We start from the raw sequence: 45,157 nt of genomic DNA, 5'->3' as shown, positions 1-45,157 counted from the left end.
AAACACTCTCTTCGTATTTTAAACGGGCAGCAATCTGTTCCGGAGACCACTGATGCTCTAAGAATAACGACTTTACCTTTTGGAAAAGGACGGTATCGTCTAACTTCTTTCGAGGACGACATACTTTTCTTCTAGTGGCATAAAGTGCCTGTGCGTCACAAGGTAAATAACTTCCTTGTAAAGAGTTTCTCTTTATCTCACGGCAAATTGAGGATTTGTTGCGTCCTAACTTTGTTGCGATTTCAGATTGATTTAGGCCAATATCCATATAATGCTTTAGCGACTCACGCTCTTTTAGTGTAAAATGAAAATAGTGATTCATCGTTCCTACTGGTTGATTGGTTTTCGTCGACATAATTTTACCAGAAAACGGTGAATCATTTTTTGTTGCACTTAGATTGTAAATTCAAGGTTGAAAAAGAAAATTGTCGAGGAATATTTATCCGGGAAGTCAAGTTACCGTGACTTGGCAATGAAATACCAAAATGAAAATCTGTTCTTAGACTATGGGTGAATAATTACAGACATTTTGGCGATGAAGGGTTAATGCGCACTAGAAATAAAACAGTGATCGAATCAAAGAAAAGTTAGGAGGCTTGAGTCCAAAGCAATACCGTGAACAGATGCAATCTGCATAGAACAAATGTTATGTAAAACAAAATCGAGCAAGCGAAATGCTTACTCGATTAAGTCCAACTTTATGGGGTCACTTTATAGTGCTCCGACCTTTTTTCTACAGGTAATTAAAGCTGCTGGTAACCTCGCTGAACTAGTTTTTCTAAGCGCTTAAGCAGTATCGCCACTTTTTTTGACCGCTTTTTTAGCTTCTTCCATCCACTGTGTTAGAGCTGTCATAGCAGAGATTTTTTGATGAGATAGAACGGTAAAGCCTTCTTCTAAAATATAAGCGGTACGAATAGCATCGCTCGTTTTAAACAAGATGGCGACAACGAACTTTTCATCTTCTGTTAAGTTCTTTGTCGGTTTCTTTAAAAGACTGTGGCTCTTTTTAAACTACTTTCTCTCCGTTACCGTCATTAGTTTTTGCTCCGGGTTCGTCACATTTTCAAACACCCAATGGATACTTTATAACCCATAATGCTCCGACATTTTATATCTTAGAGAATCATTTAACGGCTAGGCGTACCTTTATCTAGTCTTTCTTTTGATCGATCATTAAGTTCCAAATATCGTGAGTAGTTATCATGAATTTTATGAAGGTTTGCCACAGAAGCCTTTAAACGACGATTATCGTTATAGAGGTCCGTTAGCTCAGACTTTAATTTTAAATCCGTTAAATAGCCTCCTGTAAGCTCTTTGATCTCTTTAATTCGATCATTGTTTTCCTTCTGAATGTTGTTGTTGAAATTAATTACTGCTGTAATTTCTGAGAAACTATTAATGCCATGTTTTTTTAAGAGCAGATAGTTCTCGTTCATCATCGTCATATTTCTCATTAAGATCTCATTCTGATTAAGACCTTTTTCAAAACGAATCATGCGTACATCTTCTTGACCGATTGTTTTATGCTGAATGTTAAAACTGATCATTTCTTTGGTATAGTCCGTTCCAAAAGTGGTAGGGTGTATAAGCGTAAATTCTTCATCGCTTGAATGTTTCAGGTAGAGTTCGCCACGGTACTCCTTGAAATCATATTGTTTCTTCTTCATCTCGTTTAAAAATTCGTCGTAAGATGAAGCATATTTTATAGCTGACTCCATAGCATATTTTGTTCGATTGATGACTTTATAATCGACGAATTGTTGTTTATAAACATCGATGTCGGCTTCGCGATATACAGCTTGTATTTGTCCCATATGATATTTTTTACTGAGTCTAGCTTCCGGACAAGTAATAGTTCGAAGATTATCTTCGAGCATATAGACCTTTTCATCGGGATCATAACTGTAACCTAGAGAGTAAAAACGCTCCATAAAATCACGAAACGTCTTTTCTTCGCTGAGCATAGTATGAAGATCGTCCTGAATTTTTTGCTTTGTTTGCTTGATAAAATTAGGATCTTGCATATACATCTTCGGCTTGTTTTCAATTTGATTTTTTATTTCCACTTCTAGTTCGATGCGAGTTTGAATAGCCTCACGTGTGTAGTCTTTTCCGAGTGTTTGTTCCTTGCACCTTGTAAACTTTTGTTGTTCCGGGAATTTAACTTTTAAATACTTTCCGTTGTCATCATAAATAAGCCCAATGTCTTCGATTAATAAAAGAAAACTGTCATAGCTTGTTGCTTGTTCAATACATAGATCGATCCCGGATTGAATTTTTGCTTTCCATGACAGCCCTTTTTTTAAACACATATCCTCATAATATGACCTCGTGTTTCGAAGGTGGTCGTTTAGAAATTCTTTTTCTTTATCGGGATCAATAATGGATAGTCCGTGTTCTTTACAAATGTCATCATTAATTTGCCTAATAACAGGAATATCTTTTGTAATCTTATAGGCTTTAAAATCCGTCATTCGTATGTTATTAAAAAGAATGTGGTTATGAATACAGTTCGTATCGACGTGTGTTCCCACCACGTATTGATACTCACCTTTTAAAAAACGCTCGCAAAATTCCAAGGCTATTTCGTGTGCTTCTTCAGGAGATACTTCTCCCGGAGCAAAGGACTGTTTGAAGTGTCTTGCTAATACTTTCTTTTGTGGATTTGTATTCGTGTTCCAGATTTCTAAAAAATCTCTTTCTCCATAATCAATACTAGTGCCATACGCTGAAACTAAAATACTGTTTTCAGTTTTATAAGCGTCTGCAACATAATTAATTGCCTTCTGCAACGTGGACTTAATTGGCTTACCTTTTACAATAATAGCCATAACTTATGTCCTCTGAACATTAAACGTCTTACATAGGAAATGAAGATTGGTACGAATATCTTCCAATTGGTTTTTAATTTCTAAAATATCATTAATGTCATCTTGGTAAATTGAGTTGGTAGAATTTATTCTTCGAGCAATTTGATTTATATTATTTCCAATCTGGGAGAGAGAAACGTGCATAGCATTTAGCTGACCGTCATTTAGTCGGACATTAATTATTTTACGATGGCGGAGTAGGTGGATAATAAAATCATTGCGATTAGTAAATCGACTTTTTTCAAAAAGGGTTTCGAAGAATTCTTTTTCTTCAGAAGTAAATCTTAAAAGCATCTGCTGATCTCGGTATCTTTTTTCACTCATAGCTTAAATTCCTTTCATAAAAATAGTTTAATAAGGGTTCGGGATTATCCCATAAATTTTGAAAATCCAAAATTTATTTCGGGGGTTTGGGGAACTCCTCAACAAGCCTTGGAGATTTATTTTTTCAAAATGGATATCCAAGGTACTCGCTTGCTATGTTACAAGAATTGTAACTTACAAGGACTCGTCACCTATTGAAAATAGGCAAAGAGTCCTTGTAAATAATCTTGCTCCATAGGTACTCTTATAATTGTAAATTCAGATCACTAATGTCTGCGTATTCTTTTGTGTGAAAAAAGGTAAATTTAGATTACTTTGATTATATCAAATATTAGTGAGGAATAGAAAAAGCCAACGACTGAAAATATATTTTCCAATCATTGGCTTCAGACTCATGAGAAAAAATAGACTATCTTTCTAAATTATTTTGTTCACGTGTATCTTCGTCTTTTGAAGCTTGAAGTTTTCCTTGAGCTCGTTTTTTCATTTCGTCGTAAGAGGGGAGTTGCTTTTCTTTTAACTCTACTCCGCTAATCCCCTTATCGTAAATCATTTCTTTAAGTTTACCTTTTTGATCTGTGGAATAGAAATCGCTCAAGAGAGTATTAAACTCCAAAATATCTTTTTCAGAAATGGTTAAAATTCCATTGCCATGTGAAATAAGATCTTTGTTAGCAATAAGGGAAGCGGTTCGTTTATTACCGTCCCAGAAAAGTTGAGCCTTCATCATCCAAAGCATTCGTTCGATCGCTCTTTCCGTCGTATTATCTATTTCCTCAAAAGATGATAGTTTGATTTTAGCTTCGTTTTCTTTCGGGATAGGAGGTACGTAATCTGTCCCACCAATACCAACACGACCTGTCCGGAGTTCTCCCCATGCAAGAGCTTCATCTTTTGCTATTTCATAATGAAGGTCTTTAATAAAATCAAGAGTGATAGGTTCTTCGATGTTTTTTAAAAGAAATTGCCATGCGTGTTTTAAATTTAGAATGGTACTGACGGTAGAAATATCTACATTCTGCATTTTAGCTTTTTCAAGAATGGTATATGTTTCTGGAAAGGTAACATTTAAACCTTCGAGTCTGGCACTATTATAAATGCTGTCCACTAAATTGCGTTTGGCAAAAGCAATATTTTGTGGAACTGTCATATTAAATTTATTGTTCATTCAAAACCTCCGAAGCAAACAGAGAAAAGTCTATAAAGGAATTTCAGTAGAATCATCTTTCAAAGAAGCGAGATTTTTCTATCTGTAATTCAATCTCATAATCCTTAATAGTTTTTTCTTCCTCTTCACAAATCAAAAATAAAAACTTTTCAAGGTTCTGATCTATAGCGTACTGATCGAGGCTTTCGTAATATTCAGCTCGTTTCTCTGTAGAGATATTAATGGGTAAGAAATCATCTGCCATTAAGATATAATTCATAAGCAATCGTGCTGTTCTACCATTGCCATCAGAGAAAGGATGAATTTTTACAAACTCTGCATGTACCCATGCAGCTAGTTCTAACGTTGATAAGTCTTTCTTTCGAGTTGCATACTGTACTATAAAATATGACATCTCATTTCTGACTTCCGTCCAATCGATAGGAATGAAAGAAGCACCGGAGATTCGTACATTGGTTTGACGATAAATACCTCCGGGAAAAATATTTTCCGTAATGATCTGGTGGAGGTCTTTGATTAATTCTTCTGTGAATTCTCTATTTTCTAGAATAGATTTTTTTACATACTCAAAAGCTTTTTGATGATTAATTACTTCATAGAGTTCTCTTAATTTCTTTCCTCCTATTGTAATTTGATCTATTAGAAGGGTTTTGACTTCAAAAATTGAAAGTGTATTTCCTTCCATTTTTGTAGATTCATGAGCGAATCGAACAGCAAAATCTTCCTCGTAACTATTTAAAAAATGCTTTGAAATAGTTTGTATGTTTTGATTTAAATGTCTTTTTCTGATTTCTAATTCTTGAAGTTTATTCTTCATATATTCTCACTCCTTACAGTTTATATTGAATTGTCATTATATGCTCTTTTGTATTCTGCTCAGATATCATTCTAAATTCTATCACAAACATTGAATATCTGAATAAAATTGAGTAGCAATGACCTGCAAAAAATTTCAGAAAGCTTTTTATTTCTGAATTCATAGTTTGGCTTGAAAACAGAAAACTATCTTATTGTTTATCGTTGCACATTGGTTGCACACTATTTATCTCGAATGTCTATATCATGCGGTTTGTATGCCTATATCCCAGAATCCCGCCTCCGGCACCAAGATAAAACAGCCTGATTGCAGTTGCAGTCGGGCTGTTTTTTTGTGTAGTTCTATATAAACTTGTTCGATTACTTGTGAAGAAATAAAAAGATTGAGTATTATTTTTTCTATTATATAATGAAATTATCATATCAATCAGGAGGTAGAAGATGAAAAAGGTGTTAGCAGTTGCTCTGTTGGGCGCTCTTTTATGCGTACCCTCGTCTGCCATGGCGGCGAAACCGACGACGCAAACTTTTGTCGTCAATAATCGAGTGGTGGATTGTGTAGCCTACAATATTGGCGGCTACAATTATTTTAAACTACGAGATGTTGTGAAAGGCTTGAGTGACACGGGCGATAGGATTAATGTTCGTTACGATAAGGATGCGCGCGTTGTCGAAGTCGTTCCTGGCGAAGATTATGTGTCCTCTCCTGCAGAAGAGGGAATCACAAAGGCTATAGAAGTTCCCGATGCGCAAGTGATCATGGGTCATGCAAAGGTGAAGATCAATGGTGTTGTTCGAGAAGTGGAAAGCTGTAATATTTCCGGCTACAATTTTTTAAAAATAAGAAGTTTGGGAGAAGTGCTGTCCAAAGAAGTGGGCTACGATAATGTAAAACGTGCGGTACATATCGGCGTATATGATGCCGCTAAAGTCAATGTGGTGGCAAAGCCTGCGGCACCTCAACCGAAACCTGCGGCGACGGCAGGGGGAAATGTTTCGGTCACGAGTCAAACCGTGGCGGGCGTGCGATTGAATATCGTCACGGTTCCCAACGATCCCAATTTAGAATTCAGCGTGGAAAAGGGAAATAATCGATTAGTCGGCGCCGAACCTTTCGGCTCAATTTTAAAACGGACGCAACCATTGGTAGCAGTCAACGGTAATTTCTTCGATGCCTACCGCACCTTCGTGCCTTATGGGAATATTGTAAGTAAAGGACAAGTCATTCAGGGAATCGGCAACGACGGCGCTTTCGTTCGTACATCCTCCGGGAAAAATATTATCGGTCAGCCGACGGTAATCCATTCCTTCGATACGGGTCACGGCAAATTCAGCGCATGGTATACCAATGCCGGTTTAAATGACAAGACGGGCATCGCCGTATTTAATTCGTATTACGGAAATGCCGTGAAGCTTCCGCAAGGAACGCATTTCATCGTCATAAACGGTAAGGTAACTTCTTCCGGCAGTGGCGGCAATGTAGGAATTCCTCAAAACGGTTATGTGATTTTCTTTGCGGCCAATGCCATGAAACCGGCAGATATTTCGCGGGTTATAAAGGTCGGCGATTCCATTCAAGATACGATCCGATTGGGTCAAGAACCACGTCTTGCCGGCGAAACGGTCGACGCGCTCGTGGCGGCAGGACCCATGCTTGTAAAGGGCGGAAAAAATGTAGCGGCTACAGCGGCGTCGAATTATGAAGGCAAGATTCGCAATCAAAACGCCGGGCGCTCCGCCATCGGCGTAAAGGCCGACGGAACTATTGTCATCGTTACCGGGAAAGCTACGGTTGTGAATATGGCCAATGCTATGATTCAGCTGGGCTGCGTGGAAGCGACGAATTTAGACGGCGGCGCATCGTCCGCTCTATACGCCAACGGAAGAGTGATTACATCTCCCGGGCGTAATCTTAATACGGTGTTGACCATTAGAAAATAATATTTGGATTAGAAAAAGGCAGAGAGCATATATTCTCTGCCTTTTTCAATTTGAAATAAATTATTTTTAAGATCAGTTAGTTTGGCAAATGATCTATTGCATATTTTGCTTGAACCTCGGTATATTGATCTCCATAACTTGAAATCAATTGATCATAAATCCCCCTCGAGGACATATGCATTTCATTTCTGTATGTCATTGCAGCGCGTAAAGCGTTTTTGTTCCAATCCGTTGTAACATGGTCCACTGCATATTGCGCCGCATCGGCTGGGAATTTTTCTCCATAATCGGATGTTAACTGATCGAATAAGCCTTGCTTAGAAAAAGGCATAAATTGGAGATATTCTTGAGCCTTTTTAAGAGCTACACTGTACTCTCTCGTAACTTTTTTCTTAGGAATAGATGGTTTTTTAGGTGCTGTGTATCCGTTTCCTACAATGACAGTTCTATTTATGGCGTCCCAATCAACTTTCAGTTTATATGCCTCTGCAATGAAACGAATAGGGACCATAGTTCTTCCGTTTATAATGGAAGGTGCAGCTTCTAGATTATAATAGAGCGATCCGGTTTTAGCTGATTCGTTCGCTGGTTTTAGAACTTTCTTATCACCTACTGTTAATAATAAAGCATTGGAAAAATCAGGTGCTCCATTTATTTCTCCATAGGTATAGACTGATCGAGTATCCGCTCTCCACTCCACCTTAATACCTAAGTTTTCTGAGATCACACGTAAGGGGACTAAGGTACGTCCATTTTCAATGACAGGCGGAACATCAGTTGAAACATATCTTCCATTAACCCACAGTTTAATTGCTTGTTGAGCATATGATGGAGTAGACATTGTAAAAAACAAGAGAAGAGTTAGAAAAAGTGGTAACAAAAAGTTTTTTTTCACGGGAACCCCCTAGATGTAAACGCTAGATAAATTGAGCATCTATTTTAAAGCGTAACTGCGCTGTGTTTTAAGGTAATAAAGATAATCATATTTTTCTTGTTTGATACTCTTTGGATATAGAAATCCATATTAAATTCAAACGTACTTTATTGAGAATATTGTATCAGAAAAAAGTATTCGTTTTCAAAATGTTTTAGGTAGATATTGCTTATTTAAAGTAAATCAGCAGCGATTGTTTTAAGCTTTTCTCAAGTCTTGTGTATAATAATGTAGAGGAGGAGCTATGAATCAGAATACTATGTTAATTATCGACGGGAGCAGTTTATTTTTTCGCGCTTTTTACGCGCTCCCTCTTTTAAAAACGAAACGGGGCCTCTACACGAATGCGGTTTACGGTTTCGTTTCCATGATGGAAAATGCCATTGAACAAATCAATCCCGATCATTTGCTCGTTTGTTTCGATCAAAAGGGCAGAACATTTAGACATAAACTTTACGACGAATATAAGGGTACTCGGCAAAAAACGCCGACGGAGCTGGATCAGCAGTGGCCCTATCTTATGGAAATTCTAAAGAGTATGCGGATTAAAACTGTCGATTCGCCGGAATATGAAGCGGACGATTTGGCAGGTACGGTGGCATCTCTTGCGAAGCAAGCAGGGCAAAAGGTCTATCTCCTCACGGGGGATAGGGATTATTTACAACTTGTCGACGAGAATGTATTTGCCCTTATGACGAAAAAAGGGATCACCAATCTCGAAGTTTATGATGTGGAACGCATTCAAAAAGAATATGGGCTCACCCCCAATCAGTTAATCGACTTGAAGGGCCTTATGGGCGACAGCAGCGACAATATTCCAGGTGTTCCCGGTATCGGTGAAAAGACGGGGATCCAGCTTTTAAAGGATTTTCATTCACTCGAAGGTGTTTACGATCACATCGAGGACATTACGGGCAAAAAGCGCAAAGAAAATCTGATCGAGTTTGAGCAACAGGCTTTTTTAAGTAAAAAGCTGGGCGAAATTATTACGAATATGCCCCTGGATTTCGAATTAGAAGATTTGAAGCGGAAAGAATACGATTTGGAAAGTCTCCGCGAACTTTACACCCGCTATGAATTTTTTACGCTTATGAAGCGCTTACCCGATGAAGACGGAGAAATCGAAGAGACGACTGTTGAAAGCTTAAGTGTCGTCTCTATGAAAGAAGCTTTAGAGGGCGTAAAAGGTGCGGATAAGGTCATGCTCCACGTCATCACCGATGAAAAGCCTTATCGAGACGGAAAGATTCTCTATCTCCTTCTTTCCGACCTTCAAAAAGGGAGTATCGTTAGAGAGCCCTCGGCTGAGGACTTCAAGGCGATGAAAGATCTTCTCGAAGATAAGGGGATCAGCATTTGCGGCATTGATTTAAAGGATTTATTCCTCTTTGCATTTGCCGACAACATGGAAATTACAGGCGTGGATTTCGACAGTGCCATTGCTGAGTATTTGCTGGACCCTGCGAAATCTAATTATGCGCCGTCTCATTTAATCGGGCTTTATGAAAATTACACCGTCACGCCTCCGGAGGAATTTTTAGGCAAGGGCAAGAATAAAAAATCGCCTCTCGAAATGGAAGAGGAAATGGTAAAGTATCTTTCTGAAATTCATGCCCATCTTCCTAAGGTAATGGGGTTGCAAGAGAAAAAGCTCAAAGACCTTAACATGTGGGATCTCTTTTCCACTATCGAAATGCCCTTGGTGGAAACCTTGGCGTCCATGGAATTTGAAGGCATGAATTGCGATGTTGCCGTACTCGAAGATATCGGAAACCATTTAACCGTGGAAATCGATGATCTGGAGAAAAAGATTTACGAATTAGCGGGGAGAGAATTTAATATTAATTCGCCGAAACAGCTTTCGGAAGTTTTATTTGAAGATTTAAAACTTACTCCCATAAAAAAGACAAAAACCGGCTACAGCACCAATCAGGAAGTTTTGGAAAAACTGAGCAATGATCACGAAATCGTGGATTTAATTTTGGATTATCGTCAGCTCACGAAAATTCAGTCCACTTATGTAGAAGGGCTGAAGGCGGAAATTACAGACGACGGAAAAATCCACTCCACATTCCAACAAACGGTGACGGCGACTGGGCGAATTTCATCGACCGAGCCGAATTTACAAAATATTCCCATTAAAACGGAAGTGGGTCGCTCCATTCGCAAGGCGTTTGTGGCTCAAAAAGATCACATGTTTATCGACGCCGACTATTCTCAAATCGAGCTGCGTATTCTCGCTCATGTGTCGAAAGATGATGTGATGCAGGCCGCCTTTAATGAGGGTGCCGACATTCACACCACCACCGCCTCCCAAGTATTCCATGTGGATAAAGAGGATGTAACGAAACTTATGCGCTCTCGAGCCAAGGCGGTAAACTTCGGCATTGTCTACGGCATTAGCGACTATGGGCTTTCTCAGGATTTAAATATTTCGAGAAAAGAAGCTAAGGAATACATCGACAACTATCTGCATAAATTTAGCGGCGTCCACCATTTTATGGAAGAGATTGTGGAAATCGGCAAAGAACAGGGCTATGTGGAAACTCTATTCCACCGCAGACGCTACATTCCCGAACTTAGCGCGAAGAATTTCAGCGTGCGTTCTTTCGGCGAGCGTATCGCCCTTAATATGCCCATTCAAGGTACGGCAGCGGACATGATCAAAAAAGCCATGGTGTCGGTTTATTTCAAATTAAAAGAAAAAAATCTGAAGTCTAAGCTTTTGCTACAGGTTCACGACGAACTGATATTGGAATCGCCGGCCGAGGAATTGGAAAGCGTCAAACAGCTCTTAGTGGAAACTATGGAAGCGGCATTGCCCCTTTCCATTCCGGTGCGAGTAGATGTTGAAACAGGAGACAATTGGTATGAGTCTAAATAAAATTGGTATTACGGGCACGATCGGATCGGGGAAGAGCGTCCTGTCCGCCTACTTGCTGGGCTGGGATTATATGGTGATCGATGCCGACGAGGTAGGCCGCTATTTAGTGGAGCCGGGAAGCGAACTATTAAATAAAATCGACGAGGCTTTTGCAGAAACTGTCCTAGAAGAGGACGGAAGCTTAAATCGTGAAAAACTCGGGGAAATTATTTTCGCCGACGAAAAAAAACGCGAGAAACTCAACAGCATCATGCACCCCGCCATTGTGAAAAGCATTTTGCAGATGCTCGACGATCGTAAAGGAACGATTTTTATTGAAATGCCCTTGCTCTTCGAAAATCGCAAGGCATTGGAAGAAGAAGGCCTCCGTTTCGATGAAGTTTGGCTCGTCGATGCGGATCCCGATGTGCGCATTAAGCGTTTAATGGCGCGGGATAAAATCGATGAAGCGTATGCCAAACAAAAAATAGCCAGCCAAATGCCTGCTGAAGAAAAACGTGCCCTCGCCGATAAAATTTTCGAAAACTCCGGTGATTTAATGGCGCTTTACGCTCAGGTAGACAAGGCTCTCGAGGAGTTGCGCGGTGAAGAAGTCTAATATTTTCGTTCTCCTTTTGGCGGCCCTTCTCCTTACATCCTGCGGCATAGTACCGGGTTCGGGAAAAGTAATCGAAGAAAAAGGTGCGGCAACCGATACAGACGGAGGAACGCTCACCGTGCCCCTTACGAATTTCGATACGCTGAACCCCCTTCTTACAAACAATAACTCATACTATCAGTTAAGTAACTTGCTCTACGATCGCCTCTTCGCCTACGAGGGGAGTGGCCGATTGGTGCCCTCTTTAGTGGAGCACGTTGAGACTTCCGACGAAGGCAAGCGTATAAGCCTTACGATAAAAAAGGATATTTACTGGGAAGACGGCACGCCCCTCACGACGAAAGACATTGCCGAGACCTTTGAGGCGGTAAAAAAATGTCCCGACGGCACCACTTATAAAGATGCCATGCGGCGCATTATGGGCACTTCCAATATTGAAGGAGCCGCTCGCGCCATCGTATTCGACGATCGCAACATCGATTTTGAATTCGACAAAAGTTACGGCAATTATATGGAGCTTCTTTCCTTTCCTATTTTGCCCGCCCATATTTACGGGGAAGAGGGGATGCTGGAAAAAGATGATTTTAAAGTCGTCGCCTCCGGCCCTTTCACATTGAAAAAATGGGATAAGAATAAGCGCCTTTATTTAGAGAAAAATCAAAATTATTACGGCAGTTTGCCTTATATCGACGAAATCGTGGGTATTATTTTCTCCGACGACAAGGCCATTCAACAGGCTTACGACGCGGGGCAGGTTGATCTGTGTGCCATCGACGACTATACGTGGGATCGCTTCCGTAGCGATAAAAAGAGCAAGGTGGAATCCTTCGAAACACAAAATCTCGAAGTGTTGGCGTTTAATACGTCGGATCCTCTTTTACAAGACGTGGATCTGCGGCGCGCCATCGATTACAGCGTGAATAAAGAACGGATAATCGACAGTCTCTATCTTTCTCAAGGCACCATCGCCACCTTTTTCATTAATCCGAAACTTTCCAGTGGCTTGTTTACGCGGGAAGAATCCTATTTAAGTGTCGATACCGCCGTCAGCATTTTAGAAAAAGGCGGATACCGCGATATCGACGGCGACGGCTACCGGGAAAACAAAGATGGCGGGTCCTTGGTGCTTCATATTCTCGCCAATCCTTTAAACCACCGCATGCAAACCGAAGCTCAAATGATCGCCGATGACTTGAAAAAAGTCGGGCTGAAAGCGCGCCTGCAAACTGTGGGAACGGAAACTCCGGAAGAAGGTAAAGAGGAAGAAGGAAAGACGAAACAAACAAAGGACCTGGCCTCGTCATTAAAAAGCGGAAGTTACCAAATGGCGGTTCTCGGAATGGATTTTTCAGCCGTCGCCGATTTACATGCCGTGCTGGGATCTTCCGGCAGTATGAATATTAGCCGTTACGGCAATGAAAAAATGAACGAACTCTTAAAGGAGCTGAGGGAAGAACAAGATCCCGAAAACCAAAAAGAGCTTATCGACAAGGTTTATAAAATCTTCCGCAAGGACGTGCCCTATGTTCCCATCGTCTTTAAACAAAATGTTCTCGTCTGCGGACCCAACATAAAAGGACTTATGCGACCCAACGCCTATTCCATTTATAACGGCATCGACGACATCTCTGTCATAAGGAAAGAAACGCATAAGAATACAACTAAAAAGTAGGAGGGGAATCTTTTTAGATTCCTCTTTTACATTTTAAGAAATTCATGTATAATAAAAAGCACCTCAAAAAACGAAGAGGTTTGTAATATGGTGTTAAAAAACAATTTACAAATCATTCGGATTATGTTATCATGAATAACTGTTGAGCGGAGATGCTGGAATCGGCAGACAGGCATGTTTGAGGGGCATGTGTGAGTCATCACGTGAGGGTTCAAGTCCCTTTCTCCGCACCAAATCAATCGATCCGAGAGGGTCGATTTTTTGTTTTCGTTTATAAGACGATAGATCTTCAATAAAGAGCGGAAACGGTCATCTTAAAAAAGGTTACATTCTATTGAACCTCCATATTGTTTACATGAAAAATTCTCTGTGCTATAATGATCGGGTACTCATTTGCGGGAATGCTGGAATTGGCAGACAGGCAAGATTCAGGATCTTGTGTGATTCGTCGCGTGAGGGTTCAAGTCCCTTTTCCCGCACCAGATAAGCCGTGCCGAAAGGTGCGGTTTTTTTTGTATCTCTATTTTTAAAAAGGGGTATAGTTTCAATAGGTGATAGTATGAATCGTGTAATCAAACGAATGATGGATTTAGTCGATAGAGGCAGTTTGGAAATGATACCCTGCGCGCCTTCGGCAGTTAGTTTGGCGGCGGCGAGGATTAAGGGGATTCCCGTCATCCTTTACGGTTTTGACGAAACGCGTCACGGCGGTGCATTCGGTATTTTTGAAGGGCGAGCCATTATGAAGGGCTTTCGATTGGCTGAAAGGGCGGAGGTTCCCCTAATTGGTCTCGTCGCTTCTGCAGGGGCCGATCTTATAGACGGTCAAGGCTCTCTATTGGCGGCGGCTGAAGTGTTTAAAGCCGGCCACGATGTCAAGGTGCCGCACTTCTTTTTATCGTACGGAGTGTGCATCGGTGCAAGTGCTTACTTAGCTTCCTTGGCGGATGTAGTATTTGCCGTTAAAGAAAAGTCCTATTTTTGTTTAACTGGACCTAAAATTGTCGAGGCGTCTATTTTTGAAAAAGCGAGTTTAAAAGAATTAGGCGACAGCGAGGAGTTTGCGGCCATAGGTGGATGCGATTTTTTAAAAGATTCGGAAGAAGAAATGGTAGAGGCGATGGGGAAGTTGCTTCTTTATATTAAGCGGGAGCGACGCTGTTTTAAAGAGCCGATAAAAATTCTTTCCGAGATTGATTCCTTCTCGATGGAGGATGTCATTCTCAGTTTGGCGGATAGAGATTCCCTTATGGAACTTTGGCAAACCTGGGCGCCGAATGTTCTGACGCTATTTGCCTATGTAGAAGGCCACCGCGTGGCGATCATCGCCAATCATCCGGCATATGCCGGCGGCGTCATCGACTCCGAAGGCGCCAATAAGATGGCGTCGTTTTACAGCCTATGCGAAAGATTCCGCCTGCCCGTCGTGAGTCTCGCCGATACGCCCGGGTTTTTACCGGGAACACAATCGGAAAGGGAAGGTATGCTTCTTTCCGGTGGGAAATTATTGAAAGCCTACATGAATCATCGTGCTCCGAAGCTAACGGTAGCCGTGGGAAAAGTTCTCGGCGGCTCCTATATGGCCATGGGTTCTCCCGCCATGGGAGCGAAAGCCTACCTTGCTTTTCCAAAAGCGCAAATCGGCGTTATGGCGCCTGAATTGGAATCTGAAATTTTGAAAATAGGAAGAACGGAGATCGGTGAAACCCATTTATCTTCCCCTTCGGCAAGAGAAAATGGTCTTGTCGACGAGATTATTCTTCCTTCAGAGCTTCGTCGCTACGTAAGGAGGACGATTTTATGAAATCGCCATTGCCCGGTCGCATTGAAGAAATAAGATTTAAAAATGGTGAACGAGTGGAGGAGGGGAGCGTGGTTTTAATTTTAGAAAGCATGAAAATGAGCATTCCTCTTTCCGCTGAGAAATCCGGTCGCATTCGTTACTTCGTCGAGGATCAGGAGGCTGTATTAAGAGGTGAAAAATTATTTATAATTGAAGCATAATTTATTTTAAAATAGCGATAACACGGTTATTCCCATAAGGATCGGGAATAGCCGTGTTATTTTATAATGTATAAAGAGAATAAAATTTAAAACCCTAAGCATTTCTTTCTTACATTTTTTCTAAATACTAGATTTTTAATACCGCTTTTGATAAGATAAATAAAGATGAAAGCTGAAAAGCCATGGAGAGGGGAACCAGCAGGTTCCTTTCTTCTTGTTGCAGGCAAAACGCTTGCACGGCGATTCGTTTTTTAAAATGCAAGGGGTGAAAGAATGGCAAAGACGAATCTCACTTTTTCTGTCGGCGGTGTTCATTTTGATGAACACAAAGAGCTGTCAGAAGGAGTCGCTATTGAAGTAATGCCTTCACCGAAAGTGGTTCGTATTCCAATGAGCCAACACATCGGTGCTCCGTGTAAACCTACGGTTTCTGTAGGCGATCACGTTTTGAGAGGGCAAATCGTCGGTAATTCCGACGCGTTTATTTCCGCGGCCGTACATAGCAGTGTATCGGGTGAAGTCGTATCGATTGAAAAAGGATATGCTGCCAACGGTATGTTTACGGATATGGTCGTTATCGAAAATGATGGAAAAGATGAATTAGATCCTTCCATTAAACCGATTGAAAACTACGAAGATTTAACTATCGATGATCTCGTATCTTTAGTAAAGAACGCGGGTATCGTCGGCATGGGCGGCGCCGGATTCCCGTTACACGCTAAGCTGAAAAGTGACGATCCGGCATTGGATGTTGTCATCTTAAACGGTGCGGAATGTGAACCGTTCTTAACATGCGACCACCGCTTAATGCTCGAACAAGCTGATGAATTATTTGATTCTCTCAAATTATTCCAAGACCTTTACAAGACCGACGAAGCTTATTTGGCAATCGAAGAAAATAAACCCGATGCCATCCAAAAAGCGAACGAAATGGTCGCTACGAAATACCCGACGCTCAAGGTTGCCACGATGCAAACCAAATACCCTCAAGGGGATTCCAAGCGTCAATCGGAAGCTGTTTGCGGACGTATTGTACCTCAAAACGGCGTTACAAACGATGTCGGTGTGTTCTTGACCAATGTTCAAACATCGAAAGCTTTTTACGATTTAATCCGTAGAGGCATGCCTTCTATCGAGCGGATTTTAACCGTTTCCGGATCCGGCATTGAAAAGCCGAAGAACCTACTCGTTCGTGTCGGTACACCGGTTCAAGATATTCTCGATTTCTGCGGTGTGAAAGACAATGTCGTCGAATTTATTTGCGGCGGCCCGATGACAGGGAAGTCCATTTTCGACTTTACTGCACCGATTACCAAGACCACATCCGGTATTTTAGCCTTTACCGATGTTGAAATCGACGATGCAAAAGAAGGTCCCTGTATTCAATGCGGTCGCTGCGTAGATCATTGCCCGGCTAATATTAACCCGACGCGGATCAATGCTTCGATTCTTCGCAATCGCATCGATCTTTGCCAAGAGTACCATGCCGATCAATGTATGGAATGCGGTATCTGTTCTTTCGTTTGCCCGGCAAAACGTTATTTAAGCGAATCCGTAAAACTCGCTAAACGCGAAGTTCGTGCCAACGCTCGTAAATAGTAGGAGGTCAAGATGGATAACAAGGTTACAACCAAATCTCCTAGTTTACAAGGAGATGGACGCTTCGTACAATTAGCGCCTCATATTCGTTCCAATGAATCTGTAACGAAGATTATGCGCGATGTCATCATCGCCCTCGCGCCGGCAGTTGTTGCCAGTGTGTATTTCTTCGGTATGAATGCACTTATTATTTATTTAATCAGTGTGGTCTGCTGTGTAGGCAGTGAATTTATTTACCAAAAACTGGCCGGAAAAGAAAGCCAAATCGGCGACCTTTCGTCGATCGTTACCGGTCTTTTACTCGCCATGAACATGCCGGCAGGCGTGCCCTGGTATGTTCCCGCGATTTCGTCGGTCTTTGCGATTATTATCGTTAAAGAAGCATTTGGCGGTATCGGCGGCAACTTTGTAAACCCCGCATTAGCAGGTCGTGCCATGGCGATGCTTTCCTGGCCGCAAATTATGGCGACCTACACCGTACCCGGCGTCGACGCCGCTTCGGCTGCAACGCCTTTAACGATTATTAAAGCCGGAAAGGATCTTGCATCCTTACCTTCTTTACAAGATATGTTCATCGGAAATATCGGCGGTGTTATTGGGGAAACCTCGGCGCTCTTATTATTAATTGGTGCTTGCTACTTATTAATCCGCAAAGTCATCGACTGGAAGATCCCCGTGATTTACATTCTTACGACGATCGTCTTCCTGTTCGTTTTCGGCATTAAGGCTGACATCATTCCCTATGAGGTTTTAGGCGGCGGCTTAATGTTAGGTGCCCTCTTCATGGCGACAGATTACAGCTCGACGCCTCAAGGCACAAAGGGTAAGATTATTTTCGCTATCGGCTGTGGTCTTATCACGGCACTTATCCGCACAAAAGGTAATATGGCGGAAGGCGTATCCTACTCTATTCTTCTTATGAACGTAGCCAGCCCGTTGATTGAACGTTTAACCAAAACGGAAGCATATGGGGAGGCAAAGTAAATGGCAAATTATTTTAAGACAGGCCTTGTCCTTTTGGTCATTTCTGCAGTGGCCGCCGGACTTTTAGCCGTTGTAAATGGTTTTACAGCAGAAGTTATTGCTAAAGCTGAATTCGAAAAATCCGTTGCAGCTTATCAAGAAATCTATGGCGACAAGGCCGATACCTTTGAACCCATCGACGAAGCTAAAAAAGCTGCTCTTGTGGAAAAATACAAAGAGATTCAAGATGTTTTCGTCGCTAAGAAGGGCGATGAAATCGTAGGATATGGTATTAACCATACGGCAAAGGGCTATGGCGGTTCGATGACCAATGCCATCGGCCTACTCAATGACGGCACCATCGCAGGCTTCAGAAATATTCAAAACTCCGAAACCCCCGGTATCGGTACCCAAATTACAGAACCCGCTTATTTCAAAGGGTTTGAAGGTAAGTCCTTTAAAAACGGCGAAGTCAAGGGTAATAAAGAACCCTCTGCAGAAGATGAAATCCCCTTGATTTCAGGCGCCACCGTTTCGTCGACCGGCGTTCTTAAAGGGGTCAATTCCATCCTTCCCGCCTATAAAGAAATTAGTGGAAAGTAGGAGGTAAGTCATGGGTTTAGGAAAAGTATTTTCTAATAGTATCTTTAAAAACAATCCGATCTTTATGCAAATGATCGGCTTGTGTTCGGTTCTTGCAATCAGTACATCGGTTACATCGGCTATTGCCATGGGTGTCGCCGTTACCTTTGTATTAATTTGCTCCAACGCAGTTGTTAGTATCTTAAGAAAAATCATTCCCAGCAATGTTCGTATTCCGGCGTTTATCGTCGTTATTGCAACGTTCGTAACGCTCGTCGAAATGGTTTTACACGCTTATAGTCCCGCAATCTATAACGCTTTAGGTATCTTCCTTCCCTTAATCGTAGTTAACTGCTGTATCTTAGGGGAAGCAGAAGGTTTCGCTTATCAAAACAAACTGATTCCGTCCATCGTCGACGGCCTCGGTACCGGTATCGGTTATCTTCTCGCCATGTTGTCCATGGCCGTTGTAAGAGAGCTGTTCGGTCACGGTACCTTGCTCGACAAGCAAATCTTCCCCGAAGCCTATCCCGGTATCGGCATTTTAACATCGCCTGCCGGTGCATTTATCCTTTTAGGCTTATTGATTGCTGCCTATCGTGCGATTATGGCAAAAAGAGCGTAGGGGGTAGAGCATGTCAACAATTATTACAATTCTTTTATCGACTATTCTGGTTAACAACTACATCTTCGCAAAGTTCTTGGGGATTTGTCCTTTCTTAGGCGTTTCCTCGAAAACCGAAACCGCTACGGGCATGGGCGTCGCCGTTACATTCGTCGTCGTCATTGCTTCGGCTGTTACCTGGTTATTGCAACGCTTCGTCTTAGATGTCTTTGGACTTGGCTACTTACAAACAATCGTCTTTATCCTGGTTATTGCATCCCTGGTACAGTTTGTAGAGATGTTCATTAAGAAATCATCTCCCTCCCTTTACTCCGCAATGGGCGTTTTCTTACCTTTGATTACGACAAACTGTATGGTACTCGGTGTAACCGTTTTGAACATTCAAAGTGAATTCAATCTCTTTGAAACTGTTATTAATGGTTTAGGCGCCTCCATCGGCTTTACATTAGCACTTCTTTTACTGAGTGCTCTTCGTGAACGTATGGAAATCATGCCTATTCCGAAGCCGCTGCAAGGTGTTCCCATCGCGCTCATTAGCGCCGGTTTAATGGCTATTGCCTTTATGGGATTCCAAGGATTAGTTTAGGAGGCGTTTGTCGTGGATGTACAAAACGTAATATATGCTGTCGTTATCCTCGGAGTCTTAGGCTTGTTGCTCGGCGTCGTGTTAGCCTTTGCAAGTAAAGTTTTCCATGTGGAAATGGACCCGAGAGTGATTCAAGTTCTCGATGCACTTCCCGGCGCCAACTGTGGTGCCTGCGGTTTCCCCGGTTGTGAAGGGATGGCCAACGCCATCGTCGCAGGGGATGCTCCCGTTAACGGATGTGCCATCGGTGGTCAAGAAACAGCCGAAGCTGTTGGCGAAATTATGGGCCAATCAGCTGACGGTGTGGAAAAACAAGTTGCCGTGGTTCGCTGCCAAGGTGACTGCGATCATTCGAAAAACAAATACGAATACAACGGTCTCGTAGACTGCCGTTTAATCGGCGATTACGCTCAGGGATCGAAAGGTTGCTCCTCCGGCTGCCTCGGTGGCGGAACCTGTGTAAGCGTATGTGAATTCGATGCGATCCACGTTCGCAACGGTATTGCCTTTGTGGACAAGGAAAAATGCGTAGCTTGTAAAAAATGTATCGACATCTGTCCGAAACATATTATCGGCTTAATGCCTTACAAGCAAAAAACAGAAGTCAAATGTTCTACGCACGATGCAGGTAAAGTGGTTCGTACCAATTGCAGCATCGGTTGTATCGCTTGCGGTCTCTGTGAACGCAACTGCCCGAAAGATGCTATTCACGTAAACGATAATCTTGCGAAGATCGATTACGAAAAATGTATCAACTGCGGTATCTGTGCATCTAAGTGCCCCACCGGCGCAATTTACACGGAATACCCCGAACGGGTTGAAAAAATGAAAGAAAAGGATCGCCAAAAGAAAGCGGAAGCGGCTGCAGCTAAAAAAGCTGAGGCTGCCAAAGCTCAAGCGGAAAAAGAAAAAATTGTCGCTGCCGACAGTGACAAATAGAATCTCTTAAAAATCAAAAGGAACGGTGTGCTGCATCGTTCCTTTTTTTCATGGCTACAATTTTTCTATGGTATAATATATGGTTGATAAAGGGGGAATTATGAATCGTACAGATGTGTTGATCGGCCTCGTTGTAATACTTATTGCGGCAGGTGTAGGGGCTTGGCAATTTATTCCGAAAAAAGAATCGAGCAAGACGTATATCAGCGTACAAATCGACGGTAAAGAAACGAAACGAATTCCCATGACACCTGAAAATTATGGGAAAGATTTTGTATTTCATTCCCACGGTGGCACCAATATTCTGCGGATCAGTGAAAAAGGCTGCACCATGAAAGAAGCGGATTGCCCCGACGGTATTTGCATGCGTATGGCGCCAATTAAAACGCCGGGGGAAATGATCGTCTGCCTTCCGCATCGAATCATTGCCGAGGTGAAAAGCGACGATACGCCGAAAATGGATATATTGTTAAAGTAAGAGGTTATCATGACGATTAAAAAACAAGTTTTCTTAGGTCTTCTTTTGGCTATCGCCGTGGCGGTAGGGTATATGGAAACGATGATTCCTTTGCCTATTGCCATGCCCGGTGCACGCCTTGGATTATCGAACACCATTATTTTAACTACTATCGTCGTATTCGGACCAAGGGAAGGATTTACCATCGCCCTTTTAAAAAGCTTTATGTTGCTTTTAGTAACGGGAGCGGTTACCGGTTTCTTTTACAGCTTTTCAGGATCGTTGCTTTCTTGCGTGGCCATGATTCTGGCTTACCGCTACATTAAATCGGCGACGCTCATCGGCATAAGCTTTATTGGTTCCTTTTTCCACAATGTGGGGCAGGTGGCGACGGCCATTATCATGGTAAACAACATGGGGCTTTTGGCATATTTGCCATTGCTTTTGTTACTCGGACTTTTTACAGGATATTTTGTCGGGCTCACGGCGATTATGGTGAGTCGCCACTTAATCGATATGGGGGTTACATCGTGAAACTTATATTGGCATCTACATCGCCACGTCGAAAAGCATTGCTTAAAGAAGCCGGTATCGATTTTGAAACTGCTTCGCCGACCTTTGATGAATTATCGCTTCGGCGTTCTTCCCCTGAAATTTACGTCATGCAATTGAGCTACCAAAAAGCCATGAGTGTGGAGCGTAAAGAGGGAGATGTGGTTCTCGCAAGCGACACGGTCGTGGTGCTGGACGATGATATTTTAGGAAAGCCGAAGGATCGAAAGGATGCGGAGCGTATGCTCCATCGTCTAAAGGGAAGAGAGCATCATGTTCTGACCGGTTACGCCATTTTAGGCAAGGAAAAGTACGTAGATTACGATGTGGCGAGCGTTCATTTTGAAGATTTTTCAGAGGAGCAGCTTAAAGCTTATCTCGATAAAAACACTTTCGGAGATAAAGCGGGGGCTTACGGTTTTCAAGAGGTGGAGTCCTTTGAAATCACCGTCGAGGGCGATCCCCATACGGTGGTGGGTTTGCCGGTGGCGGCGGTTCTTGAACATTTAAAGGGGGAAGGTATTGGAAAATAATCAAAATCTGCGCAAACCTCTGTCTGCCTGTGATCAATCCATGCTTCCCGAAGAAAAACTCATGACTTACGGCCCTGAGAAATTGAGCGATAGTGAGTTATTGGCACTTTTTCTAAGAACGGGAACGTACGGCATTACCGCCATCGAAGTGGCGCAAAATATAATCGATACACTGAGCAATCAAAATCCCGGTCGAAGCGGGCTATCCAGTTTACTTGCGGGAACCTATGACGATTTTGTCTCCATTAAAGGAATCGGAAAGAGTAAAGCTGCCCGCCTCGTGGGCATGGTTGAGCTCGCCAGGCGTATGCGCTTAAAATCGTCGGAAAGCGATATGTTTACCTCGCCGAAATCGATATATGATTTTGTCGCGCCGCAATTTGTCGGCCTTCAACACGAAGAATTTCACGTTATCGGCCTCAATGTAAAGAAACAGCTTCATTATATGGAGCGAATTTCAAAAGGCACACTGGATTACACGGTGGTTCACCCTAGAGATGTTTTTCAAGGCGCAATTGCAAAAAAATGCCATTCGATTATTCTCGTACATAATCATCCGGCGGGAAATCCCGCCCCTTCCCACGAGGACATTCGTCTCACAAAGCGCCTTACTCAAGCAGGGGATATTTTAGGCGTCAAAGTAAATGATCATATTATCGTCGGCGACGGCAGTTTTTATAGTTTTTTAGAAAGTGGAGCGTTGTAGGGAATGAACCCATTAAAGACCATTCGAAAACATTGGATATACAGAGGAGCGGCGGTTATCGTCTCGCTTTTCTTGGGCTTTACCACGCCCGGCCATGACGTTTTACGGGCGTCGGAAATCGGCATTTTAATGGCCGTCAGCCCTGTAAGTAATACGGTGAGCGTGGCATTCGGTTATGTAGCCGAAAGTGCCGACAGCTTAATCCACGTAACATCGTTACGTCGCGACAATCGAAAAATGGAAAGAGAGCTCGCCGCGTTGAGAGAGGAAAACAAAAACCTCCAAGATATCGTCAATCGTTCCACCTTCCTTTCCAACGCTCAGGCTATTCGTAACAATCGAAAAGATAAACCTGTAGAAGCGCGTATTACGGCGAAGTCGTCAGGAATGTATTTTTCGCGTTTCAGCATTAACAAAGGATCCCACAATGGCGTGAAGGTCGGCGATACGGTGGTTTCCGCCATGGGCAAAGGAAGCGACGCCTCCATCGAGGGCATCGTAGGCTATGTCACCGAAGTAAGCCCCTTTCAGTCCAAAGTGCGAAGCATTATCGACGAAGACTGCGCCATCAGCTTTAGAAGCATTCGCACCGGTGACGGCGGCGTATTAAGAGGAGAAAAGCAAACGCTGAACGGCTATGCCTTTGATCTCTATGCCGATCTCGTCGTCGGCGATACTCTGTTTACTACCGGCATCGGCGATCATTTTGCGCCGAATCTTTACATCGGTTCCGTTACGGAAGTCAGTACGGATGAGGACAAGATGGTAAAAAACGTGAAAGTGAAAAGCGGCATTAATTTCCACAAACTCTACGATGTATTTGTCTTAACAGGTGCGCGATGAAAATAGTCTATTATGTTTTCGCCATTTTATCGCCCGTCGTCTACGTATCGCCCTGGTTTCAAAATTTCCCTTTATGCTTAAGGGCTTATTTGCCGGGCGTCGTCATGCTTTTATTGTATCGGAAGGGTCATCGCCTGCTGCCGGTGTATGCTCTTTATTCGGCTATTTTATTGGACAGCTTGGTGTCGCCTGCAATCGGAGCTTTCGTCATTTTGCACGGCGTCGTTTATCTAGCCCTTTATTTTTCAAAAAAGATATTGCCGAAACCATCACCTTTCGTTTTGGGGATGATGGCGTTAATCTTCGGCTATGGGCTGGAACTTGTGCTTCTCGTCGCCTACATTACCTTGGGTTGGGAGGTACACTCAATGGATGGAAATTTATTTTTCGCCATTCCATTTGCAACAGCAATTTTTACTTGGGCCATAGGCCATTTTGCACTTCAATCTGAGGACGACTATAGTTTAATGGGAAGGGATGACCATGCGTAATTTTTGGGAACGAGCTAAATTATGGGATCGCTATAAAATTTTTACGGCGGTCGTGGCCTTTCTGTTAGTGGCGCTTCTTCTTCAACTTTTCCGCATTACGATTATCGAAGGCGGAAAATTTAGAAAACTTGCCGACGAACGCAGGGTAAAGGACATCGCCATTACCGCCCAAAGGGGAAAAATCCGCGATCGTAACGGCGTCGTACTGGCGGGGAATCGCCCTGTTTTTGCCGTGCAATTGCGTAAAGACGAAGTGGATCAATTTGACAACAAGGAGCGCAACCATGCCTATTTGCTCTTAAGTCGTTTTCTCGAAGAAGACGGAGCCGATTACATGGTGTCCAACCCCATCGTTTTAAATGGCTTTATTTTTAGAAATATGGACGATTACAAGGGGAATGCCACTCCGAAATCCCTCGTCATCGATGCGCTAATGAAAGGCGACAATCTCAATAAGTTCTTATCTGCCAAGTGGGAAAAACCTTATAGGGGACACTACGATTACTCCATTTTAAAACGTCTTGTCAATCGAAAGTTTTTCAAAGATAGCGGCATGGTTTATACCGGCGGCAGCGTCATTTACGATGATGAGGAAAAGAGCAGGGTATTTAAAGAGCTGAATTCTCTTTCTAAAACCACGACGGCCATGGAAGATTTAAAGACCATCTTAATGGAACAGCCCATGTATCTGGACGAAATTTTAAATCATCCCATCGGCAGAGAGCTGGCATATGGCATCGTAGGCGACGAATTACCTGAGGTGGCCTTGCGTCCCTATGGCAACAGTTATTACGACGGCTTTATCGCCGATAAGGCGAAATTAATGAAGATTTCTAGCGATATCACCTGGTCGTCGTCGGCGGCGAAGGATTTAGGCTCTATACTTTTGAAGTCGAAACCGGAAGAATTTTTTGCTCATGATGACGATATGTTAAAAGAAGCGGTTGCATTTGCAAAATCGAAGAAAGTCGATGTAAAAGCAGAGACGATCGACGGCAAACTTACCGTCGTCGACAGTAAAAAGAATCCGGCAATGAAACATCTCGTCGGTTGCGTGCTTTCAAAGAAAAATCGCAGTGCATTTATACTGGAGGATGATGTTGCCAAAAAGGTGCAATCGTATTTAATCGACGAGGGTATTGCGACGGGCATTTCGGTAAGTGGTGAAAAACCTGCCTACACCCAATTAAACAACGCCTTGGATCTTGCAAAGCGCGCGGGGCTTAAAGAGGCCTCGTCCTCTGAAGACATCGTGAAGGGACAAATCAAGCGTTTAAAAATCGATCCTAAACTTAGCCCCTATGAAGTTTTCGGCATCGTTAATGTCTACGATTCCATTGCGAGCCAAGGGAGCTATGCTTACATCCCTATTAATTACGCCTATGAAATTCAAGACGATACGGTGGCGAAAATTGAAGAAGTCCTTAGTAACAAGGGCGGAATTCATATTTCAGTAGAGCCTATTCGCTATTATCCCGACGGAAATTTAGCGAGCCACGTCATGGGTTATATCGGCCCCATCGCTCAAGATAAAGAAATCGAGCATTATGTAAAAAAACTGGGCTACGACCAAAACGATCTCATCGGCAAGACCGGAATCGAGCAGGTTTTTGAAGAACGATTAAAGGGAAAAGACGGAAGACGAAGGGTTACGGTGGATTCGTCAGGCAACACCACCGACACGGTTTCTGAAATTAAGCCCGTAGCCGGTGGGGATGTACGGCTTTCCATCGACGTGGAGCTTCAGCGGAAAGCGGAAGAAAGTTTGGCTACGGTGCTGAAGCAAATTCGTACCGGTGAGCCCTATCAATCTCCTTGGGGACATTATAATTATTTGACGAGCCGCAACAAGGGAACAACCTTTAAAAACGCATTAAGCGGTGCGGTTGTCGTAACCGATGTACACACAGGAGAAGTGTTGGCTCTGGCCAATTATCCTTCTTATGATCCGAATATGTTTGCCAAAGGCATTACGCCCTCGGCCTGGGAAAGTCTAAAGCCGAAAGAAGAAGACAATCAATTGGCACCTCGTCCCCTTTACAATATTGCCACTCAATCGGCTATTCAGCCGGGTAGTATTTTTAAAATGGTAACGGCATCGGCAGCCCTTGAAAAAGGCCTGAATCCCGATATGGCTATTCAGGACGGGGGATATGTGGAAGTCGGAAAGCAGGTTTTCGGCTGCTGGCTTTGGAATCAAAGCCGCCAAGTACACGGAGCCGAAACGTTGGCTTACGCATTACGCGACTCCTGTAACTATTACTTCTATTCGCTGGGCCTCGGCGAAGATCAACGGGCCGGTAAAGACCTCGGCATTCAGGTATCGTCGAAAGATGTTGCAAACATGGCGAAGCGCTTCGGTTTGTCGGAGACCACCGGTCTTGAAATTAAAATTCCGAAAGAATCGAAGGGTATTGTACCCGATCCCCAATCGAAGAACACGACCCTTAAAGCGCTATTGCGTCGCCACTTAAAAGAAAATGAAAAACTATACATGCCTACCATTCGTTCTGAAAAAGAGCGGAAGGAGATTATCGAAAAAATCGTGGCGTCGTTGGATGCAAAAAAGGCGATGACCCGTGACGAAGTCTATAATTTCCTAAAAGATCTTCATGTAGAACCTGACGTCAAGGGAAAAGATCAACGGGTTCCCTTGGCCGATCTATTGAAATACACTTATATCGATCAGGCGAAGTGGAGTATGGCCGATACGATGAACATCGTCATTGGACAGGGATCCAATGCTTATACACCGGTGGAAATTTGTCGTTACGCCATGTCCCTAGCCAATGGCGGTAAACTCTATCCTTTGACGATTCTTCACGACGGCCCGAAGAAGAATAGAAAAGTAGAAGATGTAGGCTTGAAGCCGAAGTATTATAAAGAGATTCGCAAGGGGATGAAACTCGTCGCCTTGTCGGGAGTCAATGAAAGTCTGTTTAAGGATTTCCCCGTGGAAATTGCCATGAAGACGGGAAGTGCGGAACGGGCAGGGGCAAACCCCTATACGGGAGAAACCTACGATGCCTTTGCATGGCAAGTAGGTTATGCGCCGGCAGATAACCCTGAGATCGCCGTATCCATCGTCTTATTCCAAGGGGGTAACGGAGGTAACTGCGGCCCGATCATGCAGCAAATTATGGCCCAATATTTCGGATTCTATAAAGAAGTAAAAGATGAAACCCTCCCCATGGAAACGGGGTTGGATACGGAATAGGAACGAAGAAGGATAACAGAAAGGAGATGTTATGATTAAAGGGAGTCAACTGGAAAAATGTCTGAAGAAAGTTGAAAAGCCCGCCCGTTACATCGGCGGTGAATTAAACAGCATTCAAAAAGATGACCCGACCTTGCGTTTTGCTTTCTGTTTTCCGGATGTTTATGAAGTCGGCATGAGTCATTTAGGCATGCACATACTTTATTTCGCCATGAACTCTACGGAATATGCATGTGAACGGGTCTTTGCCCCTTGGCCGGATATGATGGAGGAAATGAAGCGAGAGGGCATCCCCCTATACAGCTTGGAAACTAAGACGCCCCTTTCGGAATTCGACGTGGTAGGCTTTACGCTGCAATATGAAATGAGCTACACGAACATTTTGTACATGCTCGATCTTGGCGGCATTCCCATTTTGGCAAAAGATCGCGGGGAGGAAGATCCCATCGTCGTAGCAGGCGGTCCTTGCGCCACAACGCCGGAACCTCTCGCCGATTTTATGGATTGCTTCTTAATCGGCGAAGGAGAAGCGCTCAATATTAAAGTATTGGACTTATTAAAAGAAGGGCGCGAAAAGGGACTTACGAGAGAGGAATGTTTGAAGACCCTCGCCACCTTAGAAGGTGTTTATGTTCCATCGTTTTATGAAGTGACCTATAACGAAGAAGGGCTCATCGCCTCCCATCGCCCAATAGTGAAAGAAGCGAAGGACATCATCAAGCGCGTGCGCATTCACGACATGAACGAGGTATTTCAATTGGATCGTCAAATCGTTCCCTTTTTAGAAACGGTACACGATCGTGCGGTTCTCGAATTATTTAGAGGTTGCACCCAAGGCTGCCGTTTTTGCCAGGCGGGAATGATGTATCGGCCTATTCGTGAAAAAAACGTGGATACTTTATTGGAAAGAGCTTCGTCTATTTTAAAAAACACGGGATACGACGAAATTTCCCTAACCAGTTTATCTTCCTGCGATTACACCCAGCTCATGCCCCTCGTGGAAAAGCTGACGGATCGCTATGAAAATGAAAATATCGGAATCAGTCTTCCGTCTCTACGCCTGGACAGCTTTATCGTCGACGTTCTCAGAGAGATCGAGAAAGTTCGCAAAAGCGGCCTTACCTTCGCTCCCGAAGCAGGCAGTCAACGGATGCGTGATGTAATCAATAAAAATGTGACGGAAGAAGATTTAATGCGCGTTGTGCGTTCCGTTTTCGACGAAGGTTGGAGTCGCATTAAACTTTACTTTATGATCGGCTTGCCGGGCGAAACCATGGAAGATGTTTTAGGCATCGCCCACTTGGCTTATAAGGTAAAAAATGAATTTTTCAGTCGTCCGAAAGAAGACATAAAGGGAAATTTCCGCGTGACGGCATCGGCATCTTGCTTTGTACCTAAAGGCTTTACGCCGTTTCAGTGGGTAGGCCAGGATACCCTTGAGGAGTTCTTTGAAAAAATTCGCGGCGTAAAGGAAGTGGTGCGGGATCCGAAAGTGAAATTTCAGTACCACGAGCCTTATGTTTCTCGAATGGAAGCGGTCCTCGCAAGGGGAGATCGCCGCATCGGTAAACTGATATTAAAGGCTTACGAAAAAGGCCAAATTTTCGACGGATGGAGCGAATTTTTCCATTATGATCGCTGGGTCGAGGCCATGGAAGAAGCGGGAATCGACGGAGATTTCTACGCCAATCGCCGGAGAGATCGCGACGAAATACTTCCGTGGGATTTTATCGACATCGGCGTGAAAAAAGAATATCTCTGGAAAGAATTTGAAAAATCAAAAGTTGGAGATACGACGAAAGATTGCCGCAAGGGATGTAATCGTTGCGGCATAGAAAATTGCGAAATGTGGGGTGTCTTCAATGGAACTAAGACTGGCATTTAAAAAAATGGGAATGATCAAGTTCATTTCCCATTTGGATACTCTGCGCGTCTTTACTCGCGCCATTCAACGGGCGGAAATCCCAGTATTGTGGTCCGAGGGATTTAATCCACACCAAAAACTTTCCATCGCCCAACCTTTAAGCGTGGGAATGGAAAGCGAATTTGAAGTAATGGATCTGGAAGTGGAAGACGACTATCCTTTTGGGGAATTGAAAGATGCTTTGAATCGCGAGTTGCCCCGCGGGTTGGAGATCATGGAAGTGACGCCCGATTTCGACAAGCAATCGGTTTTTGAGCGCATTAAAAAGACGGAATACCGAATGTTCTTTCCTGAAGAATTTTATCCCGATCGAAAGCACTTAGAAACCATTATCGACGACGCTATGAAGCGAGAAGAAATTCTCGTGAAGCGACGTAAGAAAAAGGGGCGCAAGCGGATTATCGTAGACGAAGATATTAAGTCGGGCATCCTATCCTTAAATTGGAAAGATGAAGAGGAGGGTTATGGCCTTTATGCCACCCTGCGAGCCGGTAGTGAAGGAAACCTCAGGCCGGATCGATTACTCGCAGGCCTTTTTGAATCGACGGATGTAGATGTGGATTTTATCCAAATTAGGAGACTGCGAAGCTGGGACGGTGACGATCTTGAAGTACAACTCTAGGGACTATCTCTTTATCGACGGAGAAGCACCGAGTCTCATCGGGCTCATTCAAGGCGATGAAATAACGGCGGTCCACTTACTTTCAAAAGATTCACAAGTGGGCAATATTTACAGGGGTTATGTCAAAAACGTTCTGCCCGCTATGGACTGCGCTTTCGTCGATTTCGGCCACAGGGACACGGGCTATTTGCCCATGAAAAACATCTACCCTAAAGAGTATCGAGAAAAAATAAAAGGCGGCGACACGGTGATCGTAGAGGTAAAGAAAATGCCCCTTCGCGAAAAACGGGCGGTGTTAAGTTTAGATTATTCCCTGAGAGGAGAATATTTGGTACTCTTGCCGGAAAGCCGCGGCGTGCGCTTATCGAAAAAAATCGACGATGAATCCATTCGTAACGCGTTAAAAGAATGGGCGAAGTCCCTTTCCTGGGATAGAGGTATGATTATTCGAACAGAAGCCGCTATTTGCGACAGAAGCCACTTAGATCGTGAGTTTTCTTATCTCTACGATATTTACGACACCATCGAAAAAAGCAGACAATTTTTACCGCCGACCAAGTTGCTGCGAACGCAGGATCATGGTTTGGATATTCTTTCCAAGCACGGGGATCTTCCGGTGGTAATCAACGATAAGCGGTTTAAAGAGCGTATAGGCGAGGATCGAAACATTATCGTAGATCCTTCCTTCAGCATTCGTTCCATGGCGAAATGGCGCAGCAAATTTAATGCCATTTTTTCAAAAACCGTAGCACTGCCGAGCGGTGGAAACATTGTAATTAATACGGCGGAAGCGTGTCAGGTCATCGACGTTAACAGCGGATCGGTTAAAAAGAGCGGCTCCTTTAGCGATATGCGCCGCCGATTAAATAGAGAAGCGGCGGAGATGCTCGTAAAACACATTAAGCTTCGCAATTTAAGCGGTATGATCGTCGTGGATTTTGTTCATGGAATGGACGAAGGCGAGCGAAAAGATATTACATCGCTGATTGAAGAAGGTTTAAAAGACGACATGGTCATTACGACGGTCTTCGGTTTTACCGCCATGGGATTGTTTGAAATTGCCCGTCAACGCAGAGATCTCCGATTTGAAGAACAATACGAACTCGCGAAACGTCATCATCAAGAAGCATTAAAAGAGAAAATAAAAAGAGAGAATAGTTTGTAATTTCGGGCGAGCTATGGTATTATACTTGAATGTAACCGCACTTAATGGGTTTTAAGATGATCACCTATTGGGGCGAGTCTTGTAAAGAGGAGGTGCTACTATGTATGCTGTAATCGAAACCGGCGGCAAGCAATATACCGTTCAAGAGGGAGACCTCGTAAAGGTAGAAAAGCTCGACGCTAACGAAGGAGATGCTGTCACTTTTGACAAGGTTCTTCTCGTCGCTCGTGATGGCGAAATCAACGTTGGAAAGCCCTACGTTAACGATGCTAAAGTTGAAGCTAAAGTTTTAAAACAAGCGAAAGCTAAAAAAGTCATCGTTTATAAGTTTAAGGCTAAGAAAAACGAACGTAAGAAAAAAGGCCATCGTCAACCGTATACACTCGTAGAAATCGGTAAATTGGCGTAATGACGGAGATTACGATCTTTGTTCATAATAAAGCTTATGTAGGCTTTATAGCCAATCAACATGCAGGTGAAGGAGATCCTATAGGCGAAATGGTCTGCCACGGCGTTTCAGCTTTAACTTTAACCTGTGCCATGTCCTTGAGTCAGATTGCGACTATTTCGGAAGAGGAAATGTCGGCGGAACAGGCGGAAGCTTATTTAAGTCTTCGCATTCCATACGACCGCGTCGATGAAACGACGGAAATTCTCTTTCGTTCAATGATCGTCGGACTTAGGGCTATCGAAAGTGAATACGATCAATATTTAAAAATAGAGACTCAGGAGGTTTAGATGATACTGTTTACACTCGAACTCTTCTCTTCTAAGAAAGGGATGGGTAGTTCTAAAAACGGTCGCGACTCCGAATCCAAACGTCTCGGCGTCAAGAAGGGTGACGGTCAACATGTACTTGCCGGAAACATTCTCGTACGTCAAAGAGGCACCAAGATTCATCCTGGGGTAAACGTAGGTATCGGTAGCGACGACACTCTCTTTGCTAAAGCCGATGGACGCGTTTCCTTTGAAAATCGCGGCAGAAACAAAAAAGTTGTTAATGTAGTTCCATTTGAAGAATTAGCATAATATACATGATTTAAAACCGCAGAGGAATCTGCGGTTTCTTTTTTCTTTTATATTCTTAAATAAATATTAGACAGAGCTTTTCATTGAGCCGTTGTCTAAAATGGCTCTGTGATATAATATGAAACCAATGGGGGTGGAAAATGTTTGTCGATATTTGCAATATTACGGTAGAAGCGGGAAAAGGCGGCGACGGTGCCGTCGCGTGGCGCCGTGAAAAATACGTACCGGCAGGCGGTCCGGCCGGCGGCGACGGCGGTCGCGGCGGAAGCGTCATTCTGGAAGCCGATAGCGGCCTCAGAACGCTTATGGATTTTCGCTACAAGCGCGTTTACAAAGCGGAAAACGGCGAAAACGGCAGAAACAAAAAGCAATTCGGCGCCGATGCCGACGACATTGTATTAAAAGTTCCGGTGGGAACATTGGTAAGAGATGCTGCAAGCGAAAAAGTCATCGTCGATATGAAACATCCCGGCGAACGATTTGTCATTGCACAAGGTGGCGGCGGCGGAAAGGGTAATGCTCGCTTTACGACGAGCACCCGTCAAGCTCCGACTTTTTCTCAGCTCGGCTATAAAGGTCAGCGCCGGGAAATAACGCTGGAGTTGAAACTCCTTGCCGATGTCGGACTCGTAGGCTTTCCCAATGTAGGAAAGTCCACCTTGCTTTCGGTCATTTCCAGTGCGCAACCGAAAATCGCAAACTATCAGTTTACGACCCTAACGCCGAATTTAGGCGTGGTCTATTTGGGGCCGGGAGAAAGCTTTATCTGCGCCGATATTCCCGGTCTTATTGAAGGAGCCTCGGAAGGGGTAGGCCTTGGGCACGATTTTCTCCGCCATGTGGAACGCACCAGCGTTCTGATTCACGTCTTGGACGGCAGCGGCGATTTTTATCGCGATCCCATCGAAGACTTCGATAAAATCAACCGAGAACTTAAAGATTACAATGAGGCCTTGAGCGAAAAACCTCAAGTTGTCTTTATAAACAAAATGGATCTTCCCGATGCCGTCGATCGAGAGCCGGAAATTCGCAAGGAGCTGGAATCCAGAGGGTACACCGTATTTTCCGGATCCGCCGCCACCACGAAGGACATTAAACCTTTACTTTACAAAGTCTATGAGATTCTCCAAACGGTGGAACCGGATTACGACAGTTTCGATTACGAATACTACGAGGAAGAAAAAGACACGACACCTGCCATTTCCGTTCGAAAGGAAAATGGACGTTACATCGTCGACGGGCCCTACATCGAGCGCCTTTTAGGCTCTACTTTCTTCGACGATCGCGATTCTCTGCGGTATTTCCAAGAGAATTTACGTAAAAACGGCGTCATCGATAAATTGACGGAACTTGGAATCCAAGAAGGTGAATCGGTCTTTATCGACGATTACGAATTTGAATTTTTTGAATAGGAGTCATATGATTACTGGAAAACAACGGGCAGAATTAAAAAAACTTTCCCATGGGATGCGTCCTTTGCTTCAGGTGGGTAAAAACGGCATTACGCCGGCTTTAATCAAACAGGTAGACGCTCTTCTTGAAGATCACGAATTAGTAAGAATCACCCTTTTACAAAATACAGCCGTATCTTTGGAAGAAGCGGGCAGAGAACTTACAGAAGCTCTCGGGGCGGAATTTGTTCAGGCCATCGGTTCGAAACTTACGATTTACAGACCTTCTGAAGAGAATCCTAAAATCGTCTTGGAGTAGTTATGAAAATAGGCATTATGGGAGGATCCTTTAATCCGATCCACATGGGCCATTTGATGATGTGCGAGTATATGCGCTCGGAATTGGGCCTTCATAAGGTGCTCTTTATACCTACGGGAAATGCTCCCCATAAGAGGAATTATTCCGTGGCGGCAGAAGATCGCCTGACCATGGTGGAAATCGCCGTAGCAGATCACCCTTATTTTGAAGTATCTCCCCTGGAAGTAATGGAGAATAAGACGACTTATTCCGTAGATACTTTAAGAAAATTAAAGGAGGAATATCCAGAAGGAGAGTTTTACTTCTTCTTAGGTTCGGATATTCTGCAAGATCTTAAAACCTGGAAACTATTTGGCGAGCTGGCAAAGCTTACTCATTTTGCCGTTGCCGTTCGTCCGGGATCGGAGCTAAAGACAGGGGATTCCATTCGGAAAGAAATTCATCTATTAAGGGAAAAATATGGCGCGAGTATCGTGTTAATCGATACGCCGCTGTTGGAAATTTCCTCGACCAGTTTAAGAAACCGCATTCGGCAGGGAAAATCCGTCAAGTATTTCGTGCCGGATCATGTGATGACCTATATTCAAAAAAAGGGGTTTTATCGATATTGAAAGCAATCGATTGGAATGAAATAGCTTCTCGCGTCGGCGATAAGCGTTATCAGCATATTCAACGTGTCGTGGAAACGGCACGTCACCTTGCCGAACGCCACGGCGTCGACGTAAAGAAAGCGGAAACTGCCGCCATGTTTCACGATATATGCAAATATCGCGACGACGCTCTTTTATGGCAGGAGGGAAAGCGCCTGAACATTGAGGATTTAGAGAAATTTAAAGCTTTTCCGCAAATTCTACACGCCTATGTGGCGGCGGAATCGGCGAGAGTAGATTATGGCATCGAAGACGACGACATCTTAGAAGCTATTCGCTACCACACCACGGGAATTGATTCTATGGGGCCTGTAGCGGAAGTCGTCTTTTTAGCCGATTATTTAGAGCCTATGCGCAATTTTGAAGGGGTAGAAGATCTTCGAAAAGCGGCGGATGAAAGTTTAGAACGGGGCATGAGGGAGTCTGTCGCCCAAAACTTAGGGTATTTGATTCACTCGGAAAAAACCATTTGCCTCGATTCTATTCGATGCTATAACTACTATATCGGGAGAAAATAATCATGAAGAGTTTTTTTCGAGGCTTTTTCGTTACGATATTAATCGTCGTCGTGGGCTTCTTTGCCGTGAATACGTATTTGAATTTAGGCGACGATTCCGAAACGAAAGATGTCATTCGCGATTTAAAAAATAGTAATGAAAAATTTCAAGTTCTACTAATCGGCGTCGACAGTTTAAATAATCGCCGCTCGGATAATACGAGAAGTGACGTCATGATGCTTCTCGATGTGGACGGCGAAAAGAAGCAGGCTTCGTTGGTATCTATTCCAAGAGACAGCCGTGTCGAAATTCGCGGTCACGGCAAGACGAAGATCAATCACGCCTATGCCTACGGAAAGGCAGATCTAGCCCTTGAAACAGTGAATAAAAGTTTTGGTCTCAATGTACCTTATTATATTGTTACGGATTACGCCTTTGTAAAAGACGTGGTGGACATTGTAGGTGGCATCGAGGTTAACGTCCCCATGGATATGGATTACGAAGATCCTTCTGCCGATCCGCCCCTTTCCATTCATTTGAAGAAAGGGCTGCAAACATTAAATGGCGACGAGGCACTTCAATTTTTACGATTTAGAAAAGGCTATAAAAACGCGGACTTGGATAGGGTCAAAGCTCAACAAGCCTTTATGAGTTCCTTAATGGGCAAATTAAAAAGCTCGAAAGGAATTTTACACGGGCCTCAGCTTTTGGTCAGCTACATGGATAACACGTCGAGTAATATGCCGATTTCGAAAGTTTCGCGCATGGGACTGACGGCTATTTCGGTAGGAAAAGAGAATTTTGAGTCTTCGACCATTCCCGGAACGCCGGTTATGATCAATCATATTTCTTATTACAAAGTAGATCATGATGCTGCCGATGCTTTATTAAAAAAGATGAACATAAAATAAATCAACAGGGGTATAACCCATAAAGGAGGCGACTATGCAAAATAAATCGACAGAAAAAATGCTGGAAATTATTACAGAAAGTGCCGATAATCGAGGCGGAGCGGATATTCAAGTTTTGGATATTCGAAAGAATACGACCATTGCCGACTATTTCGTCATCGTAAGCGGCAACTCCACTCCGCAGCTTAACGCCATTGCCGAAGAAATTGAAGACAACATGGCGAAAGAAGGATATGAAACTTATCATAACGAAGGAAACGGTCAATCGCGTTGGATTATTTTGGATTATGCCGATATTATAGTTCATATTTTCCACCGAGACATGCGCGAGTTTTATAATTTAGAGAGATTATGGAGCGGCGACGAGGAAAAGAAGGAGGAAGAATAAGATGAAAATTATTTCAACGGATAAAGCTCCTGCAGCGGTAGGTCCCTATTCTCAAGCCATTGTAGACGGCGGCATAGTCTATGCTTCGGGACAAATCCCCGTGGATCCTGCCACAGGTGAAATGAAGACAAGTGTTTCCGAAGCGGCGAGACAAAGTCTTACTAATTTAAAGAATTTATTGGAATCATCGGGATCCGATCTCGAGAATGTGTTGAAGGTCAATATTTTTATTACGGATATGGGAAAATTCGGCGAACTTAATGAGGTTTACGCAGAGTTTTTCGCACATCATCGTCCGGCGAGAAGTTGTGTGGAAGTTACCGCCCTGCCAAAAGACGCCGTACTGGAAATCGAAGCCATCGCTCGCGTAAACTAATGGTTTGCCTATGGGGTTTACGGATCGTGAAAAAAAGCTGATCTTCCTATTTGCCGTCGTACTGGTGGCTACGGTAACATTTATGTATAAGCGTAATCCTGCGCCGGCGAAAGATAAAGAACTTACCTTATATGGTGACGAAGCCGGCGATGAGGAAAGCCAAAAACTTCCTTCCGAAGAGGACACCATCGGCTCGACGATTTATGTGGATATAGGAGGAGCTGTACATAGGCCCGGGCTTTATACCCTTGATAAAGGCGCTCGAGTGAAAGACGGGATCACGGCGGCGGGCGGTACTTTGCCCGAGGCGGATATGTCCGGAGTCAACTTGGCGAAAAAACTGAATGACGAAGAAAAACTTTTTATTCCCAAACTCGGACAAGCACCGTCGCCTCAGTCGCCGAGCGGCACACCATCTACAGGTGTCGTCAGCATCCAGAACGGATCGAAAGAAGAACTTATGTCGTTGCCAGGCATAGGGGAGAAGACGGCGGAGAAAATTATGGAATATCGAAGCGCCCATCCTTTTACGAAAATAGAGGATTTAAAGGAAGTTCCCGGCATCGGCGATAAGACATTTGACAGCTTGAAATCAAATATTCAATTATAAACTGACCTTTGCGGTCAGTTTTTTACTAGAATTTGGAGATTAACGTGAGTTCCATTGAATTGAGAGAAAAATTAAAAACATTACCCGATGATCCCGGCGTCTATTTGATGAAGAATCAGCTGGATCAAATTATCTACGTGGGAAAGGCGAAAAATTTAAAAAAGCGGGTGCGTCAATATTTCGGCTCGTACGGCAAGAGCGGAAAAAAAGTGGCGAGTATGGTATCCCACATCCATGATTTCGAATACATCATCGTGGGCAACGAGCTGGAATCCTTGATTCTGGAATCCAATCTTATTAAAGAATATTTGCCGAAGTATAATATTTTACTTCGCGACGACAAGCAATATCCGTATATTAAAATTACCAACGAACCATTTCCGAGAATCATGAAGACGCGTCGAATTATAAAAGACGGCAGCCGCTATTACGGTCCTTTCCCCGATGTATTGGCGGTCAATGCCACTATCGACATTTTTCACGAACATTTCCCCTTACGCAATTGTAAATTGGATCTGACAAAACCCAATCCCGTCGTTAGGCCCTGTTTGAATTATCACATACACCGCTGTGCGGGGCCGTGCATCGGAGCCATAAGCGATGTGGATTACAAAAAGCATATTGATGAGATCGAAGCATTTCTCGACGGAAAGCCGACTCCCTTTGTTAAAGAGCTGGAAGGAAAAATGTTGAATGCGTCGAAAAATTTAAACTTCGAGCAAGCAGCCGAATACCGCGATCAACTGGAAGCATTAAATACGCTAATGGAAAAACAAAGAATAACGGCGGCGGGGAGCGAGGAAGAATACGACGTCATCGGCATGGCGAGCGATGATCGGGACGCGTGCATCCAAATCTTTTTCTTCAGACAAGGAAAAAATATGGGTCGGGAACATTTTTTTATCGAAAACACGTACGGAGAGGCGCCGAAAGAAATTATGAAGGCTTTCATCACTCAGTTTTATCACGGCACCGCCTACATTCCCAACAAACTTTATATCGACGAAATTCTCGCCGAAAAAGAATTGGTGGAAGCGATGCTTGGGGAAAAAAGAGGATCGAAAGTTCAGGTCATGGTACCTAAAATCGGAGAAAAGAAAAAAATCATGACCATGGTGCGGCGAAACGCCATCGATATGCTGACGAAACATTCCGAGCAAATGCGCAAAAAGATGGAGAAGAAAGAAAGTGCCGTGGCTGCACTCGCCAAGGCTCTTCAAATGGAAGAAGCCCCCGATCGTATCGAGGCTTACGATATTTCCAATATTTCCGGCGTGGAATCCGTAGGTTCCATGGTCGTTTTCGAGGAGGGCATTCCGAAAAAGACGGATTATCGACGCTTTAGAATTAAAGAGGTCGAAGGACCCGACGATTACGCATCCCTCCGCGAAGTACTCTCGAGGCGCTTTAAGCGCGGCCTTAAAGAGCGGAAGGGAATAGGAGAAAGTAAAGGCTTTGCCAGTTTTCCCGATTTAATTTTAATGGACGGGGGAAAAGGGCAGGTAACCCAGGCTCTCGTCATACTCGATGAATTGGGGCTGTCCATTCCCGTGGCGGGGCTTGTAAAAGACGACGAACACAAGACCAGGGGGATTTATTTCAACAAAAAAGAAATCACCATGGCAAAAAACTCCGCAATTTATCGATTGGTGTATCAGATTCAGGAAGAGGCTCACCGCTTCGCTATTACCTATCACAGAAGTCTGCGATCAAAAGCCGGTTTTCGCTCGGAGCTGGACGGCATTCCGTCCATCGGTCCCAAGCGTAAAAAAGAATTAATGCGCGCCTTTAAATCCTTAAGTAAAATAAAAGAAGCGGATATTGAAACATTGGCGCAGGTAGAAAGCATGAATTATAAAGCGGCAGAAGCTATATACGACCATTTTCATGGAGGCGGAAATGAGCAATAAACGGTTCACGGTTAAAGAACTAATTGAAGACAACAAATTTGAAGTCATTTATGAGGCGAAAGATACCGCCGAAACCTATTTATATACGACGGAATTCAATCGGCCGGGCTTGCAACTTTGCGGCTTTTACACAAAATTTGTCGCTAACCGCATTCAGATTATCGGCGGAGCGGAATGGCATTATTTAAAAGCATTAGATCCTGAAGTAAGGCGCGCACGCTTAAAAGCCTTATTCAATCATAAAATTCCCGTTTTAATCGTTACGAGGAATCAGGAAATTTTCCCGGAAGCCGTCGCCTTCGCCCGTCAAAACAACTGCACGATTTTACGCACTGGTGAAGGAACGTCGCGAGCTGTAAACAAACTGATTACCTATATGGAAAGAGCCTTGGCGCCTACAGTCAGACGTCACGGGATTTTATTGGATATATTCGGCGTCGGCGTATTAATGGTCGGGGAGAGCGGCATTGGAAAATCGGAGACGGCGCTGGATCTTATTGTCAACGGACACAAACTGATTGCTGACGATTCCGTTCTAATTAAAAAATTAGACGAGCGCCTGGTAGGTACCTCGCCAAAGATCACCCGCCATTTTATGGAGATTCGCGGCGTGGGGATTATCGATGTGGAACGATTGTTCGGCATCGGAAGCATTATGGAAGAAAAAGAAATCGAGCTTGTCATCGAACTAAATCAATGGGACGATTTTGCCGATTACAATCGATTGGGTATCGACGACGAACACGTATCCATATTAGATGTGCGCCTGCCGAAAATAGAAATTCCCATGCGAACCGGACGGAATACGGCGGTGATAGTGGAAATCGCTACGCGCAATTACAAACAAAAAGAACTCGGTTATAATGCAGCCCTCGAATTAAATCAGCGGGTATTAAATTCAATAGAACACAGGAAACGCCCGTGAAATCGTTTTATAATTATCAAATCATAATATTGAATACTTATCACTAGCCCTTGAAATCGAGTGAGTGACTGATATAATTTAATTATAGGAAATTGTTGTTTATTTAGGAGGTTGAAATGGCAAAAACGATGAAAACTATGGACGGGAATACGGCAGCGGCTCACGTCGCCTACGCATTCTCCGACTTGGCGTGTATCTATCCGATTACGCCCTCATCTCCCATGGCAGAACATATTGACGCCTGGGCAAGTAATCACAGAAAGAATATTTTCGGAAACGAAGTATCTGTAAAAGAAATGCAATCCGAAGCCGGTGCAGCAGGTGCTGTTCACGGTGCTTTACAAGCAGGTGCCTTGACAACGACGTACACCGCTTCTCAAGGTCTTCTTTTGATGCTTCCCAACATGTACAAAATCGCAGGTGAATTACTTCCCGGCGTATTCCACGTTGCAGCTCGTGCGCTTGCAAGTCACGCACTAAGCATTTTCGGTGACCACCAAGACGTTATGGCCGCACGTGCATCCGGTTTCGCACTTTTAGCATCCGGTTCCGTACAAGAAGCCATGGACTTAGCAGGTGTTGCTCACTTAGCAGCAATCAAAGGACGCGTACCTTTCGTTCACTTCTTCGACGGCTTCCGTACTTCTCACGAAATTCAAAAGATTGAAGTATTAGACTACGATGATCTTGCAAAATTAGTAGATATGGATGCTGTAAATGAGTTCAGAGCACGTGCTCTCGCTCCCCAAGATCCCGAAGTTCGCGGTACAGCTCAAAACCCGGATATTTATTTCCAAGAAGTAGAAGCAGCAAATCGTTTCTACACCAATATCATCGGTATCACCGAAGATTACATGAAACAAATTTCCGAACTTACCGGCAGAAACTACGAACTCTTCAACTACTATGGCGACGAAAACGCAGAAGACGTTATTATCGCAATGGGTTCTGTAACTGAAACCATCGAAGAAGTAGTAGATTACCTTAACGCAAAAGGCGAAAAGACTGGTTTACTTAAAATTCACCTTTATCGCCCCTGGTCTGCAAAACACTTTATGGAAAGCATGCCCAAGAGCGTTAAGAGAATCGCAGTGCTTGACCGTACCAAAGAAAAAGGCGCTAACGCTGAACCCTTACTCTTGGATGTTCGCGACATGTACTATGACCAAGAAAACCGTCCGAGAATCATCGGTGGTCGTTACGGCTTAGGCAGCAAGGATACTACACCTTCTCAAATCTATGCTGTATTCAAAAACTTACGTGCAGAACAACCGAAAGACGGCTTCACCATCGGTATTGTCGATGATGTTACCCACCTTTCTCTTCCCATCGAAGAAGAAATCCACACCGAACCCGAAGGAACCATCGGTTGCAAATTCTGGGGCTTCGGTTCTGACGGTACAGTAGGCGCTAACAAAAGTGCGATTAAGATCATCGGTGACGGAACCGACATGTATGCACAAGGTTATTTCGACTATGACTCGAAGAAATCCGGCGGCGTTACCATGTCTCACTTGCGTTTCGGTAACGAAAAGATCACATCCACGTACCTTTTGACCTCTGCTAACTTTATTTCTTGCTCCAAGCAATCCTATGTACACCAATACGATTTGCTTCGCGGCATTAAAAAAGGCGGCACCTTCCTCCTAAATACCACATGGGATTTAGAAGAACTCGAAGAAAATCTTCCCACAAGCTTAAAGAGAGACATTGCTAAAAACGATGTTAAGTTCTACACCATTAACGCTACTAAATTAGCCGGTGAAGTAGGCCTTGGCAACCGTACCAACATGGTTATGCAAGCTGCTTTCTTTAAACTCGCTGAAGTTCTTCCCTTAGATACAGCAGTAGCTAAACTTAAAGAAGCTATCGTTAAAGACTACGGTCACAAAGGCGACGACATCGTCAACATGAACTACGCTGCAGTTGATGCAGGTATGAACGCTTCCCACAGAGTAGATTACCCCGCAGAATGGGCTAACCTCACGGAAGAATCCGATCACTCCATCAAGGGCGCACCCGAGTTCATCAATAAGATTCTCGTCCCCATTAACCGTCAAGAAGGTAATGACCTTCCCGTCAGCACCTTCGTCGGCATGGAAGACGGTACCTTCATGGCCGGTACTTCCAGATACGAAAAACGTGGTATTGCAGTTAACATTCCCCAATGGAAGATCGAAAACTGTATCCAATGTAACCAATGTTCTTTCGTTTGCCCCCACGCCGTCATTCGTCCCTTCTTATTAGACGAAGAAGAAGCAGCTAAGAAACCTGCAAGCTTTGAAACCAAAAAAGCAAACGGTAAGGGAATGGACAAATTCGAATATAGAATTCAAATTTCTCCTCTCGACTGTACAGGTTGCGGTAACTGTGCTCAAGTTTGCCCCGCTAAGGAAAAAGCACTTGTCATGGTTCCCTTCGAAGACGAATTCGACAAACAAACAGATAACTGGAAATTCGCTTCGGAAGAAGTTACTTCCAAACAAGACGAAATTCCCGCAGACAATGTAAGAAACTCCCAATTCCACATGCCGCACCTTGAATTCTCCGGTGCTTGTGCTGGTTGTGGTGAAACTCCTTACATCAAACTTGTAACCCAATTATTCGGTGATCACATGATGATCGCAAACGCAACCGGATGTTCCTCCATTTGGGGTGGTTCCGCTCCGTCCATGCCTTATTGCACCAACGACTGCAACCAAGGTCCTTCCTGGGCAAACTCCCTATTTGAAGACAACGCTGAATACGGTTACGGTATGAAGATCGCCGTCGATCAACAACGCGAAACTATTCGCAAGAACATGGAAGCGTTCAAAGAACTCGGCGCTGACGAAGAAATCGCAAAAGCATTTGACGCTTGGTTAGCAGACTATAACAGCTACGAAGTAACCAAAGCAGCTACCGCTAAGATTCTTCCCTTACTCGACAAGAAAACCGGCAATGCTGAAGCAGATCAATTACTCGCTAACATCGACAGCATGAAACGTGTTCTTATTAAACCGAGTCAATGGATCTTCGGTGGCGACGGTTGGGCTTACGATATCGGCTACGGCGGATTAGACCACGTATTAGCAAGTGGCGAAAACATCAACATCATGGTCGTCGATACGGAAGTTTACTCCAACACCGGTGGTCAATCTTCCAAGTCAACCCCGACAGCTGCTGTTGCTAAATTTGCTGCTAACGGTAAAGAAGTTCGTAAGAAAGACCTCGGTCTTATGATGACAAGCTACGGCTACGTATACGTCGCTCAAATCGCTATCGGCGCTGACAAGAACCAAGCACTTAAAGCGATTAAAGAAGCTGAAGCATACGACGGACCGTCCCTCGTTATCGCTTACGCTCCCTGTATCAACCACGGCATCCGCATGGGTATGGGCGTATCCATTGCAGAAGAAAAGAAAGCCGTCGAAACAGGTTACTGGCACCTCTACAGATACAATCCGGAACTTAAAGACGAAGGCAAGAATCCCTTCAGCCTCGACTCCAAAGCTCCGAGCAAACCCTATAGAGAATTCCTTGAAGGCGAAGTACGTTACACCTCCCTCAAGAAATTGTTCCCCGAACGTGCAGAAGCACTTTACGAAGCTGCTGAACAAAACGCCAAAGAACGTTACGAAAATTACATTCGTATGGATCAAAACACAGCTGAATAAGAAAACGATAAAAGAGCCGAGTGAAAACTCGGTTCTTTTTTGGTTTTATGTCAACCATTGGGGAGTCTAGTGAAAACTAGACTTCTTTTTGCTTTCAGCATCTGATTCAGTGCCAGGGATCCGTGACGATGTGCCACCTGCCATTTGCTTAAAAACAGTAAAAACAACCCAAAGATACTATTATAAAACTTTTTTGAATTAACTAGTTAAAAACAACAACATAATTGCAGAAAAACCTTGACAAGATAATATTATATAAATACTATCGTTATAGAAGGTGTTATTATAATAACAATAAGATAGGGTGACGTAGAAAAGGTGGAGCAAGTTTGGGCGTTTGACGCCACTAAAAACAATAGAAAGAGTATAGAGAAACATTTAAAGGAGGAATTCTATGAAAAAATGGATGGCCAGAAAGATAAGAGCATATTTTGTACGAGAAAATAGAAATAACGGTTGTTGAGTTGTACCATGAACTTCATCAAAAAATGTAAACAGAATATAAGCCCCAATAAACGAATGGTTCTGTTCTACTTGGGCTTTGTCGTGCTCCTCGTCTTAATGTATTGGACACTAAGCATTGAAGGTTCTCCTCGTAATGTACCAGTAAGAACGCCTTTTGGTTCAGATACAGTGGCTCTTTCGTGGTTTATGACAGGCATTATATACTGGCTGTCTCTACTCCTTATCTTCTACGGCATTTTATTGGTAGACAAGGACATTGGAATACTCGTTGTTTTGTTTTTGTTGATCGTCCCACATCTTTATCTTATCGCTCTTGAATATGGTCTTTCAGAAGGAAATGTGCTAAAAATGCTTAGTAAGTATTTTTACATGTATATTTTAGGAAGGCTCTTTTGGGGATAATCTATTGATAAATGAAATGACAAGGAGATAGTACATGAAAGACTTTAAGATCATTGGATATAAGCGACACATAGATAGATGTTATTTTTACGCCCTTAGCCTATTCGCCGTGGGACTGTTTATTTTAGCTTGGTTTTACCCTGAAAGCCATCCACCTAAAATGCTTCAAATGCCCTTAGGCGTGATGAATAAAGGTGATTTTCTCGGGTCCGGTTTTCTGTTAATATCTCTTATTACCATCGTCATAGGTTTGCTCTTCGTTCCTAAAAATATCCTCGTTTGGCTTGTACTAGGTCTTTTATTGGCACCTCATGTGTTCCTTTTGTTAATCTTTACAGGTCTGGGTGAAGGGACCTTGTTTCAGAGTATTGTATCAGCTGTTAGAGCCTATCTGTTAGGAAACGTTCAACGATTCCCCCTTAACTGGACCCAAGCTCAATAAGCCTTGCGTAACAAGCTAAAGAAACCTCTTTAAGGGGTTTCTTTTTTTATGGAATAATTCAAAAAAATGAGCCCTATATGTATAAGAGAAGCTATAACCCAACTTGTCCAAAAAGGAGGAAGGATACAAATGGACAAATTCAAAAAAATAACCCTCTATGCACTAACG

General features: G+C 43.6%; 45 protein-coding genes, 2 tRNA genes, 2 pseudogenes and 1 other annotated feature (1 of these 50 only partly in view). Of the genes and pseudogenes, 42 read left to right on the top strand and 7 right to left on the bottom strand.

The window, feature by feature from the left end; genetic code table 11:
• The coding region (locus HMPREF1863_RS09000) for a helix-turn-helix domain-containing protein (RefSeq protein ID WP_198142741.1) at positions 1-322 on the bottom strand (322 nt) is incomplete at its 3' end.
• A gap of 244 nt (positions 323-566) precedes the next feature.
• Here HMPREF1863_RS09000 and HMPREF1863_RS09510 point away from each other — a divergent pair.
• Positions 567-638: pseudogene (locus tag HMPREF1863_RS09510) on the top strand (IS3 family transposase); the annotation flags it as partial.
• A gap of 148 nt (positions 639-786) precedes the next feature.
• On the opposite strand, the pseudogene HMPREF1863_RS09165 reads toward HMPREF1863_RS09510, so the two are convergent.
• The 5 genes and pseudogenes from HMPREF1863_RS09165 to HMPREF1863_RS08225 all read right to left on the bottom strand — a co-directional run.
• Positions 787-1,002 (bottom strand): annotated as a pseudogene (locus HMPREF1863_RS09165) (transposase); the annotation flags it as partial.
• Between the two features lie 128 nt (positions 1,003-1,130).
• Positions 1,131-2,834 (bottom strand): relaxase/mobilization nuclease domain-containing protein, encoded by a 1,704-nt coding sequence (locus tag HMPREF1863_RS08240; RefSeq protein ID WP_068369890.1) that lies wholly within the window; start codon positions 2,832-2,834, stop codon positions 1,131-1,133.
• A gap of 3 nt (positions 2,835-2,837) precedes the next feature.
• Positions 2,838-3,197, bottom strand: coding sequence for a plasmid mobilization relaxosome protein MobC (mobC, locus tag HMPREF1863_RS08235; protein WP_068369887.1), 360 nt, complete (start codon positions 3,195-3,197; stop codon positions 2,838-2,840).
• Between the two features lie 409 nt (positions 3,198-3,606).
• A complete protein-coding gene (locus HMPREF1863_RS08230; RefSeq protein ID WP_068369884.1) occupies positions 3,607-4,365 on the bottom strand; it encodes a Fic family protein in 759 nt (252 codons plus the stop codon).
• 52 nt (positions 4,366-4,417) lie between these two features.
• On the bottom strand, positions 4,418-5,182 hold the full coding sequence (locus HMPREF1863_RS08225; protein WP_068369881.1) for a Fic family protein: 765 nt from the start codon (positions 5,180-5,182) through the stop codon (positions 4,418-4,420).
• Between the two features lie 440 nt (positions 5,183-5,622).
• Between HMPREF1863_RS08225 and HMPREF1863_RS08220 the strand changes: the two genes are divergently transcribed.
• Positions 5,623-7,122, top strand: a complete 1,500-nt coding sequence (locus HMPREF1863_RS08220) for a phosphodiester glycosidase family protein (RefSeq protein WP_068369877.1) — start codon at positions 5,623-5,625, stop codon at positions 7,120-7,122.
• A gap of 76 nt (positions 7,123-7,198) precedes the next feature.
• On the opposite strand, the gene HMPREF1863_RS08215 is transcribed toward HMPREF1863_RS08220, so the two are convergent.
• Positions 7,199-8,017: an Ltp family lipoprotein gene (locus HMPREF1863_RS08215; RefSeq protein ID WP_068369874.1), complete on the bottom strand. Its 819-nt coding sequence runs from the start codon at positions 8,015-8,017 to the stop codon at positions 7,199-7,201.
• 283 nt (positions 8,018-8,300) lie between these two features.
• Between HMPREF1863_RS08215 and polA the strand changes: the two genes are divergently transcribed.
• The 40 genes from polA to HMPREF1863_RS08015 form a co-directional block, all read left to right on the top strand.
• Positions 8,301-10,940 (top strand): DNA polymerase I, encoded by a 2,640-nt coding sequence (gene polA, locus HMPREF1863_RS08210; protein WP_068369871.1) that lies wholly within the window; start codon positions 8,301-8,303, stop codon positions 10,938-10,940.
• Positions 10,927-11,538 (top strand): dephospho-CoA kinase, encoded by a 612-nt coding sequence (coaE, locus tag HMPREF1863_RS08205; RefSeq protein ID WP_068369868.1) that lies wholly within the window; start codon positions 10,927-10,929, stop codon positions 11,536-11,538. Before polA ends, coaE begins: the two co-directional genes overlap by 14 nt.
• Positions 11,525-13,210: an ABC transporter substrate-binding protein gene (locus tag HMPREF1863_RS08200; RefSeq protein ID WP_068369864.1), complete on the top strand. Its 1,686-nt coding sequence runs from the start codon at positions 11,525-11,527 to the stop codon at positions 13,208-13,210. The genes coaE and HMPREF1863_RS08200 overlap by 14 nt, the downstream gene beginning before the upstream one ends.
• 146 nt (positions 13,211-13,356) lie before the next feature.
• Positions 13,357-13,443 (top strand) — tRNA-Leu (locus HMPREF1863_RS08195).
• A gap of 162 nt (positions 13,444-13,605) precedes the next feature.
• Positions 13,606-13,692 (top strand) — tRNA-Leu (locus HMPREF1863_RS08190).
• A 77-nt stretch (positions 13,693-13,769) separates the two neighbouring features.
• Positions 13,770-15,014, top strand: coding sequence for a carboxyl transferase domain-containing protein (locus tag HMPREF1863_RS08185; protein ID WP_068369860.1), 1,245 nt, complete (start codon positions 13,770-13,772; stop codon positions 15,012-15,014).
• The gene (locus HMPREF1863_RS08180) at positions 15,011-15,214 is read left to right on the top strand and encodes an acyl-CoA carboxylase biotin carboxyl carrier protein subunit (protein ID WP_068369858.1); all 204 of its coding nucleotides are present in this window, start codon (positions 15,011-15,013) and stop codon (positions 15,212-15,214) included. The genes HMPREF1863_RS08185 and HMPREF1863_RS08180 overlap by 4 nt, the downstream gene beginning before the upstream one ends.
• Before the next feature lie 273 nt (positions 15,215-15,487).
• The gene (gene rsxC / locus HMPREF1863_RS08175) at positions 15,488-16,813 is read left to right on the top strand and encodes an electron transport complex subunit RsxC (protein ID WP_068369854.1); all 1,326 of its coding nucleotides are present in this window, start codon (positions 15,488-15,490) and stop codon (positions 16,811-16,813) included.
• A 12-nt stretch (positions 16,814-16,825) separates the two neighbouring features.
• Positions 16,826-17,797, top strand: coding sequence for an RnfABCDGE type electron transport complex subunit D (locus HMPREF1863_RS08170; protein ID WP_068369850.1), 972 nt, complete (start codon positions 16,826-16,828; stop codon positions 17,795-17,797).
• Positions 17,798-18,379, top strand: a complete 582-nt coding sequence (locus HMPREF1863_RS08165; protein WP_068369847.1) for an RnfABCDGE type electron transport complex subunit G — start codon at positions 17,798-17,800, stop codon at positions 18,377-18,379.
• A 10-nt stretch (positions 18,380-18,389) separates the two neighbouring features.
• Positions 18,390-18,983 carry an electron transport complex subunit RsxE gene (gene rsxE / locus HMPREF1863_RS08160; RefSeq protein WP_068369844.1) on the top strand — a complete coding sequence of 198 codons (594 nt, stop codon included), beginning with the start codon at positions 18,390-18,392 and terminating at the stop codon, positions 18,981-18,983.
• Between the two features lie 10 nt (positions 18,984-18,993).
• Positions 18,994-19,569, top strand: a complete 576-nt coding sequence (gene rsxA, locus HMPREF1863_RS08155; RefSeq protein ID WP_068369840.1) for an electron transport complex subunit RsxA — start codon at positions 18,994-18,996, stop codon at positions 19,567-19,569.
• A gap of 12 nt (positions 19,570-19,581) precedes the next feature.
• On the top strand, positions 19,582-20,508 hold the full coding sequence (locus HMPREF1863_RS08150) for an RnfABCDGE type electron transport complex subunit B (protein ID WP_068369837.1): 927 nt from the start codon (positions 19,582-19,584) through the stop codon (positions 20,506-20,508).
• Between the two features lie 100 nt (positions 20,509-20,608).
• Positions 20,609-20,986: a NusG domain II-containing protein gene (locus HMPREF1863_RS08145; protein WP_068369834.1), complete on the top strand. Its 378-nt coding sequence runs from the start codon at positions 20,609-20,611 to the stop codon at positions 20,984-20,986.
• Between the two features lie 9 nt (positions 20,987-20,995).
• The gene (locus tag HMPREF1863_RS08140; RefSeq protein ID WP_068369831.1) at positions 20,996-21,499 is read left to right on the top strand and encodes a Gx transporter family protein; all 504 of its coding nucleotides are present in this window, start codon (positions 20,996-20,998) and stop codon (positions 21,497-21,499) included.
• The gene (locus tag HMPREF1863_RS08135; RefSeq protein ID WP_068369828.1) at positions 21,496-22,050 is read left to right on the top strand and encodes a Maf family protein; all 555 of its coding nucleotides are present in this window, start codon (positions 21,496-21,498) and stop codon (positions 22,048-22,050) included. Before HMPREF1863_RS08140 ends, HMPREF1863_RS08135 begins: the two co-directional genes overlap by 4 nt.
• Positions 22,040-22,756: a RadC family protein gene (gene radC, locus HMPREF1863_RS08130; protein WP_068369824.1), complete on the top strand. Its 717-nt coding sequence runs from the start codon at positions 22,040-22,042 to the stop codon at positions 22,754-22,756. The genes HMPREF1863_RS08135 and radC overlap by 11 nt, the downstream gene beginning before the upstream one ends.
• 3 nt (positions 22,757-22,759) lie before the next feature.
• Positions 22,760-23,599 (top strand): rod shape-determining protein MreC, encoded by an 840-nt coding sequence (gene mreC / locus HMPREF1863_RS08125; protein ID WP_068369821.1) that lies wholly within the window; start codon positions 22,760-22,762, stop codon positions 23,597-23,599.
• On the top strand, positions 23,596-24,090 hold the full coding sequence (locus HMPREF1863_RS08120; RefSeq protein ID WP_068369818.1) for a hypothetical protein: 495 nt from the start codon (positions 23,596-23,598) through the stop codon (positions 24,088-24,090). The genes mreC and HMPREF1863_RS08120 overlap by 4 nt, the downstream gene beginning before the upstream one ends.
• Positions 24,083-27,307: a penicillin-binding transpeptidase domain-containing protein gene (locus HMPREF1863_RS08115; RefSeq protein WP_068369814.1), complete on the top strand. Its 3,225-nt coding sequence runs from the start codon at positions 24,083-24,085 to the stop codon at positions 27,305-27,307. The genes HMPREF1863_RS08120 and HMPREF1863_RS08115 overlap by 8 nt, the downstream gene beginning before the upstream one ends.
• Positions 27,308-27,338: 31 nt before the next feature.
• Positions 27,339-29,192 (top strand): TIGR03960 family B12-binding radical SAM protein, encoded by a 1,854-nt coding sequence (locus tag HMPREF1863_RS08110; protein WP_068369811.1) that lies wholly within the window; start codon positions 27,339-27,341, stop codon positions 29,190-29,192.
• Positions 29,170-29,853 carry a TIGR03936 family radical SAM-associated protein gene (locus HMPREF1863_RS08105; RefSeq protein WP_068369808.1) on the top strand — a complete coding sequence of 228 codons (684 nt, stop codon included), beginning with the start codon at positions 29,170-29,172 and terminating at the stop codon, positions 29,851-29,853. The genes HMPREF1863_RS08110 and HMPREF1863_RS08105 overlap by 23 nt, the downstream gene beginning before the upstream one ends.
• The gene (locus HMPREF1863_RS08100) at positions 29,837-31,018 is read left to right on the top strand and encodes a ribonuclease E/G (protein WP_068369805.1); all 1,182 of its coding nucleotides are present in this window, start codon (positions 29,837-29,839) and stop codon (positions 31,016-31,018) included. The genes HMPREF1863_RS08105 and HMPREF1863_RS08100 overlap by 17 nt, the downstream gene beginning before the upstream one ends.
• 23 nt (positions 31,019-31,041) lie before the next feature.
• Positions 31,042-31,107: a sequence feature (ribosomal protein L21 leader region), on the top strand.
• Positions 31,108-31,118: 11 nt separating this feature from the next.
• Positions 31,119-31,427: a 50S ribosomal protein L21 gene (gene rplU, locus HMPREF1863_RS08095; protein WP_068369802.1), complete on the top strand. Its 309-nt coding sequence runs from the start codon at positions 31,119-31,121 to the stop codon at positions 31,425-31,427.
• Positions 31,427-31,756, top strand: a complete 330-nt coding sequence (locus HMPREF1863_RS08090; RefSeq protein ID WP_068369799.1) for a ribosomal-processing cysteine protease Prp — start codon at positions 31,427-31,429, stop codon at positions 31,754-31,756. The genes rplU and HMPREF1863_RS08090 overlap by 1 nt, the downstream gene beginning before the upstream one ends.
• A complete protein-coding gene (rpmA, locus tag HMPREF1863_RS08085) occupies positions 31,757-32,047 on the top strand; it encodes a 50S ribosomal protein L27 (RefSeq protein ID WP_068369797.1) in 291 nt (96 codons plus the stop codon).
• Between the two features lie 140 nt (positions 32,048-32,187).
• A complete protein-coding gene (gene obgE / locus HMPREF1863_RS08080; protein ID WP_068369794.1) occupies positions 32,188-33,459 on the top strand; it encodes a GTPase ObgE in 1,272 nt (423 codons plus the stop codon).
• Between the two features lie 7 nt (positions 33,460-33,466).
• Complete coding sequence (locus HMPREF1863_RS08075) at positions 33,467-33,757, top strand: YhbY family RNA-binding protein (RefSeq protein WP_068369791.1); 291 nt, start codon at positions 33,467-33,469, stop codon at positions 33,755-33,757.
• Positions 33,758-33,759: 2 nt separating this feature from the next.
• Positions 33,760-34,368, top strand: a complete 609-nt coding sequence (nadD, locus tag HMPREF1863_RS08070) for a nicotinate-nucleotide adenylyltransferase (RefSeq protein WP_068369788.1) — start codon at positions 33,760-33,762, stop codon at positions 34,366-34,368.
• Positions 34,365-34,925, top strand: coding sequence for a bis(5'-nucleosyl)-tetraphosphatase (symmetrical) YqeK (gene yqeK / locus HMPREF1863_RS08065; protein WP_198142737.1), 561 nt, complete (start codon positions 34,365-34,367; stop codon positions 34,923-34,925). The genes nadD and yqeK overlap by 4 nt, the downstream gene beginning before the upstream one ends.
• A gap of 2 nt (positions 34,926-34,927) precedes the next feature.
• Positions 34,928-35,815 carry an LCP family protein gene (locus HMPREF1863_RS08060; protein WP_068369786.1) on the top strand — a complete coding sequence of 296 codons (888 nt, stop codon included), beginning with the start codon at positions 34,928-34,930 and terminating at the stop codon, positions 35,813-35,815.
• A 34-nt stretch (positions 35,816-35,849) separates the two neighbouring features.
• Complete coding sequence (gene rsfS, locus HMPREF1863_RS08055; protein ID WP_083508581.1) at positions 35,850-36,203, top strand: ribosome silencing factor; 354 nt, start codon at positions 35,850-35,852, stop codon at positions 36,201-36,203.
• Position 36,204: 1 nt separating this feature from the next.
• Positions 36,205-36,579: a RidA family protein gene (locus tag HMPREF1863_RS08050; protein ID WP_068369783.1), complete on the top strand. Its 375-nt coding sequence runs from the start codon at positions 36,205-36,207 to the stop codon at positions 36,577-36,579.
• A gap of 10 nt (positions 36,580-36,589) precedes the next feature.
• Entirely contained in the window at positions 36,590-37,189 is a 600-nt protein-coding gene (locus tag HMPREF1863_RS08045; protein ID WP_068369782.1) for a ComEA family DNA-binding protein, read from the top strand.
• Between the two features lie 44 nt (positions 37,190-37,233).
• Positions 37,234-39,099: an excinuclease ABC subunit UvrC gene (gene uvrC, locus HMPREF1863_RS08040; RefSeq protein ID WP_322622280.1), complete on the top strand. Its 1,866-nt coding sequence runs from the start codon at positions 37,234-37,236 to the stop codon at positions 39,097-39,099.
• Positions 39,089-40,024, top strand: a complete 936-nt coding sequence (gene hprK, locus HMPREF1863_RS08035; protein WP_068369775.1) for an HPr(Ser) kinase/phosphatase — start codon at positions 39,089-39,091, stop codon at positions 40,022-40,024. Before uvrC ends, hprK begins: the two co-directional genes overlap by 11 nt.
• 116 nt (positions 40,025-40,140) lie before the next feature.
• Positions 40,141-43,680, top strand: coding sequence for a pyruvate:ferredoxin (flavodoxin) oxidoreductase (gene nifJ, locus HMPREF1863_RS08030; protein ID WP_068369771.1), 3,540 nt, complete (start codon positions 40,141-40,143; stop codon positions 43,678-43,680).
• 471 nt (positions 43,681-44,151) lie between these two features.
• Complete coding sequence (locus HMPREF1863_RS08025; protein ID WP_068369768.1) at positions 44,152-44,547, top strand: hypothetical protein; 396 nt, start codon at positions 44,152-44,154, stop codon at positions 44,545-44,547.
• Between the two features lie 34 nt (positions 44,548-44,581).
• Complete coding sequence (locus tag HMPREF1863_RS08020; protein WP_068369765.1) at positions 44,582-44,989, top strand: hypothetical protein; 408 nt, start codon at positions 44,582-44,584, stop codon at positions 44,987-44,989.
• A 129-nt stretch (positions 44,990-45,118) separates the two neighbouring features.
• On the top strand, positions 45,119-45,157 hold the 5' end (the start) of the coding sequence (locus tag HMPREF1863_RS08015; protein WP_068369762.1) for a hypothetical protein. 276 nt of this gene lie beyond the right edge of the window; only the first 39 of its 315 coding nucleotides appear in the window; the start codon lies at positions 45,119-45,121; its stop codon lies off the right edge, out of view.

It is taken from the genome of Aedoeadaptatus coxii (assembly GCF_001553115.1).
GTDB classification, from domain to species: Bacteria; Bacillota; Clostridia; order Tissierellales; family Peptoniphilaceae; genus Aedoeadaptatus; species Aedoeadaptatus coxii.
The sequence above is the reverse complement of the archived record's forward strand: the minus strand, read 5'-3'. Positions and strand labels throughout refer to the sequence as shown.

Excerpts from the sequence above, each read along its gene's own strand:
- HMPREF1863_RS08240 (WP_068369890.1), bottom strand. The coding sequence starts at position 2,834 with ATGGCTATTATTGTAAAAGGTAAGCCAATTAAGTCCACGTTGCAGAAG.
- mobC (WP_068369887.1), bottom strand. The coding sequence starts at position 3,197 with ATGAGTGAAAAAAGATACCGAGATCAGCAGATGCTTTTAAGATTTACT.
- HMPREF1863_RS08230 (WP_068369884.1), bottom strand. The coding sequence starts at position 4,365 with ATGAACAATAAATTTAATATGACAGTTCCACAAAATATTGCTTTTGCC.
- HMPREF1863_RS08225 (WP_068369881.1), bottom strand. The coding sequence starts at position 5,182 with ATGAAGAATAAACTTCAAGAATTAGAAATCAGAAAAAGACATTTAAAT.
- HMPREF1863_RS08220 (WP_068369877.1), top strand. The coding sequence starts at position 5,623 with ATGAAAAAGGTGTTAGCAGTTGCTCTGTTGGGCGCTCTTTTATGCGTA.
- polA (WP_068369871.1), top strand. The coding sequence starts at position 8,301 with ATGAATCAGAATACTATGTTAATTATCGACGGGAGCAGTTTATTTTTT.
- coaE (WP_068369868.1), top strand. The coding sequence starts at position 10,927 with ATGAGTCTAAATAAAATTGGTATTACGGGCACGATCGGATCGGGGAAG.
- HMPREF1863_RS08185 (WP_068369860.1), top strand. The coding sequence starts at position 13,770 with ATGAATCGTGTAATCAAACGAATGATGGATTTAGTCGATAGAGGCAGT.
- HMPREF1863_RS08180 (WP_068369858.1), top strand. The coding sequence starts at position 15,011 with ATGAAATCGCCATTGCCCGGTCGCATTGAAGAAATAAGATTTAAAAAT.
- rsxC (WP_068369854.1), top strand. The coding sequence starts at position 15,488 with ATGGCAAAGACGAATCTCACTTTTTCTGTCGGCGGTGTTCATTTTGAT.
- HMPREF1863_RS08170 (WP_068369850.1), top strand. The coding sequence starts at position 16,826 with ATGGATAACAAGGTTACAACCAAATCTCCTAGTTTACAAGGAGATGGA.
- HMPREF1863_RS08165 (WP_068369847.1), top strand. The coding sequence starts at position 17,798 with ATGGCAAATTATTTTAAGACAGGCCTTGTCCTTTTGGTCATTTCTGCA.
- rsxE (WP_068369844.1), top strand. The coding sequence starts at position 18,390 with ATGGGTTTAGGAAAAGTATTTTCTAATAGTATCTTTAAAAACAATCCG.
- rsxA (WP_068369840.1), top strand. The coding sequence starts at position 18,994 with ATGTCAACAATTATTACAATTCTTTTATCGACTATTCTGGTTAACAAC.
- HMPREF1863_RS08145 (WP_068369834.1), top strand. The coding sequence starts at position 20,609 with ATGAATCGTACAGATGTGTTGATCGGCCTCGTTGTAATACTTATTGCG.
- HMPREF1863_RS08140 (WP_068369831.1), top strand. The coding sequence starts at position 20,996 with ATGACGATTAAAAAACAAGTTTTCTTAGGTCTTCTTTTGGCTATCGCC.
- mreC (WP_068369821.1), top strand. The coding sequence starts at position 22,760 with ATGAACCCATTAAAGACCATTCGAAAACATTGGATATACAGAGGAGCG.
- HMPREF1863_RS08120 (WP_068369818.1), top strand. The coding sequence starts at position 23,596 with ATGAAAATAGTCTATTATGTTTTCGCCATTTTATCGCCCGTCGTCTAC.
- HMPREF1863_RS08115 (WP_068369814.1), top strand. The coding sequence starts at position 24,083 with ATGCGTAATTTTTGGGAACGAGCTAAATTATGGGATCGCTATAAAATT.
- HMPREF1863_RS08110 (WP_068369811.1), top strand. The coding sequence starts at position 27,339 with ATGATTAAAGGGAGTCAACTGGAAAAATGTCTGAAGAAAGTTGAAAAG.
- HMPREF1863_RS08105 (WP_068369808.1), top strand. The coding sequence starts at position 29,170 with ATGGAACTAAGACTGGCATTTAAAAAAATGGGAATGATCAAGTTCATT.
- rplU (WP_068369802.1), top strand. The coding sequence starts at position 31,119 with ATGTATGCTGTAATCGAAACCGGCGGCAAGCAATATACCGTTCAAGAG.
- HMPREF1863_RS08090 (WP_068369799.1), top strand. The coding sequence starts at position 31,427 with ATGACGGAGATTACGATCTTTGTTCATAATAAAGCTTATGTAGGCTTT.
- rpmA (WP_068369797.1), top strand. The coding sequence starts at position 31,757 with ATGATACTGTTTACACTCGAACTCTTCTCTTCTAAGAAAGGGATGGGT.
- obgE (WP_068369794.1), top strand. The coding sequence starts at position 32,188 with ATGTTTGTCGATATTTGCAATATTACGGTAGAAGCGGGAAAAGGCGGC.
- HMPREF1863_RS08075 (WP_068369791.1), top strand. The coding sequence starts at position 33,467 with ATGATTACTGGAAAACAACGGGCAGAATTAAAAAAACTTTCCCATGGG.
- nadD (WP_068369788.1), top strand. The coding sequence starts at position 33,760 with ATGAAAATAGGCATTATGGGAGGATCCTTTAATCCGATCCACATGGGC.
- HMPREF1863_RS08060 (WP_068369786.1), top strand. The coding sequence starts at position 34,928 with ATGAAGAGTTTTTTTCGAGGCTTTTTCGTTACGATATTAATCGTCGTC.
- rsfS (WP_083508581.1), top strand. The coding sequence starts at position 35,850 with ATGCAAAATAAATCGACAGAAAAAATGCTGGAAATTATTACAGAAAGT.
- HMPREF1863_RS08050 (WP_068369783.1), top strand. The coding sequence starts at position 36,205 with ATGAAAATTATTTCAACGGATAAAGCTCCTGCAGCGGTAGGTCCCTAT.
- HMPREF1863_RS08045 (WP_068369782.1), top strand. The coding sequence starts at position 36,590 with ATGGGGTTTACGGATCGTGAAAAAAAGCTGATCTTCCTATTTGCCGTC.
- hprK (WP_068369775.1), top strand. The coding sequence starts at position 39,089 with ATGAGCAATAAACGGTTCACGGTTAAAGAACTAATTGAAGACAACAAA.
- nifJ (WP_068369771.1), top strand. The coding sequence starts at position 40,141 with ATGGCAAAAACGATGAAAACTATGGACGGGAATACGGCAGCGGCTCAC.
- HMPREF1863_RS08025 (WP_068369768.1), top strand. The coding sequence starts at position 44,152 with ATGAACTTCATCAAAAAATGTAAACAGAATATAAGCCCCAATAAACGA.
- HMPREF1863_RS08020 (WP_068369765.1), top strand. The coding sequence starts at position 44,582 with ATGAAAGACTTTAAGATCATTGGATATAAGCGACACATAGATAGATGT.